Genomic DNA, 57,671 nt, shown 5'->3' with positions numbered 1-57,671 from the left:
GTGGGGAAGGCCGCCTCGCGGACGATTTTGTTTTCCTTGTCCGTGTCGGGCGCGATTTTGTGGGTCAGGCGGCCGCCGTCCTGGCCGATGCGCTCGGCAAGACCGGAGCAGAGCACGCGTTGCGTGTCCATTTCCAGAAGCTGATATTTACACGACGAGGAGCCCGCGTTGATCACCAGAACTTTCATATGCCGTCCTTTTTCCTGCCGGGGAGTTGAGGGGAAATGTCAAAGGCGGGAGCGCCGGGACGCTCCCGCACGGTCAGTATCTTTTGATGCTTTACTTGCTGCCGCTCTTTTCCGCGGCGGCCTGCACGGCGGTGATCGCCACCGTGTTGACGATGTCGGGCACGGTGCAGCCGCGCGACAGGTCGTTGACCGGCTTGTTCAGGCCCTGGAGCACCGGGCCGATGGCCACGGCCTGGGCGGCGCGCTGTACGGCCTTGTAGGTATTGTTGCCGGTGTTCAGATCCGGGAAGATGAAGACCGTGGCCTTGCCGGCCACTTTGCTGTCGGGCATCTTGGTTTTCGCCACCGTGGGATCAATGGCCGCGTCATACTGCAAGGGGCCTTCCAGGGCCAGGTCCGGGGCCATTTCCTTGGCGATCCTGGTGGCTTCCACCACCACGTCCACGTCCGCGCCCTTGCCGGACGTGCCGGTGGAGTAGGAGAGCATGGCCACGCGCGGCTCAATGCCGAAGACCTTGGCCGTGTGCGCCGAGGCCACGGCGATTTCCGCCAGCTGCTGGGCCGTGGGATTGGGGTTCACCGCGCAGTCGCCGAAGGCCAGCACGCGGTCTTTGAGGCACATCAGGAAGACCGAAGAAACCACGGAATAGCCGGGCTTGGTCTTAATGAACTCAAAGGCCGGGCGGATGGTGTGGGCCGTGGTGTTCACCGAACCGGAAACCATGCCGTCGGCGTCGTCCTTCTTGACCATCATGGTGGCGAAGTAGGTGGCGTCGCTCATGACGTCGCGGGCGTGTTCCAGGGTAATGCCCTTGGCCTTGCGCAATTCGTAGTAGGTCTGGGCGTAGTCGTCGAATTTGGGCGATTTCACCGGGTCGATGAGCGTGGCCCCGGCAATGACCAGGCCCAGCTCGCTGGCCTTCTGGCGGATAAGGTCCACATTGCCCAGCAGGGTGATGTCCGCCACTTCGCGGCGCAGCAGGATGTCCGTGGCGCGCAGGATGCGTTCCTCCTCGCCTTCGGCCAGGACGATGCGCATCTTGTCGCTTTTGGCCCGCTCGATGAGCTCGAATTCGAACATCATGGGCGTCATGCGGCCGCTGCGCTTGCAGACCAGGCGACTGGCGATTTCCTTGCCGTTGACATGGTGCTCGTAGAGGCCCAGCACGGTGTTGATCTTGCGCATGTCGCCGGGTTCGATGAGGCCGTAGACTTCCTGCAGGGCCGTGATGGTCCGGTAGGTGTGAAACTCGGTGAGCAGAATGGGCAGGGGCGCGCCGGTCCAGCCTTCAATGAGTTTGCAGACTTCCTCCGGCGGGCGCAGGCCGCCGGTGAGCAGCACGCCCGCGATGTCCGGCTTGGCCGAGGACAGGCGTGAGGCAATGGCCGCCAGCAGGATGTCCGTGCGGTCGCCGGGCGAGATGATCAGCTGATCCTTGGCGATGTAGCGGAGAAAATTGTCCACGTGCATGGCCGCCACAAGGTAGTCGCCCACCAGGGTGTCCATGCGGTTCTCGCCGAAGAGCACTTCGGCGTTGAGGCCTTTTTTCACGTCGCCCATGGTGGCCCGGCCGATGGTCGGGTCGTTGGGCACGGCGTAGATCAGGGCCGGTTGCCCGTCCTGGCCGAACTGGGCGCGCAGCTCGTCCAGGTCGGTCTGGGAAAGATGGCTCCGGTTGATGATGGTCGCCACCACGTCCAGCGCATAGGGGTCCAGGCTGTCCATGGTCATCTGCAGGGACTGGCGGATGTCTTCGGCCGTGGCATTGTCGCCGCTGGTCACCAGCATGACCGGGCAGCCCAGGTTGGCCGCGATTTCGGCGTTGAGCTCGAACTCGAACACCGGGTCCTTGCCCAGAAAGTCCGTGCCCACGCAGAGCACGAAGTCGTGCTCCATGAGAATTTTTTTGAACTTCTGGATGATGTTTTCCAGCAGGATGTTGCGCGAGCCCTGATTGATGATTTCCCGCGCTTCGGCATGGGTGTAGGCGAAGGTGTCCGCGTACTCCATGTTGATCTTGAAGTGTTCGAGCATGAGGTTGATGTCCGGGTCGCGGTCATCCAGCTGCGGCTCGTTGATGATGGGCCGGAAGAAGGCCACGTTGCGCATGTGGCGGCTGAGCATCTGCATGGTGCCCAGGGCGATGGCGCTTTTGCCCGTCAGGGGGCCCGTGGCCGTGACATAAAGTGCGTTGTGCTTCATAGGAACTCCTTGCCCGGCGTTCCGCGCCGACGGCGGGGCGTCTGCGTCCCACTCCGCCGCCGTCCGTACCGGACCCCGTGAAGTGAAAAGGGGCGCGGCTTGTCCGCCGCGCCCTGCCTGTCTCATATTCCGTCATCGCGTCCGCGCGTCCGGCGGGCTGGCCCCGGACGCGCGGCGGGTTCTGTTTTGCGGGCTACTTCGTCGTTTCCACTTCAGGATAGGGCAGATCCGCCAGTTGCTTGAGCAGCGCGTAGCGTTCGGCATAGGCCTCGGCCAGTTCGCTCTTCAGCTTCTTGGAGACTTCGGGATCGATCTTGTCCAGGGAAGCGTAGCGGGTTTCGCCTTCCAGGAACTCGTGCAGGTTGGCGCTGGGGGCCTTGCTGTCGAGCTGGAAGGGGTTCTTCTTTTCCTTGGCCAGTTCGGGGTTGTAGCGGTACAGCGGCCAGTAGCCGGTCTGCACGGCCATCTTGGCTTCTTCCATGCTCTTGCCCATGCCCTTGCGCAGGCCCTGGTTGATGCAGGGCGCGTAGGCGATGATCAGCGAGGGGCCCTTGTAGGCTTCGGCCTCGCGGAAGGCCTTGAGCACCTGCTGCTTGTCCGCGCCCATGGACACGGAAGCCACATAGACGTAGCCGTAGGTCATGGCCATGCGGCCCAGTTCCTTTTTGCCGGTGCGCTTGCCGCCCGCGGCGAACTGCGCCACCGCGCCCAGCGGCGTGGACTTGGAGGACTGGCCGCCGGTGTTGGAGTACACTTCGGTGTCCATGAGCAGCACATTGATGTCGTCGCCGGAGGCCAGCACGTGGTCCAGTCCTCCGTAGCCGATGTCATAGCCCCAGCCGTCGCCGCCGAAGACCCAGACGCTCTTTTTGGTGTAGAGGTCGTCCATATCCCAGAGCTCGTGGGCCAGCGGGCTGTCGAAACCGTCCAGGTTGGCGAGGATCATCTCACCGTACTTGCGGGAGCCTTCGGGATCTTCCTTGTTGTCCAGCCAGCCCTGCAGGGCGCTCTTGAGCTCGGCGGGCACGTTTTCTTCCTTCAGGGCCTCTTCCACCAGCATGGCCAGGCGGTTGCGGCGCTGCACATAGGCCAAGCCTATGCCGCAGCCGTATTCGGCGGCGTCTTCGAACAGGGAGTTGCCCCAGGTCGGGCCGAAGCCGTCCTTGTTGGTGCAGTAAGGCGTGGTGGGCGAGGAGGCGCCCCAGATGGACGAGCAGCCCGTGGCGTTGGCGACGAGCATGCGTTCGCCGAAGAGCTGGGTGAGCACCTTGACGTAGGGAGTTTCGCCGCAACCGGCGCAGGCGCCGGAGAATTCCTGGAGCGGCTGCTGGAGCTGCGAGCCCTTGATGGTGTCGCGCGGCAGCAGGTTGTCCTTGAGGCTGATGTGCTCCTCGGCGAATTCCAGGTTGGCCTTCTGGGCGTCCAGCTGGCCTTCCAGGGGCTTCATGACCAGGGCCTTTTCCTTGGCCGGGCAGATGTCGGCGCAGGAACCGCAGCCCAGGCAGTCCTCGGGATAGACCTGGATGCGGAACTTGAGGCCCTTGAGCTCCTTGCCCATGGCGTCCTTGGTCTCAAAGCCGGCGGGCGCGCCTTCCAGTTCCGCTTCGGTGGCCAGCACGGGCCGGATGGCGGCGTGCGGGCAGACGAAGGAGCACTGGCAGCACTGGATGCAGTTGGCCACCTGCCATTCGGGGATGTTGATGGCCACGCCGCGCTTTTCGCAGGCGGCGGTGCCCAGGGGCACGAAACCGGCGGGATCCATGGCGGACACGGGCAGTTTGTCGCCCTGCTGGGCCAGGATGGGCCGCACGATTTCGCGGATGTAATCGTCGTCGCAGCAGTGGCAGACCACCGCGCCTTCGGTGGTGTCGGCCCAGGAAGCGGGATACTTGACTTCTTCCAGGGCGTCGCTGGCCTTTTCAACGGCCGCGATGTTCATGTTCACGATCTTGTCGCCCTTGAGGCCGTAAGTCTTCTTGATGGATTCCTTGAGCAGCTCCACGGCCTTGCTGAAGTCGATGACCTTGGCAAGTTTGAAGAAGGCCGTCTGCATGATCATGTTGATGCGGCCGCCGAGGCCCACTTCCTGAGCCACCTTCACGGCGTCGATATTGTAGAACTTCAGCTTCTTGCGGGCGATGATGCGCTTCATGGAGGCGGGCAGATGCTGCTCCATGTCGGCCAGGGACCAGTTGGAGTTGAGCACGAAGGTGCCGCCTTCCTTGATGCCTTCCAGGATGTCGTACATGGTCACATAGGCGGCCTTGTGACAGGCGATGTAGTCGGCCTGGGTGATCAGGTAGGACGAGGTGATGGGCTGCTTGCCGAAACGCAGGTGCGACACGGTGAAGCCGCCGGACTTCTTGGAGTCGTAGGCGAAGTAGGCCTGGGCGTACATGTCGGTGTTGTCGCCGATGATCTTGACGGCCTGCTTGTTGGCGCCCACGGTGCCGTCCGCGCCGAGGCCGAAGAACTTGCACTGCACGGTGCCTTCGGGCACGGTGTCGATTTCCTCTTCCACATCCAGGGAAAGGTGGGTCACGTCGTCATTGATGCCCACGGTGAAGTGGTTTTTGGGCTGGAGGCCCAGCATGTTGTCGAACACGGCCTTGGCCATGCCCGGCGTGAAATCCTTGGAGCCCAGACCGTAGCGGCCGCCCACGATGGTGGGCGCTTCGCCCTTTTCGAGGAAGGCGGTGCAGACATCCTGGTAGAGGGGCTCGCCCAGGGCGCCGCATTCCTTGGTGCGGTCCAGCACGGAAAGGCAGGTCACGCTGGCCGGGATGGCGCGCAGCAGATGCTCGGCCGAGAAGGGACGGTAGAGGCGCACTTTCACAAGGCCCGTGCGCTGGCCCTGTTTGTTCAGGTAGTTGACCGTCTCTTCAATGACCTCACAGGACGAGCCCATGCTGATGATCACGCGGTCGGCTTCCGGATGGCCCACGTAGTCGAAGAGGTGGTACTTGCGGCCCGTGATGGACTCCACCTTCTTCATGTTTTCCACCACAATGCCGGGCACGGCATCGTAGTAGAGGTTGGCGGCCTCGCGGTTCTGGAAGTAAATGTCAGGATTCTGGGCGGTGCCGCGCACGTGCGGGTGTTCGGGATTCATGGCGGAGGCGCGGAATTCGGCCACCTTGTCCCAGTTCACCAGGTCCTTGATGTCTTCGTAGTCGATGACTTCGATCTTCTGCACTTCATGGGAGGTGCGGAAGCCGTCGAAGAAGTGGCAGAAAGGCAGGCTGGCGTCGATGGCCGAAAGATGGGCCACCAGGGCCATGTCCATGCACTCCTGCACCGAGGAGGCGCAGAGGAAGGCGAAGCCGGTCTGGCGGGCGGCCATGACGTCCTGATGGTCGCCGAAGATGGACAGGGCGTGGGAGGCCAGGGCGCGTGCCGCCACATGGAAGACGCCGGGCAGCAGCTCGCCCGAGATCTTGTACATGTTGGGGATCATCAGCAGCAGGCCCTGCGAGGCCGTGTAGGTGGAGGTCAGCGAACCACCGGCCAGCATGCCGTGCACAACGCCCGCGGCGCCCGCTTCGGACTGCATTTCACGCACGATGACCGTCTGGCCCAGCACGTTCTTCCTGCCGCGGGAGGCCATTTCATCCATGACCTCGCCCATGACCGAAGAAGGCGTGATGGGGTAAATGGCCGCCGTCTCCGACAGGGCATAGGCAATATGTGTTGTGGCGTTATTGCCGTCCATGGTTTTCATTTTAGCCATCTGTTCCTCCTTGGCGCCGTGTGGGCGCGCAATGTTTTTCAGTCAGCTCCGGGCCGTCGGTAATCGCCCGGTATGGCGCAATAGTGGTGAAGCCGGAAAAGATGCCGCGCGGGCGCTTGAACCGTCCCGCCGACAGTGCCGGAGGCCCGCTCCCGTCCATAAAAAAACCGGGAAAGCCGCCGTCAATCCGGGATGGAACAGTTTATCCGATCCGCGTCTGCCCGTCCATCAGAACTATTACGGGGCTTGGCGTAGCCGCCGCATATCCGGGAAATCCGTCCGTGTTCACGCGTTGCCAGCAGCCATAGCATAAAATTGTTTGATTGAACAGTTAAAATGAGCTTGCATTGTGAAATATTTTTTTATCTTTCCCGTGTTCCGGGCCGCGCGAGACAAAGGCCGCCGGAAATCCTGATCGGATTTCCGGCGACGGGAGGGAGGCGCATCGGCACGGCGCATTTCTTGAGGCCGCTGTATTTGCGGAGGAATTTCTCCCTGTGCTTGTTTTTGAACCGGGCCCTTCACGCTCCTGCCCGGCAATAGGCGTCAGCTGATCTGGCCGAAGAGATCATTAAGCGCTTCGGTCATGGACGGATGCGTGTAGATCATGTCGCGCAGGAAGGCGGAGTTCTGACCGGCGCGCATGGCGGCGGTGACGGTATTGATCATTTCCCCGGCGTCCGCGCAGTGCAGGGCGCAACCGAGAATCGCGCCGCTGTCCGCGTCCACCACGGCCTTGAGCAGGCCGCGGGTCTCGCCGAGCAGGCGGGCGCGCGGAATGGCCGCGGCGGGCAGTTTGGCAATCGTGACGTTCAGTCCCTGGGCGCGGGCTTCCTCTTCGCTGAGGCCCACGCGGGCCAGGGGCGGGTCCATGAACACGGCGTAGGCCACGGGCCCCCGGTTGCCGGTGTCGCGTTTGCCCTCGCCCCAGAGCGCGTCCCGCACAATGCGGAAGTCGTCCAGGGAAATATAGGTGAACTGCAGGCCGCCCTTGACGTCGCCCAGAGCCCGGATATGCGGCTGGGAGGTCCGCAGCCGGTCGTCCACGGCAATGGCCCCGTGTTCGTCCAGACGGACGCCCGCGGCCTCCAGGTTCAGCCCTTCGGTCAGAGGCCGCCGCCCGGTCGCCAGCAGCACGGCGTCGGCCGTGAACACGTGTTCTTCCTCCGCGCCGTCCGGCCCGGCGACGCGGCAGCGCAGTTCCGTGCGGGTCGCGCCGTCTTCGGAAATGTCGCGCACCGACCGGGCGCTGACTCCCAGGTGAATGTCCACGCCCTGAGCTTCCAGGGCCGCGCGCACGCTCTGGGCCATGTCCGCGTCCTCGCGCGGCAGGAACCGCCGGGAATATTCCAGCATGGTCACGCTGGAACCGAACTTCGCGTACATGGAGGCCATCTCCAGCGCGATATAGCCCGCGCCCAGAATGAGCAGCCGGCGCGGCAGCCGGGTCAGGTCCAGCAGGCTGGTGCTGGTGTAAATGTTGGCGCTTTCGGCCAGGCCCTCAATGGGCGGAATCACGCTGTACGCGCCGGTATTGATGTAAATATCCTCACCGTGCAGGATTTCCGCGCGCCCGTCGGCAAAGCGCACTTCCACCTCATGGGGCGACACAAAGGAAGCCTGGCCCGTGAGCACGGTCACGCCCCGGCTGGTCAGCATCTCCAGGTTCTTTTGGCGCAGAAAGCCGGTGACTTCGTCCTTGCGGGCCACGGCTCGGGCGTAGTCCGCGGCTTTTTGCGCGAAATCGCGCTCCGCACAGCCGGAGAGCGCCTTGGCCTCGTGCACCAGCGTTTTGGTGGGAATGCAGGCGATGTTGATGCAGGTGCCGCCGTACATCCGGTCCGATTTTTCAACCATGGCCACGCGGCGGCCTTTGCCGGCCAGGGCGGCGGCGATGGTTTTGCCGCCTTTGCCGAAGCCGATGATGATATCGTCGAAGTTTTGCATGATATGTCCTCCGGGCGGCGCGGGGGCCGCCCGAGTGCTGTATTAATGAAACACGTAGCCGCCGTCGGCCCGGTACTCGGGCGAGCCGTTCAGGTACCAGAGCGCCTGTTGTGCGGGCCGGGCCTTGCGGACCATTTCATAGGCATAGGCGGCCCGGCGGCCGGTGCGGCAGACGAAAAGCACGGGCTTGTCCGTCGGCACTTCCGCGAGTCGCGCGGGCAGTTCCTCCACCGGCAGCAGCCGGGCTCCGGGCACATGGCCCCGGGCGAACTCGTCGGGGCTGCGTACGTCAATGACTACCAGATCCTTGCCCAGGCTGTCGATGAGGGCCTGGGCGGCCTGGGCCTTGAGCGGTCCCGTGGCGGGCAGGTCGGCGCGGGCCGTGGCGGAGGTGCCGGAGAACAGCAGGACGGCGAATATAAATAGGGGAAGCAGGGCGGCGGGGCGGAAAATTTTCATGGCGCAACTCGCTTGTTTGAGGTGGGCGGAGTCAAAAAATGAATTAATTATTTAACGATTGTTAAAAAACTAAAAAACGCTATGCTTGTCAAGCGATATTTTGAAGATCAAGGAGCATGCCCATGGGAAGACCACCGCTGCACGACGACGCCAAACTCAAGCAGGATATGGTGGATTGTCTCTGGCAGCTCGGCTATGACGCGCCCATCAGCGCCGTGGTGCAGAGCACCGGGGCCAAGGCCGCCAGTCTGTATGCCCGCTTCGGCAGCAAGAAGGGCATGCTGCTGGCCGCGCTGGATGTCTATGCCGAGGATCATCTGGCGGATCTGCACCGTCTGCTGAACAGCATGCCCCCGGGTCCGGAGCGGATCAGGGCGGTGCTGGAAAAAGCCATTGACTGTTTTGACGATCCCCTGCATCGGGGCTGTTTTCTGGTCAACGGCGTGCTGGAGGCCAATGCCGGTGAAGCGGAGTTTGCCGAGCGCCTTCAGAAACACATGGCCGACATCCGCACGGAATTCAGCTGGGCCCTGGCCGAAACTCCCGGTCTGTCCGGCTTCTTCAGCATTGAGGGGGCCGCCTGGTTCCTGCAGGCCCAGATCTGGGGGCTCAAGATCATGGCCCGGCTCAATCCCCAACGGGAACTGGGCCAGCGGCTGGTGGAACAGGCCATGTACGCCCTGTTCGGGCCGGATGCGGTAAAAGGCAGGCCGGAGGACAGCGCGGTGAGCGCGGAGGATGGGGGAGCCGCCGGTACCGAGTAAGCCCGGAACCGGAATGCCCGGCAGGGGCGCGTTGCGTTATTCCCGGACTGCGGGCGTGGTTGCCGCCGGAGCAGGCGCGAGCAGGCGCAGAACTTCCGGCGGCGCGTTTGCCCCGCGGGCAGCGTCCAAAGGCAGGACGCCGTGTTGGTCCGGCTGTTCGAGTCTGGCGCCCGCGTCCAGCATGAGGCGCAGTAGGCGCGGGCCGGTTTCCGGCGAGACCTGTCCCAGGATGCGGGCTACGGCCACCAGCGGCTCGCCGGGGTCCCGTTCGGGCCGGGGCGGGCGGCACCAACCGCCGTCGTTGCGGCCTGCTTCGAAGACGTTCCGGGCCGTTGGAACGTTTCCCACGGCCCTGTCCCTGTCGCGGGCTTGCGGTTGGCGTTCCAGGGGCCGCGCGTCCCAGGTCCGTAAAGGCTCATAACTTTTTTGGCGGCGGCACCAGTCCGGCGGCCGGGTGACCACGCGCGCGGCATGGATTTTTTTCAGATAGGCCGCCGCCGTCAGGTGGCCGCCCACCGCACGCCACGCCGCGTCGGGCAGCTCCAGGCGCAGGGCGCAGAGCGCGTCCAGACTGTCGTCCTTCTTGTTTTTGCCCCGTGTTTTCATCCGCGCCTCCCGCCAGGCGCGCAGGCTGTTCCCGGAAGCGACATCCAGCAGTTGGCAGGTCAGCAACAGGGGATGGCGTTGTTCCACTTCGGCGCGGAAATGCAGCAAGGCCTCCAGGCCCTGTCGGCGTGTATGCGCGCTCAGGTCACGCTGCATCCTTGCAAACCGGTTGTCCGGTTCCCTGCTTTTGTTTTTACCGAAAATACTCACAGCAAGAGCTACGACGGTTTCCGGGGGAAGATCCCAGCTTTCCCACTCCATTTCCAGCGGCGGCTCTTTTGTCGGGCGTCCGGCGACCAGGGCGGACAGCCAATTGAGAGAGGCGGAACGGGCTTCGGGCAACAGGCATTTGACGGCCGCCATACGCGGGCCGGTGTCTTTCTGAAGCTGAAGCCGGCGCCATTCGCCGGAGCCCTTGTCCGGGGGCGGCAACATGGATTGCATGTCCGGGATAAGGGAATCCATGTAAAGCCGTTCAGCATGGGAAGGCGGGGGTACGGGCAGATCGCGGCCGGGGATCAACGTGTCGCGGGCGCCGTCGTCTCTCAGTGTCTTGAGCGCGGCGGCCAGAATGGCCACATAGTCCTTGCCCGCGCGCGTTTCCATCTGCTTTGCCAGGATGAAAAAAGGGGAGCTTTTGTCATTCAGGCGGTAAAGCCACCCCATCAGCTTGGCTATCAGGGCCGCTTCCGGCGCGCGGGCAAGGATCAGCGGGGAGATCTTCCTGGACTCATTGCCCTTGGGTTTGGGAGGCGGCTCATAGCCCAGATTCATTCCTTCCCGGATCAGGGGCTCCGCGTGCCGTGCCACGGCCTCATCCGGCGCGGCCAGCAGTTCGGCCAGGGGCGAGGCATTGGCGGCGTCGTAGACATTGGGCTCGGCTCCGGCATTGCGCAGGATCAGCAGAAAGAGCGGGTCGGCCTTGCGCGCGGCCAGATGCAGAGGGGTGCGGCCTGATGCGTCGCGGGCGTTGACCTGGGAGCGCAGGGGGGAATCGGACCGGAGCAGGCGCGACAGCACGGCGTGATTGTCCGTGTGCTTCACCAGGGCGTGCAGCAAAAGGCCGTGCTTCAGCATGGGCGCGGGCAGCGCCCTGAGCGCGGCCAGAGCGTCTTCGGGGCGGGCGTGGCGGCAGACGGCCGCGAATTCCTCCACTGAAGCGGGCTTGCGCCCCAGCAGAAGGCCTAGCCGGGGCGCCGCCTCCAGCAGGGTCATGGGTTTGTCTGAACGGGCTATGCGGACCAGACCCGTGAGACTGTCCTCCAGCGGATCCCGGAAAAGCATGACCAGACCCAGCACGGCGATGATCACAAGCAGGACGCGCAGTAGACGGCGCGGGATGCCGTAGATTTTTTCCGTCGTTGCCGCAATCGGAAGTCCTTCCGGCGGCGTGTCCGCTGTAACGGCCCGCCGCACGGGGGCGTCGGGATCGCCTTTGCGCCGGGGGCCGTGGCGCGCGTTTTTCGCTCGGGACATGTCTGCCTCCTCGTGGCGGACACGGTGCCGAAAAATGCGGGCTCCGCCCCGGCGCCCCAAGACGCGGGAGCGGAGCCCGAGAATGCCGTGTGCGCGGCGGGTTACGGTTTCAGGCCCATCTTGCCCACGGCCTGCATGCCGCCCGTGGAATTGACCACATCCGTGATGCCGTTGCGGGCCAGGATCAGCAGGCTGTCATAAGCGCGCAGGCCCGTATTGCAGATGATCGCCACGGGTTGGTCTTTGGGTACTTCATTGACTCTGGCCGCGATTTCCTCCAGCGGAATGGAGTGCCATTCCGGATGCCGGGCCTGCACGGCCTGACCGGCCTTGGCCGGGCGGGCGTCGATGAAGAAGATGTGGTTCTGGTCCCGGTTCTTCCACAGTTCCATGAACTGGTCGCCGGTCACGGGTTTGAAGCGTCCGGCCAGCACGTTGTCCGCCACGTTGCCCACCACGTTGACCACGTCCATGGCCGAGGCGAAGGGCGGCGCGTAGGAAACTTCCAGATTGGAGATGTCCTCCACCGTGGGTCTGGCGTATTGCAGCACACCGGCCACGGCGTCCACGCGGGCCTTGAGGGCGTCGCCCGCCGAGCAGGCCCCCTGAATGCCCAGCACGCGCCTGGTGGGCTTGTCCACCACCAGCTCCAGGCTCATCATGTTCTTTTCGGGGTAGAAGTGGGCGCGGTCCAGCTGCTCCACGCTGACGCCGATGGCGTCATAGCCTTCCTTACGGGCGCGCTCCACGGTAAGGCCCGTGCCGCAGAAGGACATTTCAAAGAGCTTGACCGCCCAGGTGCCCACATAGCCGGGGAAGGTGGCGTCGCCGCCCGCCAGATTGGTGCCGATGACCCGGCCCTGGCGGTTGGCCATGCTGCCCAGAGGCAGATAGCCCAGCTTATCGGTGATGATGTTCCTGATGGCCACGCAGTCGCCGCCGGCGTAGATGGCCGGGTCGGAGGTGCGCATGTGCTCGTCCACCACCACCGCGCCGAAGGGGGCCACGTCCAGGCCCGCGTCCTTGGCCAACCGGCCGTTGGGGATAAAGCCCGCGGCGAAGATCACCAGCTGGGCGGGCAGTTCGCGCTTGTCGGTGACGACCTTGCTCACCGCGCCGTCCTTGCCCTCCAGTTTGAGCACTTTCTCGGAGGTGTAAACGTCCACCTTGTGGCTGACGCAGTCATGCTCGGCCATGCGCGCCAGGGAGTGGGAGAGCACGCCCGGCAGGATCTGGTCCATCATTTCCACCACGCTGACCTTGACGCCCCACATGTCGGCCAGGGCCACGGCCGCCTCCAGGCCGATGAAGCCGCCGCCCACAATCACGGCCTCGTTGACCTTGCCTTCCTGGCAGGCCGTGCGGATAGCGTCGGCGGCTTCCAGGCGGGTGAGCGAAAGCACGTTTTTGAGGTCCTTGCCTTCCACCGGGGGCACGCGCGGGCTCGCGCCCGTGGCCAGCACCAGTTTGTCGTAGGGCAATTCTTCCTCTTTGCCGCTGATCACGTCCTTGACCAGCAGGGTCTTTGCCGCGCGGTCAATGGACAGGGCGCGGGTCTGGTTGCGCACGGTCACGCCCTTCATGGCGCGGAAAAACTCGGGGTCGCGGATGGTGTGGTAGGGCGTGGCGCGCAGATCGTCCAGATTCTGCACTTCGCCGGACACATAATAGGGGATGCCGCAGCCGCCGTAGGAAATGTAGACGTTTTCATCCACCAGGGTCACTTCGGCGTCGGGCATCAGGCGCTTGCAGCGGGAGGCGGCTTTGGGGCCCAGGGCCACGCCGCCCACAATCAGAATTTTTTCAGGCATATTATAACTCTCCTTCATTGTTTATAGACTGATTATGTTCCGCTCTACGGGCATGTTGTCATTGTCGCCGACGGATTGGAACGTACGGGCTTGTCGACAATCAGGCGGCTGGAAAAATATTTTGAAAATGGACGCGCGGCGCTTAAGGAGCGCGGCCCATCGCCGCTCAGGCGAAATCAGTTGTGCCCGAAGGGCAGTGGTTTGGGCGCAGGGCATAAAAGTAAAGCCTCCAAGATATCATATTTCAATGCCGTTACCCGCCGGGAAGTCAGCGCCCTCTGTAGCGGCGCTGATCGCCCACCCTCACGGTAATCCGTTCATTGTCCATGTATTCCAGCAGGGCGATGAGATACTTGCGGGACAGGCCCAGAATTTCCTTCAATGCGCCCACGTCCAGATTTTCATGGTCGGTGAACCATTGGCGCACCCGTTCCAGAATGTCGGCCAGCGCGGCCCCGTCGTAATAGAGACCGTCCCTGATCTTGACCAGCGCGCCTTCCTCGCAGAGCAGGCGCAGCACGGGCGCGGCCTCTTTGGCGCTGACCCCCAGTTCTTCCAGCACATCCTTGGCGTTGGGCGGGGTGAGGCCCGCGCGCTGATGGGCTTGCAACAGCTTTTGCCGCAGACCCGCCTGATCCGCCGCCAAAGTCACCTTGTGCCCGGCCAGGCGCAGGCCCTCGCCGTCCACGACCAGGCGGCCCTGCTTGAGGGCCGCGTCCAGAATTTTCTGGATCAGGCGCTGCGGCAGGCGTTTGCTCCAACCGCTCAACAGGGCGTTGCGCGAAAAGGCGGGCTTGAGCGGGTCCTTGCGGTGCAGCTCCTCGGCCCGCGCCAGACAGGCGGCCAGGAGGTCCGCGAAAGCCGTCCTACTGATCCACTGGCGGCTCTCCTTGTCCCAACAGAGGGCTTCGCCTTTGGAGGAAAGCAGATTCAGGCCGGATTCCAGGGCGGAGGCGTGCAGGCCGGTCAGGACCTTGAGCCGGGCCTCGTCGGCGCCGTCCCGGCCGCGCAGCAGCAGAACGGCGCGGGCCGGAGCCGCGCGGTCCTCGGCCTTGGCGGCTTTGCCGTCGCAGGCGCGCTCATGCAGATTGGGCAATTGCTCCAGCAGGCGCAGCTTGTCGGCCAGTTCCGGGTCTTTGCGGCGCAGTTCCGGCGGCAGGGGACTGATCAGAATGCCCCCGGCCACAGTGCGCAGGGGTGAATAGGCCCGCAGCACGCAGTGATCCCCGAACACGCCCACCATGTCCTCGGCAAAGCGCACTTCAGCCAGCGCGGTTTCACCCGGGGCCAGTTTGTCCCGGTCCCGGAATATCACGCGGGCCGGGCACTCGCGCGTGCCGTGATGGAAATGGATTTCCACCCGCTGGCGCAGGGGCCGGGGGGCGGAGGAAAGGCAGGTCAGGCGGAGCAGCCAGCGCCGGGAAGGGAAGAGTTCGCCGGGGTGGGCCAGCACAAAGCCGCGTTCAATTTCCGTGACGTCCAGGCCCTGCGCGTTGACGGCGCAACGCTGGCCCGCCGCCACCGTGTCCACGGACTTGCCGTGGCGCTGCAGGCCGCGCGCGCGGGTGGGCAGGTCCGGCGGCATGAAGCGGGCTTCATCCCCGGCATTGACCGCGCCGGAAATCACCGTGCCGGTGATCACCGTGCCGTGGCCCTTCATGCTGAACACGCGGTCCACGGGCAGGCGAAAGATGTCGCCGCGGCGGCGCGGGGGCAGCTCGGCCGCGCAATTCAGGATATGGGTCCGGAGCGCGTCCAGACCCTCGCCCGTGGCCGAGGAAACGGGAAAGACCGGCGCGTTTTCCAGAAAAGTGCCTTGCAGGAAGCGCTGGATGTCTTCTTTGACCAGGGCGATCCAGTCCGGCTCGACCATGTCGGTTTTGGTCAGAGCCACAAAGCCGTTGCGGATGCCCAGCAGGGAACAGATTTCCAGATGCTCGCGGGTCTGGGGCATGACGCCCTCGTCCGCGGCAATGACCAGCATGACGAAGTCCACGCCCGCCGCGCCGGCCACCATGTTTTTGACGAAGCGCTCATGGCCGGGCACGTCCACAATGCCCAGGCGCTCGCCGCCGGGCAGATCCACCCAGGCGAAGCCGAGCTCGATGGTGATGCCCCGACGCTTTTCCTCGCCCAGACGGTCGCAGTCGATGCCGGTGAGGGCGCGCACCAGGGAGGTCTTGCCGTGATCAATATGTCCGGCCGTGCCCAGTACAACAGCCATGTTCCGCACCCTCCGTCGCCGAATATGTCAGAGCGAACATACACCGGAGAATACGGCATTGCAAATGAGACGGACACGAAAAAGGGGGAATACGCAACGGGGGATGTCAACTGTGCTGCTGTGCGTGTGACTGCGGGCTTAGTTCGGACTAAGTCTGATATGAAAGTAACGAGTCATATCTATCGACAACCATTATATCTATGAATCAGGCAAAAAGTTCCCTGTCGCAACTGGTCAAACGCATCCTTGCCGCCGGAATTGCTGGCCGCTTTCGGAGGCGAAAGGGCATGAGGCTGCTGGATACAAATGCCCTGCTCCGGCGCTGGCGAACGCACCGCGCATTGAGTCCGTCCGGGAACTGCTGCTTGCCGAAAGCAATGATGTTTTTGTCAGCACAGTTTCCTGGTGGAAGATTGCCATAAAAATTCGTATCAACAAGCTGGGAGCCAATCTGACGGAGATTCGCGCCGTTACGCGGCAAAGCGGTTTTCTGGAGTTGCTGATACTGGGACGCATGCGGAAATGCTGGCAGAACTGCCCCGTCACCACAACGATCCTTTGATCATATACTGGTGGAGCAGGCTATGACGGAACCCATGCGCCTGATTACCGGCGACGCCGTACCTTCGCATTACAGTCGCTGATGTTGCATATTCGACTGTATTTCTCGAAACAAATTGATGCAGTATTGCAGAGAAAACAAGTTTGCTGTGTGCATCAAATTTTTAGATATGACTAAAATTTTTAATATAATTAAAATGGATTATATGTTTTATTTATGGATTGAGCCAGCTTTTACTGGTCGTAAAACGATTATTTCCTCTTGGCAGTCAAAGTAAATTTCACGGCCGTGGACTTCGAACATGAACACAGGCTGAAGGCAAATGACTAAAAGGCTTCGGTTTATACTTCACGGATGCGGGCCTTTATTTTTTATTAATACAAAAAAGCCCGAAAGGAAGATATTGGGGAATCCACACGCCGTTGGGCATTCCACTCTTGTCACTCTGGAAATAAAAAGAACTGAGATATTTCTTACAAAATTTCGATGCGGCCAGCATTTCTTGATATTCTTCCTTTTGGGAAAAATTGCTGAGCGTATGCGGCGAAAGACCATAAATTTCTTTTAATTCCTCTTCATCATAACAGTAGCTATGACTTGGTTCATGAAAGACTATTCCATTTATGGATGTGGAAAGAGTAAACACAAGCGGAGCATCCGGTTTTGCGACGCGACGGATTTCCTTTAGGATAGGGACAAGCGATTCACGGGAGTTGTGTTCCAGCGCGCTTATGGAGACCACCGCATCAAATTCGTTTGTTTTGACAGAAGGCATATACCCAAGATCGGCGCAATGAAATTCAATTCCCCCCCAGCCAACTTCTGACCTCAGCGGAAGCCTAGCTTCAGTCCGATAGTTTTCTGGTACTCGCTTTACATAGTCGGTCTCTAATGAAGAACTGCTTCCCGAAAGGCGAACCTGGATAATATTATCGCATTGTTTTGGCACATCGCGGTAAAATGCATCCACCGACAGCACGGCGTGGCCCTGCGATGCAAGAATAAACTGCAAAAGTCCAAGGCTTCCCCCTGCATCAAGAATTCGGAGCCGCTGGCCGAAGGGACGTAGTTTTTCCAGCGTCCAAATAATATCCAAAAGATAATGCCAGCCAAGGCCAATGCCGATCATAAATTTAGCGTGATATCCCAGCACGTCAATCGCCGTTGCAGGATAGGCATAAACCAGTTCTTCTGAAAATAACGTCAATTCGTCTCTTTTTTCATTATTTCTTTCGCGCATGCTCTGCTGCAAAATGGCTCGATGCAACAAGGAAGAGGCATTTTCCCCCACTCCATGAAAAAACTGCAAAAATTTCATTACTGGCTCCCCCTACGGCTCTTTCATATTTCTATAAAAATATTTTTTCTTTACGCATTGCGACAAATACGGCTTCCGCAAGACGAAAGTCGTCTTCCGTATCTATATCGATAGCCTCAAGTTTTGGGATGGGAAACAGAATAGGGTTGTTGCCGATGCGCCTGCCAGAATTACGAATAGTCTTTCCAGAAAAAAGGTAGATGCAGCTGTTTTCCTCATACAGCAGGGGTAAATCTTGTGTGTTTAAAAGGATTTTGGGGTCATGATTGACTGGCTTACCATCGGAGAAATAAAGTCGTGTCTGTAATCGTGTAACGGAAAATAAAGCGTCATATCGATGTAGGTTGGCAAAATACGCGCTCACGGCTCTGTCTATCGTTTCGGAACTGAGCAGCGGATTTGTGGCATGCGTCTGAAGATAATGTGTCGATACTCCCCCACTCTCCTGCTCAATGTCGTAGGCGATTATATCATTCATGGGAACCTGATTCCCAATGAGATAGGCTGGCCGTTCATGTATTACGATTTTCGAAAAGCGGGACGCAGTAGTCGCAATCTGCGGTGAGTCAGTGTTGACGATGATTCTCGAAATAAATCTGCTTTTTTCCAGTGTCTCCATGATCCTGCAGCAAAGGGGTTCTCCATCGAAAAGGCGCATGTTTTTTTCTGGAACACGCTCGGATTTTTCTTTCATTGGCAAAAGCGCCGTTATAGGAAAGTGCTCTTCCATTTCGCATTTTCTCCTCTGCGGCCGTGAATATGAAAGCAGTCAGCAGTTTCTAACAGAAGAGGCAGAGATGTGACTAGCTTGGGCAAGTGATGGTGCATAGATGCCGAAGAGCATGGAGCTGCTCGTCATTAACTTTCCGAAATAATGGCGTCATAAATGAATGTTGTCGAAGTAAATAGATGACTCAACAGGCCTGCCCGGAATTCCAGAACCCGGTCCCGTGACGCTCGTACACGTTCCGCATGCGCGAGAATGTTTTTCGCGTTTGGTTCAATATTTGAGGGCAACAACAACACGTTGCCAGGCGTCATGGTATAGATGGGATCGCGGGCATAATTCGAGGGGAGCAGGCAGACACTTTTGTCCAAAGCAAGCGCATCAGCGACCAGATTGCTGCCAAAGCTCACCACAAGACGACAAGAGCTCAGGTCATGGATGTAAGGCTCATACTGATCAAGCATTATGAAACGCTGTCGTGCAGCCAGAGAAAGATCGGCAAGGATTTCATTGCGAAAGTTTTCAAGAGCATATGTTCTTTCATCGGGATGAGGCTTATATTTAATGATTGCATCTGAATCCGTAAGTAATGAATGAATAATTCGCTTCCAAGAAATTTGTGAATCAAGATAAATATGATTACCAACACAAAATATTTCGTTATCTTCTTTTGCGTCGATACCATTATATGAGTCAAGTTTGTTGTATCCTGAGGGAATTACCTTATCAGATTGTTTATAGAAAAATTTTTTGTGATAGTTTCCCCAGACAAAATAACGCATTATATTCTTTTCATAAAATTCTTTCTGATTATTAGGCATTTCATAGAATGTCGATAGGGAGTGTCGCATACAAAAAATGGGGGGGCAGTCGGAAAACTTAGGCCAACCTTGGTAGAATCCCCGAAGGGGATGACTTGTCCACTCATCTTGTAATATGAATTCAATATTGAAATTTTTAAAAAGTGTCATGAACAACATGGCAAAATCATCGCGCTGGGCTTCTAACTCATATTGTCCTAAAAAGATGTTGGCATATAATGCCGGAATGTCGTTTTGCATACAGAATACGGCGTTCATATTTGACCATACTGTCACATAAATAATTTGATAGTCCTTTGACTTCAAATAATTCAAAAGCGAATTGAAATGTTCTATATTCCTGTAGTGATTAAAAAAGACAAGAACACTTTTTTTATGTGAATCATAACCTGTTATAGTATTGTTATTTATGGATTGCATAATTGAAGCACGATTCTGTAAAGAATTGTAGAAATTATTTTCTAGTATTGTTTCTATCTGATGTTTTCCATGTTTTGCATAAAAATTAGAAAAAATATCAAGTAGAACTTCGCATGCGATGGCATTTTTTTGTCAGAAAAAAAGCGCAAAATACCTTTCAGCCCTGTAAAATACTTGTACATCTATTATTCTCCATAATGAAATTCTAACTTAACTTGTCAAAGTTTAATTCAAAAAAAATTTTTGTTGTATATTCCGCATAAATCTCCATATCAAAGGATATCTTTTCAAAAAAATCAGCTTTTTCTTTATATATCCCGTCTTATCAGTATAAATATTGGGATTATTAAAGCGAATAGATGCCCAGCGATGCATGTCATGAATTACATTAATGTCTTTTTCGTTTACTAAATTGAGTTCATCAGGATTTTTGCTGATACATGTAAAAGATTTTACCGGCTGACTATTCCTTGCGGATAAAAACAGAAAGTGGGCAAACATGGTGTCCAGATCTATGGGAGTGGATACGACGTCCGGAGAGAGGATAGTGCCTGAAAAAAGAAAATTACCTAGTGATTTTATGTCTGACACATTGTAACTATACCAAGGAATATGATTATTTCCTCTTTCCGGCAGCGCAATAAGAATCTGGGAATAGACACAATCATACTTGTCTACGTTCATAACATATGCTAGTTTGGAAAAATGATCACGCAATATAAGTTCATTAGGAAGTACAATGGCGAAGAAATCATTTTTATGGACCATAGAAAGAAAATTCGCAATTGCGGAGCCGAATTTTCCATTTTCTTTAAGAGGAAGATACCTGGTATTATCTTTCTGTAGTACATTATGAAATGTATCTTTTTGGTTTTCCGCGCAACAAATAAAATTTTCTATGTTTCCAGCACTATTTCCTCGCAGATTATATGGGATATTATCAGCCCCATCTCCGCACAAATAACAAACTTTTATGCATCTTGTGGTATCCATCGCATACATTCCTCGCAACCTGTTCTTTCTTTCTTCCAATCGGGCGTATATGCGTTGTAACGACTGCTTAAGTTCGAATTTCTGTAGGAACAGATTTTGCGCTTCTTTCGCCAGCGCATATGCCTTTTCAGGATTTTCATTTATGTCGCTCAGATATCGCTCGATCTGCCGACATTGCTCGGATAGCGGCTCGTTTGTATCAATATAATGGAAAAGATCACCAAAATGTCTGCGAGCGAATTGGTTCTGGTCGCAAATGATGTTCGCGCCAGCTGCCAGCGACTCAAATAGTCGATTAGACATAAGTTCAGAGTCGATGTGTGCCTTTGAACTGAGCACAAGCGCTATGCCTGACTCATGAATTTTATTAACCATCGAAACGCCATCAAAAGGCACTTCGCCCCGATAGCCGCTAAATCCTTCCCATACCTTCACTCCTTGCAGAATTGCCGGGCCGTAAATGTCGACAAGGCCCTTGGCGTCAAAATATTGTAACAAATCCGTATGCCGGCCTTTTTTCTTCCCCAAGCGATCCCAGTTTATACCGCAATAAAATAGCTTTTTGCGTGCTCCTTTTTTCGGCTCGAAAATAGGGGCTGCCAACGAATGGTACAGCGTAAATTCAGGTATGAGATGGTAGGGATCATCATGTATCAATCTTCTCAGATGCCTGTCTGCACCAGTTGAAGAGCATGAAAGGTAGTCGTCATGCGTCAGAAGCGCATCAGAGTACTTCCTGTAACCCCACTCATGATAGAATTGAATTGGGTTCCAAAGCGCTACGAATGAAAAGAGATTATTTATTTTAGAAGAATCAAAATGAAGATGAATGACAAAATCGAAATTATCTTCGTCCGCAATAATGCTCTTGTCACATATAAGACGATAATTTCGATCGACTGGAACGCATTCCAAATTCAATTCTCGTGCGGCAGAAACAAGACGAGATATGTTTTCATCCTCGGCACTGACCGTATTTTCCCATAATTTTATAACTGCAAATCTGTTGTGCATTGCTCAATCCAGTTTCATAATTTCCAAACACGATAGAAATAGTATTATTTCAAATTTTCGGAGCGCATATTCCTCTCAAAGTAATCAAGGCAGTTCTTTATGCCTGTCTCAAACGACGTTTGCGCTGTGAATCCGTATTTTTTCTGCTTTTCCGTATCGCCACCTCTGGCGAAGACGCCTTCCGGTTTGGTGGACGTTCCGTGGACTGTTGGCGCAAACCCACACAGCTTACACGCTACGCGGGCAAACTCCTTGAAGCTCGTCAACCGGCCGGTTGAGAGATTTAACGCGCCCGCGTCATCCACCATATCCATCGTCGCAATAATGCCTTTGACACAGTCGTCGATATGAATGAAATCACGCATCTGATCGCCAGAGCCCCACACTTCGAATTCATCGGGATTCTTTGCGGTCAGCGCGCGCATGCAGATGCTTGGGAATGGATAGGCCTTGTCCTGATCCTCGCCGTATCCTGAAAAAGGCCGGTAAATAACGGAGTTGATGCCATGCGCTCGAAAAGCGAGCTTTGCCAGATATTCATGTGTGAGTTTTGCCCAACCATAACTCAGGTCTGGCATGCCGATATCATCGATAAACGATATCATATCTTCCGTGAGCAAACGGTATCCATCTTTATATTGATATTTTATAGGATATGCGGCGCTTGAGCTGAAGCATATAACTTTTTTCGGTTTCGCCACCTTTGCCCAGTTCCAGAATGCTGCATCAATGGATAAGTCCTCGGCAACAACTATCGGATTGTATTCTATCATCATCCGTCCGCCCACCATGGCGGCAAGATGAAATGCATACGTATATTCTCTATTTTTGTTTTCGTGAAAAAAATTACGACAATCAATGTTAAAAAAATTAAAATTTTCATAATCCAACGGATTATACAGTGGCCAACCATCATTTGGATTTATGCCACCAGTAAGTGGTACTATGTTATCAACGCAATCAATTTCATATTTATTATCGAGAAGATGTTTGCATAGATGCCTGCCCACAAAACCTGCACCGCCAGTCACGAGAACGCGTTCCATATTCCTTCCTTAATTTTTCTTTAATTATATCTATTTTCTACCATAATTATCTTCAACTCTTATAATATCGTCTTCTCCGAGATATGATCCAGATTGGACTTCAATGAGGACAAGGGGAATCAATCCCGGATTTTTTAAACGGTGATGGCAACCAACAGGAATGTATGTTGACTGGTTTTCAGTATATATACCTACATCATTTCCGTTACTAATTTCTGCCGTACCGCTGACCACAACCCAATGTTCAGCCCTGTGATGATGCATCTGAAGCGACAGCTCCGCTCCAGGATTGACCGTGATGCGCTTGACCTGAAAACGTATGCCCAGCGCCAGCGTCTCATAGCTGCCCCAAGGTCGATAAACTAATGGATGGTGCTCGCACTCCGGACGTTTTTTCTCTTTTAGGCGCTCTACGATTTTTTTTACTTCTTGCACCCGATTGCGGGGGGCGACGAAAACAGCGTCCTTGGTAGCCACCACGGCCATATCCTTAACGCCGACTGCAGCCACAAGGCGTTCGCCCGAGTTAAGATAGTTGTTGGTCGCATCTTCAATGAAAACGTCGCCCACACAGACATTGCCGTTTTCGTCATGCGGCCCAGCCTGATAGAAGGCTTCCCAAGAACCAAGATCGCTCCAATGCAGTTGCAGCGGCACAAGCGCGGCTCTGTCAGTATGCTCCATGATGGCATAGTCGATAGAATTTGCGGGCGAGGCGAGAAAGGCATCGCTCGCCGGACGGCAGAACGCGCCGTCCGGCTGGCGTGTCATCCACGCTTTGCGGCATGCTGCAAAAATGTCCGGTGCATACCGCTCCAGCTCTCGCAAATAGGTGGAGGCGCGAAGTAGAAACATGCCGCTGTTCCAGACGAAACTCCCTTGAGCCAGCATCGCCTGAGCCGTGGCGCTATCCGGCTTCTCCACAAACCGGGCGACGCGGTATGCGCCTTCGCCCAGCGATGTGCCTTGTTCCATGTAGCCGAAGCCCGTTTCGGCTGCGGTAGGGATGATACCGAAGGTTGCGATATACCCTTTTTCCGCTACCGCAGTGGCCTGCTGAACGCCTTCACAAAAAATTTGTTCGTCTTCTATGGTCTGATCCGAGGGTAGGATCAGCATCAGCGGGTCATCGCCGCTGAGGGCGAACGCCGCCAGCGCAATGGCCGGGGCGGTATTGCGTGGCTCGGTTTCCAATACTATGCTGGCACTGAGTCCGCGCTCGGCAAGAGCGGCAGAAACGTAGAAGCGGTACGCTTCGTTGCAGACAATTAATGGAGCTGCATTATCCGTCGCTTTTGTAGCTCGCGTTAGGGCATCTCCGAACAGTGTGCGACCATCGCCCAGATTCATGAACTGCTTTGGATAAAGATCGCGCGATAGCGGCCAGAGCCGCGTTCCACTGCCGCCGCACAGAATGACAGGAACAATCCGGTTCATCGTCATATCTCGGTTTTCCTCCTGCAAATGCTCCGCTCTCTTTGCGTCATTCCACAGATTGACGCTATTGCGCATGTGTATGTTCCATATATGCAACATACTCGGGCAAAACTCTTGCGGCGTCGCCCTTGAGACGGCAGATCCCCCCCTCCAGCCACAACACCGTATCGCACACCTCGAGCGTACTCAGCCGGTGCGCGGCAATGACGCTGGTGCGTTTGCCCTTGTTGCGCGCCACTGCCTCCTGCACCACGGATTCGCTGGCCTGGTCCAGGGCGCTGGTGGCCTCGTCGAAAATAAGCAGGGCGGGGTTCACATAGAGTGCCCGAGCTATGGAGACGCGCTGCATTTGCCCGCCGGAAAGGCCGGAGCCGCCCGCAGTGATGGGGCGGTCAATATCCATGCAGTCCGGCCCCAGAAAGTCGATGGCCGCTTCACGGCAGGCCCGGCGGACACGCTCATTGTCCGGCGGTTTTCCCCAGTCGCTGAACGCCACGTTTCGGGCCACGGTCCCCGCCAGCAAATAGGGGCTCTGCGGCACATAGCCCACCTGTTTGCGGTAAGCAGCCAGTTCCTTGGAGGACATGGCTTTGCCGTCCACCAGCAGGCGTCCGGCAGTGGGCTCTAAAAGCCCGCTCAAAATATTGATGAACGTGCTTTTGCCCGCGCCGGAGCGGCCCACCAGTCCCAGCGTCGTTCCCAAAGGGATGCGGCAATTGATGTCCGTGAGTGCATCACGCTCCGCGCCGGGATAGCGGTAGGAGACATGCTCAAAGACGATTTCTTTGCGGATGCGGAAATCGGGCGCGGGCACGGGAACGGTCTCCGGCGTGGCGGCGCGGAGCTGTTCAAAATAGTCCAGACAGGGCAGAGCCGTGGATTGCAGGCCTCGGATGTTCACCGTCGCGCCCACCACCCGGTTGAGCGAGGGCAACACGCGCCAAGCCGTCAGCGTCAGCAGGGCCACGGTGGCGGTGATGACCGGCAGGGTCGCGTCCTGGATGTGGATCAGCAGAAAAATCGCCAGCCAGATCAGCAGAAAGCCGGAACTTTCCAGCACCCAGGTGGGCACGGCGGGGCTGAGCCCGAGAAAGGAACGCGGCTTCATGCCCGCGCGGACGTTTTGCTCAATGGCCGCCAGAAAGGCCGGTTGCTGCTGATAAATGATCAGCTCGCGCACGCCGCCGATGGCGGTCATGCTGGCGGCGTTTTCCTCCCGTTGGGCCTCGGCCGCTGCGGAGGCAGCGTGGTCAATGCGCCTGCGCAGCAGGCTGTAAATGCCCCAGGATACGGTCAGCATGAAGGCCACGGCGCAGAGCGTGACGCCCGGCGCATAGACAGTCAGGCCCGCGAAAAGTAGGGCCACAGTAATAAGATTACTGTAGGCGGTGAGAAGCTGCAAAAGCATCTGCCCGAGATTGAAGCGCCACTGCATGCAGGTCAGGGCCTGGCTGCTCTGCGCGGAAAGATGCCAGCTGTAGGGCATATACAGAAAGCGCTCCATAATATTTGTGCCCACATGGGCCGCCACGGCTTCCCCCAGCATGGCCGCACGCCAGGCCACCAGGGCGGAGAAGACATTTTTGCCCACAATCAGGCCGATGGGCAGCAGACAGGCCCATAAAATCAGGCGGCGATAATCCGCGAAAACGGACTCAGCCGTCGGTACGAGCTGGAGAAAGGCCTGGGCATACGGCGAGGCCGCGAACTGCGCCGGTGCGTTCAGGATGGTAAAAAATCCAGTCAGGGCCATGATGCTGGCAAGCTCCGTCATACCCAGAAGAGTCATAATGACGAACAGTCCCCAGATGCGGCGTTGCAGCGCGGGAGGCAATACGGCGTAAATACGCTTCAGATTGGCGAACAGCAGATGGAGTTTAAGCATCGGCTCGCTGGTTCGGCAAACGCCGCCGCAGTTCCTGCAGAATTCCGGCGGCCTCCCGCACGTCCGCCTCGGCCCAGGTGGCTTTGAGCCCTTTGTACGAGCCGGAAGTCATATTGACCGGCACAAGCCTGTAGGAAACGGGATGGGCCAGCGCGCCGGTCATGAAATCCATGTTGCCCGACCAGCCGGTGGCCACAACATGCAGGCCATACAGCATGGCCTCGCGAATAGTCAGCCCGTAACCTTCGGAGCGGTGCAGGGAAAGATAGACGTCGTGCCGCAGATAGAGTGCTTCCAGAGCGGCGGACGACAATGTTTCCGCCAGGATGCGAACGCCGGGCACGCGGGCGCAGGCAGCCTGAAAAGCCGCGAATGCTTTGTCGTCCGCCTGGTAGTTGCTGACTTTGAAGGTCAGCTCCGCCTCGCCCGGCGCGAAAGCCAGCTCAAAAGCCTTCAATGCCGCCAGAGGATTTTTGCGCTCATAGGAAGAAGCCGCGTCGAACACGAACAGGCAGCGCAGTACGCCGTCCTCGGCATAGGCGGTCTTGCGGCCTGCCGGTTGCGGCACAGCGTGGGGAACGACGCTGATTTTTTTGTCCGTATGGCCTTGCAGCGCCCGCTGCACGAAACTGCTGGGCACTTCCACCTCGTCCACATATTGCAGGGCCTGCCGCCAGATATCGGGTATGGTTTCCAGTTCCCAGGCCCAGTAGCCGATCAGGCGTTTGCCGCGCAGGAAGTCTTTGCCCAGCTTGCAGAGCGCCAACTGGAACTGCGGCGGATTTGCGTGAATGACCACCGTGCCGCGTCCGCGCGTGTTCAGGATCTGTTCCGGGTCCAGAGGCTCTTCGGCGGGGGAGAAGTCCCGTTGCTGGAGCATGGTGGCGGTGATGTCCACCAGCAGCACATCCGCACCCATCCGCTGTTGGTGTTGCGCATACAGGCGGGCGGAGTGCGCCAGACCGCTGCTGCTGCGGAAGGCCCCGCAGACGAAGAGGGGAGCGGCGTCGGCCACAGTCACGCGCTTTTGCGCGCGCAACAGGCACAAGCCGCCGAGCAGCAGGCAGCGCAGGCTTTGGGGCGAGGTTTTCCAGCAGCGTTTGAGAAAATTTTTACCTGTCATTCCCCATCTCCACAACATTTGACACTCTGAAACGCCATTAACAGGCGCACTGTCGATTAGTGGATGGGGATGAAATAAATATTTACAGGCTATTGATATGAATTTATAAGGATTTTTTTAAATATATTATGAAGTGAATTTTCTTCATGAGTGAAGATATTGCAAATTTTTGTGTCTGAATGTATTGATTTCTAAAGATTCATCGACAGTGCGCCTGTCGATGTGCGCTCATGCCATGGCCGCAACCAAGCGGGCAAAGCCGCTTCCGTTCGCGCTGACAAGGCCGATACGCTGAAGGGGGAATGCGCAAGCGCATTCCCCCTAATATCAACATCTTTGTAGGGATATGAAAAATCAGACCTGCCCGGCCTGGGCCCGTTCCCGGTCCTTGATCAGGGCCAGGGCCCGCTTGGCGAGCTGGGTCACTTCCGGCTTGGAAATCTGGTCGTCCGCGCCCACGCTTTCGCCCTTGTGGCGCAGCTTGTCCGTGATCAGGGAGGAGAAGAGCACCACCGGCAGTTGTTTGAGCATCGGGTCGGTCTTGATGCGGTGGGTCAGGTTGAGGCCGTCCATGACCGGCATTTCAATGTCGGAAACCATCACATGCACAAAGTCGGTGATGGGACGGTTGCCCTCTTCGGCGCGGCGCTTGAAGTCTTCCAGGCGTTCCCAGGCTTCGCGGCCGTTTTCCACGACTTCCACGGTGAAGCCCGCCTTTTCCAGCAGGTCGCGCTGCATTTCGCGCACCAGGGCCGAGTCGTCGGCCACCAGGGCCCGGTAGCCGGTATTGTCCCAGTCCGCGCCCAGGTCGTCCAGGCGCAGGCCCAGCTTGGGATTAAGGTTGGCCACCACTTTTTCCAGGTCCAGCAGGAAGACGATGCGTTCTTCCAGTTTGACCACGCCGATGACCGTATTGTTGGATACCGCGGCCACGTATTTGTTGGGCTGTTCCACCTTTTCCCAGCTGATGCGGTGGATGCGGTTGACCCCGGAAACCATGAAGGCCGTGGTGACGTTATTGAACTCCGTCACAATGGTCTTGGGCTGCTCGTCGGTCTGGGTATGGGTTTTGCCCAGCCACATGGCGAGATCCACCAGAGGGATGATCCGCGAGCGCAGGTTGAAGGCCCCGAGTACGCTGGGATGCTGCACTTCCGGCAGTTCCGTGACCTTGGGCATGCGGATGATTTCCAGCACCTTGGCCACGTTGACGCCGTAATAGCCCCGGTAAGATCCTTCACCGGCGGGCGCTTGCGGGTCCGCGTTCACGTCCCCCGCATCGACTGTGGGAAAGGTGGCCTCATCCAGGTAAAATTCCACCACTTCCAGCTCATTGGTGCCGGCTTCCAGCAGAATGTTTGTCTGAGCCATGCTGCCTCCGAAAAGACGCTCTACATATGGCGCGTCCGGGAAAAAGCCGCGACATGCGGACATGTTCTTCAGGCGCTGTCGGTCCGGCGGACGCCGTGCGCCCCGCCGTGGATGTGCGTTGCCTACAGTGACGTCAGCCAGTTTTCAGCGGCGTCAATAAGGCTTTTCGGCGTGGATGCGCCGGCCGTTAGGCCTGCGCGCGTTTTTTGCGCAAATCTTTTGGCGTCAAGTTCGTCGGCGCTTTCCACATGGAAGGTGTCGATGCCGCTCAGAGCCGCTACATCGGCCAGGCGGCGGGTATTGCCGCTCTGTCTGCCCCCCACGATTACCATGACATCCACCGAGGAAGCAATGCTGCGGGCCTCCTCCTGGCGCTCACGCGTGGCGTCGCAAATGGTGGAGAGCACTGTCAGGCCGGGAAAGCGCGCGCGCAGGCCCGCTTCCAGAGCGGTGAACGTTTCGCGGTCCTGGGTGGTCTGGGAGGCCAGCACATGGTTGTGGCCGGGGTCCAGACGCAGTTCGGCCAGCTCTTTCGGGCTGCCGAAGACATGGGCCGGGCCGTGCGCGTAAGACACCAGCCCGCGCACCTCCGGATGGTCGGCCTCGCCGAAGAGCAGGAGGGTGGCCCCGGCGCGCGTGGCCCGCGCGATGGCAAGCTGGGCCTTTTTGACCTTGGGGCAGGTGGCGTCCACAACCCGCGCGCCGCTGGCGCGCACGCGCTCCTCCTCCTGCCGGGGGATGCCGTGGGCGCGGATGATGACCCTGTCATCGGGCAGCAGTTCGGCGGCATCGCGCACGCAGGCCACGCCTTTGGCCTCATAGAAGGCCAGCACCTGCGGATTGTGGATGATGGGTCCCAGGGTGCAGATACGTCCGCGCGGGTCGTTGCTCTTGTCGATGCCGGTGGTGGCTTCGTCCAGGGCCGTGTCCAGTTTTTGCAGGGCCAGGCTCACGCCCATGCAGAACCCCGCGGTTTTGGCGCGGATGACATTCATATCCCGATCTCCTTGAGGGGCGGTTGGCGGAAAGGGAGGTCAGCGGGAGGCGGCGGCCAGAAAATTTTCCAGCGCGTCCGTGAGCTCCCGCCAATCAGTACAGCGGCAGAGCTCCCGGCGCAAGGTCCGCGTGCCGGGCAGGGCCCGCACGTAGCGCGGCACCACTGAGCGCATTTTCCACAGCGCGGCCTTTCCGGGGCAGAGTGAGCGCGCCAGGTCCATGTGCCGCAAAATCATGGCCCGCAGGGCGGCGGGCGTGGGCTCGGCAATGCGCTCCCCCCGGCAGAGCGCCAGATGGGCGGCGAAAATGCCCGGACCGTGCATGGCCCCGCGCGCGTACATCACACCCGTGGCCCCGGTCTGCTCCAGGCAGCGCAGGCCGTCGGCGGCGTTGAACAGGTCGCCGCTGGCCAGCAGCGGCAGGGACAGGCGCGGCTTCAGGCGGGCCAGGGCCTCCCAGTCCGCCGTGCCGCCGAAGCCCTGGCGAGCCGTGCGCGGATGCAGGGTCAGCCAGCCAGCGCCCAGGTCCTCCAGGCGCAGGGCCAGATCGGGCAGCACCGTGCGCGCGTCGTCCAGGCCCAGGCGCAGCTTGAAGCCCACCCGGCCCGGCCCCGCTTCTTCCAGCATGGCTCCGGCCACGGCCAGGCTGTTTTCCAGGTCGCCCAGCATGGCGGCGCCCGCGCCCTGGCGCAAGACCTTGGGTACGGAGCAGCCCATGTTCAGGTCAAACCAGCCGTAGCCCGCCTCGCGCAGCAGGCCCACCGCCCGGCGCAGAAAGTCCGCTTCCGCGCCGAACAGCTGGACCACCAGGGGCTGGTCCTCGGGCAGGCTGACCAGCAGGTCGTTAGTGCCGGGGCTCTGGTAAACCAGCCCCTTGGCGCTGACCATTTCAGTGACGCAGACAGCGGCCCCGTATTCCCGGCAGAGCAGGCGGAAAGGCAAATCACTGTATCCGGCCAACGGGGCCAGCCAGGGTTTGTCCCGGCCGAAGGGCAGATGGTCGGGATTGGCCGGACAACGGGGCAGCAAGGCGGTTTTGCTCATGTGTTTTTCGGTTTTTCCGGGCCGGGAAGGACGACTGTGCCTTTCTGTCCGCCTGCCGATGCCGTCGCGGCCGCCTCTCTGGCCAGGGCGGCACGCGCGACCGGGTCCCCCGGAACGGGCGGCACGGGCGGAGCGGGCGGCGGGCCTTCCGGCGCGGGGAAAACGCATTGGTTGTCCCGGCAGGAAACCCGGTTGAGCAGGTTAGTGGCCAGACGCAGGCCTTCATTGATGGTCTCGGCCACAAAGCCGGAACTCAGGTAATCCAGAATGCCGGTGCGCCTGAGAATATCGCGGACGTTGCGGCTGCCCACCACCAGAATCACGGGCATGGAGCGGGCGTAGCAGCGCTCCACGAACTGGGCCAGAGCATGCGCGCCCGAGGCGTCCAGCCAGAACACGCGGGTCAGGCTCAGGACCACCAGGCGGGCGGGCTCGCGGTCTTCCTCGTAAAGCTGGCGTTCCAGTTCGTGGATGGCCCCGAAAAAGAGAGTACCCTCAATGACGTAGACCGCGATGCCGGGCGGCAGGTCCGGTGTCGCGTCGCGCAGCAGGGGGGCTTCGGGCCGCAGCCGGAGCACGCGCGGGTGCGCGGTCTTGTAGATGAAGAGCACCAGCGAAAGCAGCACGCCCACGAAAATGGCCCGCTCCAGGTCCAGGATCAGGGTGGCGGCAAAGGTCAGCAGCAGCACGGCGCGGTCGATGCGCGTGGCCACCAGGCAGAGGCGGATGGATTCACGGTCTATCATCTGAAAGGAGATCAGCAACAGCACGCCGCCCAGGGCGGGCATGGGCAGCCAGCTCATCAGCGGGGCCAGCACAAAGAGCATGGGCAGGGCCAGCAGGCCGGAATACACGGTGCCCATGCGGGTGTTGCCGCCGGAGGTGACCACCAGGGCGCTGCGGGTGAAGGAGCCGCAGCCCGGTATGCCCGAGGTCAGGCCCGCCGCGATATTGCCCAGGCCCTGGCCGATGAGTTCCTGGCTGCCGTCGAAGCTGTCGCCCTTGATGGCGGCCATTTGCTTGCCGATGGCCAGAGATTCCACCGTGCCCAGCAGGGCGATGGCCAAGGCGGGCATGAACAGATCGCCCAGAGCCGTGATGTCGAAAGCCGGGGGCAGGGAAAAGGGCGGGATCACGTTGGGGATGGGCCCCACCAGGGTTACGCCGTGTTCCTTGATCTGGAAGATCGCGCCCACGGCCCCCACCAGAGCCAGGGCGATCAGGGTGGACGGGAAGCGTCGGGAAATGCGGCGCAAGGCCACGATCAGGACTATGGTCAGCACGGCCAGGCCCAGGCTCCAGTAGTTGATCTGGTCCAGATTCCGGAAAGCCATGCCGATCTGGGGGAAGAACCCGGCGGGCTTGGGCCCGGTCAGGCCCAGCACGGTTTTGAGCTGCCCCGCGGCGATGAGCAGGGCCGCGCCCGTGGCAAAAGCCACCATGACCGAGTGGGAGATGAAGTTGGCCAGATCGCCCAGACGGGCCAGCCCCATGCCCACCTGGATCAGACCGCAGAGCAGGGCCAGGCCGAAGACATAGGTCATGCGCGCTTCTTCGGGCAGGCTGGAAAGCAGCGTGCCGCCTATGCTCACCGTCGCCATGGTGGAAAAGAGCACCATGGAAATGGCGTTGGTGGGTCCGGCGGCCAGATAGCGGGCCGAGCCCCAGAGCGCGGCCACGATCACCGGCAGCATGCAGGCGTAAATACCGTATTGCGGGTGTACCCCGGCAATAAGGGCGTAGGCCATGGCCTGGGGAATAGCCATGGGCGTCACGGTCAACGCGGCCATGAAATCCGCCCGGAAATCGCGTGTCGTGTAGGTCTTCAGGGTATCCAGAAAGGGAAAGAATCTGGCGGCGCGCATATTCACCTCGGGGTGGGGGAAGGCCCGGAGGCCGTTTCCTGGGGCTGAGCGGCGGACGGCAGCTCGCAGTCATCGCCTCGGCAGGTGATCCGTTGCAGCAGATTAGAGGCCAGTTGCAGGCCCTGATCCATGGTATCGGCCACGAAACCGGCGCTCAGATGCTCCAGGATGCCGGTACGCCGGAGAATATCGCGGACGTTGCGGCTGCCCACCACCAGAATCACGGGCAGGGAGCGGGCGTAGCAGCGTTCCACGAATTGTTCCAGGGCGTGCGCGCCCGAGGCGTCCAGCCAGAACACGCGGGTCAGGCTCAAGACCACCAGGCGGGCGGGCTCGCGGTCTTCCTCCTCAAGCTGGCGTTCCAGTTCGTGAATGGCCCCGAAGAAAAGCGTGCCTTCAATGACATAGACGGCAACGCCCGGCGGCATGTCCGGCGGCGCGTTGCGCAACAGGGGGTCGTCGGGCCTGAGCCTGATCACGCGCGGGTGCGAGGTTTTGTAAATGTAGAGCAGCAGCGAGACCAGCACACCCACGAAAATGGCCTGTTCCAGATCCAGGAGCAGAGTGGCGGCAAAGGTCAGCAGCAGCACGGCGCGGTCCACGCGCGTGGCCACCAGACAGAGACGGATGGCGCGCGGGTCAAGCGTCTGCACCGAGATGAGCAGTAGGACCCCGGCCAGGGCGGGCATGGGCAGGCGGCTGATCATGGGGGCCAGCACAAAAAGCATGGGCAGGGCCAGCAGGCCGGAAAACACGGAAGCCATGCGGGTGCGCGCGCCCAGCGCAACCATGGGCGCGCTGCGGGTAAAGGAGCCGCAGCCCGGGATGCCCGAGGTCAGCCCGGCCGCGATGTTGGCGAGGCCTTGGCCGATAAGCTCCTGGCTGCCGTCGAATTTGTCCCCCCTGATGCCCGCCATCTGCTTGCCGATGGCCAGGGATTGCACGGCCCCCAGCAGGGCGATGGCCAGGGCGGGCATGAACAGGTCCCTGAACAGGCTGAGGCTGAAGGCGGCCGGCAGAGAAAGGGGCGGAATGATGCTGGGAATGGCGCCCGCCAGGGCCACGCCCCTGCTCCGCACGTCCAGGACCATGCCCGCGAGGGTCGCCAGAGCCAGGGAGGCCAGGATGGAGGGAAAATGCCGCGAGAGCGCGCGGTTGAGAATCAGGATCAGGGCAATGGTCAGCGCGGTCAGTCCCAGGCTCCATGGATTTACTTCCCTGATATGCTCAATGACCAGCCAGAGTTGGGGAAAAAAGCCGGAGGGCTGTGCGCCGGGCAGGCCCAGGGCGGTTTTGAGCTGGCTTCCGGCGATCAGGAAGGCCAGGCCCGAGCCGAAGGCCACCATGACCGAATGAGAAATGTAGTTGGCCAGATCGCCGATGCGGGCGAGGCCCATGCCCAATTGGATCAGGCCGCAGAGCAGGGCCAGGGCGAAAATATAGGGCATGCGCGCCGCTTCGGGAAGGCTGGCCAGGGTGGCGCCGCCCACGCTGACCGTGGCCATGGTCGAGAACAGGACCACGGAAATGGCGTTGGTGGGCCCGGCCGCCATGAAGCGTGAGCAACCCCAGAGCGCGGCCATAATTACCGGCAGCATGCAGGCGTAAATGCCGTACTGCGGGTGCACCCCGGCCATCAGGGCATAGGCCATGGCCTGGGGGATGGCCATGGGCGTCACGGTGGCGGCCGCCATGATGTCGGCCCGCAGATCCCCTCGCGTGTAGCTTTGCAGCGTGGGCAGAAAGGGGAAAAAACTACGGGCGCGTATGTGCATCTTAATCCTCGTGGCGGACGTCGTCTTCCAGTTTAAGCACGTCATGGCCCAGGGCGTAGTGCATCAGGCGGGGCCGTTCCACGGACTTTTTCAGGGAATTGATGATTCTGGTCATGCGTCGTGTGCCTTCCAGCACGCCGCCCAGATGCCCGGCCAGCTCCGTGAGGTCCGCGCGGGCCAGGATGCTTTCCAGCTCCAGGGCCAGGCGGCGGCCGCGCGAATCCGAGGGAAATTCGGCCATCAGCTCGCGCGAGATGCGCAGGGCGCGGGTCAGGTTGGCGTCGATGTCCTCCACCAGCTCGCCGCAGTATTCGGCCTGGTTGCGCATGACGTTGAGGGCGTTGTTGCCGTAATGGGCCATGGCCCCGGCGGCCTTTTCCAAGGTGTCGCGGGCCACGGCCACGCGGCGACCCACGGTCAGGGAGACGATGCGCGCGCACTTGGCGAGAAAGCGTTCGTCATAGGCCTCGAAGCCGTATTCACGCTTGGTGTAGAGCTGCACCAGGCCGAAGGCCGGGCGGTTGTTGCGTTCGCGCAGCACAAAGGCCAGGCGCGAGCGGTAGCCTTCCTTGTAGACCACACAGTCGAAAGAGCCGCCGCCGCGCTCCAGTCCCTGAAGGTTGTTGGAAACCACGTAGCGGACATGCCCTTCCATGATGGCGCTCATGACCGGGTGCCTGCGCAGGTTCTCATCCAGGTACGGGGCCACGATGGGGATGCTCTTGCCGTTGACGTGGTTCGCCGCGCGGGTCACCCATTCGCCCCTGGAATTCCTGAGGCGGCAGACGTACATTTCGGCATGCAGGGCGTGAACCAGAATTTCCGCGCTCTGGCGCAACACTTCGTCGGGCGGGGCCATGTGGTCGGCAATGCCCAGCAGATCGTTGGAAACCCGCAACAGGGTTTCGGTGTCGCTCTGCATGGAAGCCACGGAGGAGAGCAGATGCAGCAGGCAGCGCCAGCTCTTGAGCGGCACGCCGCGCACTTCCGGGCGATAGCCGGAGTCGAGGGTACGCTTGGCCGCGGGCATGACTCCCAGGACGGCGCCGCGCATTTCAGGGGGGGCGTATTTTAAAAGACGCCCGATCTCCTCACGAATGGCTTGCGGTGAATGTTGCGACACGATCAGCCCGGCCTTTTGCCACCGGCATGGTTTGCCGCGCCGCGCCCCCGCGCCCGGCGCGGGGGCGGAACAGCGGACGCCCGTTCCAAAGGTCAACAGTCTAGTCCTGAAAACAGGTCAGGTCAACGGGATTCATTTTTTTGACCGAAAGGTTGTGAATTATTTTTCTTCATGGGCAACATGCTGGAAAAACAATCTTTTTTAAGCATGGCAAAAGAATTGCAAAAAGGAGACGCAGCTCCGCCGCAGCGGTTCCCGGACACTCATATCAAGAGCCGTTCAGGTAAGAAATTTTTCAATGCCCCAGCCAGGATATTCGTTATGTTGCGCCGCAAAACCCTCGTAATTCTTTCGCTGAGCCTCGGAAGCGCCCTGCTTCTGTTGGGCCTGCTGGCGGGCTTTGTGCCCCAGAGCGAGGGACCGGAGGTGCGCCGTCGGGCCAGCGCCCATGTGGTCAGCCTGCGGCCTGAGGATCTGCCCGAGCCCATTGTGTCGCGCGGCGACGGCACGCGTCTCTGGGCCGTGCGCCTGCCCGCCGTGTCTCCGGACGCGGTGCGCCGAATCGAAACGGACGATCCGGATCTCTCCGGACGCGCCGGGCAGGCCGACACGGACCAGATCATCAGCTTTGAGAAAAGCGGCGTCCGTCTGGACATGGGCGGCGACGACCTGCTCTTCGGCGAGGAGGCCACGCCTACGGACCTCGCTCCCTTGCTGGCTCTGGACGGCGTATCCATGCCGCTGCTGGTGACGGCCCAGCCCCGCCAGTACGGCGACGCCCTGGACGCGCGCGGCCGTCCCCTGCGCTGGCAGGCGGCGGAAACCCTGCTTTCCGGCTACACGCCCGTCAATCCGCGCCCGGCCGACAGCGGCCGGAAGGCGGCGGAGGAGATGCTGCCGGAAGACGCGTATTTCGACGGCGGCGGCCTGTTCGCCCGGGCCAGGCGCTACCAGCAACTGGTGGAGAATTTCGCTCGCCGCTATAACCTCAGCGCCGAGCTGGTCTACGCCATCATCCACAGTGAAAGCGATTTTTCGCCCACCCTGGTCAGCGACAAGTCGGCCATGGGCCTCATGCAGCTTCTGCCCAGCACGGCCAGCGACGAAGTGCACCGTTTTCTCTATGGCCGTCCCGGCGACGTGAGCTTTGACGAGCTGCGCGTGCCCGAAATCAATATCCGCTACGGCACGGCGTATCTGCATATCCTGCTGACCCGTTATTTCCAGGACGTGAGCGATCCCCTGTCGCGCGAGTACTGCGCCGTGGCCGCCTACAACATGGGGCCCAACCGTTTTCTGCGCCTTTACGGCAAGACCGGCGAGGAGGCCGTGGCGCGGATCAATGAGCTGAGCGCCGAGCAGTTGTATGAGGATCTGACCGCCCGCCTGCCGGTGCGTGAAACGCGCTTCTATGTGGCCAAGGTGCGGCGGATGAAGGGGCAGTACGCGGAGCTGCGCTGAGGGCCGCTCCGGCGGACGGAAAGCCCGCGCGGAAAAATCGCCGATTTTGCAAAATTCCCGCAAAGCCGGCCCCCGCTCACTTGCCGACTGTGTCGGCTGCGTTCGCGTGCCTAAGGAAGGAAGACGCACGCATGGAGTCAAATGCATATCCGGAGAGGAAGCATTCATTCGCTTGCCCTGTCCGCGCGGGTAAAAAACTGTTGAGCTGGGCGTGAAAAACACGTATCCAGAGGCAACAACGCTTTGAGAGGAGTGCCCATTACCATGCGAATCCGTCTTTTTATGCCGCTGGTTTTTGTGTTGAGTTTCATGCTGCTGGCCTGCCAGCAGACGGAAACCAAAGACGCCCAACCCAAACTGGCGGTCGTGGATATGGCGCGCATCATGCGCGACAGCGAGCCGGGCAAGGCCGGCGTGAAATTCCTGGAAGGCCTTCAGGCCGGGATGCAGGACAAACTTAATGCCATTCAGGCCCGCCTGGAAAAAGATCCCAAGGACGAGGCCGCCCAGAAAGAGCTGCAGGGCGTGTACATGACGGCGCAGCAGCGCATGCAGGCTGAACAGCAGAATGTGGTCAACCTGCTGTATGACACCATTCAGCGCGTGTTGAACACCTACCGCGAGCAGCAGGGCTACGACGTGATCATCAGCGCCGAAGTGGCCGCCGCCTTCAATCCCAAGGCGGATGTGACCACGGCCGTCATCGCGGAAGTGAACAAGCAGAAGATCGACTTCAAGCCGCTGCCCGAGCCCGCCGCGCCCGAGGCCGCCCAGGCTCCCGCGCAGCAGGACAAGGATCAGGCCGCGGAACAGGCGCAAGATCAGTCCAAAGACCAGTCCAAGGACAAGGCCGCAGCGCCCAAGAACGGCAAGAAATAGTTTTTTGACGCGCATCTGATATCAAAGCCCCTTTCCCATGCCGGGAAAGGGGCTTTTGCTGTTTTCATACGAATGGTCTTACGCGGTCCAGGGCAGAACCAGGGCCGCCACCACGAGATAGCGGGCCAGTTTGGCCAGGCCCACGATCAGGATGAAGGACGCAAAGGGCTCCCGCAGCAGTCCGGCAACCAGGGTCAGCGGATCGCCGATGACCGGTGCCCAACTCAGCAACAGGGACCAGCGGCCGTATGTGCGGTACCAGGTCCGGGCCTTGTTCAGTTTTTCTTTTTTGACCGGAAACCAACGCTTGTCCTGAAAGCGGACGCAACAGCGGCCCAGCAGCCAGTTGACGGCCGAGCCCAGGATGTTGCCCGCCGTGGCCGCTGCCACGAGCAGCCAGACGGGTTTGTGCCCGGCGGCCAGCAGGCCCGCCAGGGCCAGTTCTGACTGGGCGGGCAGCAGGGTGGCGGCCACAAAGGCGGCCAGAAACAGGCCCCAGAGAGCCATGAGGCTCACGGGCGCGCATCCTTGCCGTCATGTGGCCGCCGCACTATTTCCCTCAATACCACATTTTTTTCAGTTCGGCGTCGGTCACGCCCAGGCGGTGCATGCACATCTCGAAATACGAGCTCCAGAACGGATTGCTGGAATTGTGCGGGCCTTCGCTGTTCATGGCCGAGGCTTCCTCGCTGCATTGCTGCTTGGCCGCCAGCGCCTGTTGTTCCTCAAAGGTCAGGGGCGCGCTGTGGCGCGGGGCACAGGCCGTCAGTCCGGCCAGACAAAGGGCCAGAAGCAGGGCGGAAAGAATGCGTTTTTTCATGAGCGACTCCATATGTAAAAAGCCGCGCCGGTTGCTCCGGCGCGGCTTGCTGAAGGACAATACGCGGACCGGCGGGGTCTAGTAAGCGTGGTCGTCCAGATCCTTGGCCGTCACCGGCTGCGAGAAGAGCCGGTAAGCCCAGAACTGGTACACAAGCACAATGGGCACCATAACCAGGGCGACGCCCAGCATGATCTTCAGGGTCAGCGGGCTGGAAGAGCCGTTGAAGGCCGTCACCGTGGCGGCGGGGTCCAGCGAGGAGATGATCATGCCCGGGAACATGCCCATGACGCCGAAGAAGGTAACGCCGAGGATGAACAGGGCGCTGCAGCCCCAGGCCAGCCAGAGCTTGCCGTGCTTGAGCATGCAGCGCGCGCCCAGCAGGCCCGCCAGTGCCAGCAGGGGCAGGATGAAGAGCGCGGGCATGGCCAGGTAGTTGTCGTACAGTTTGGTGTAAAAGGCGGTCAGAATCAGGAAGACCACCAGCAGAGCCAGCATGATGGGCCAGACGAAGGTGGCCGCGGCCAGAGCGCGGGTCTGCAGGTCGCCCTCGCTCTTGACGGCCAACCAGATGGCCCCGTGCAGCACAAACATGCAGACGAAGAACACGCCGCCGGCCAGGCCGTAGATATTCAGCAGGCCCAGCAGGCTGCCGTGGTAGACGCCTTGGGCGTCCACCGGAATGCCCATGAACAGGTTGGCGAAGGCCACGCCCAGCAGCAGGCTGGGTATCAGGTTCGCCAGAAAGTGCACGCCGTCCCAGAGGGAACGCCAGGCGGCGCTTTCCACCTTGTTGCGGAATTCAAAGGACACGGCGCGGAAGATCAGGGCGAAGAGCAGGATCAGCAGGGGCGCGTACAGCGCGCTGAACATCACCGCGTAGGCCTTGGGAAAAGCGGCGAAGGTCACGCCGCCGGCCGAGATCAGCCAGACTTCGTTGCCGTCCCAGAAGGGACCGGCCGCGTTGTACATGATCCGGCGTTCCTCTTCGGTTTTGCCGAGGAAGGGCAGCAGGGTGCCCAGCCCCAGGTCAAAACCGTCCAATACGAAGTACACTGCCCAGAGGAGAGTCCAGAGCACGAACCAGATGGTTTCCAACATGATTATGCCTCCTGGGCGTCGGGGCCCTTGATCGCGTATTTACGCAGCAGATAAATATCCAGGACGCCCAGCAGCGAGTAGACCACGATGAAGGCCCCCAGCGAAATGGCCACATTTTCCGCCGGTACCGGGGAAACGGCGTCGGTGGTGCGCATCAAGCCATGCACGATCCAGGGCTGGCGGCCGATTTCCGCCACGGCCCAGCCCAGCATGATGCTGATGTAGGGCAGAGGGATATTCCAGACCAGAGCCTTGAGCAGTCCCCGGCAGGGCATCTCCCGCTTGCGCTGCAAGGTGGCGGCCAGGGAAAGCAGCAGGAAAAGCATGCCCAGAGCCACCATCAGGCGGAAGGACCAGAATACCGGCGTAACCGGCGGCCGGTCCTCCTTGGGAAAGTCCTTGAGGCCTTTGACTTCCGCGTCTGTATGCTCGTAGGCGATCCAACTGAGCAGGCCGGGGATGCCCAGAGCCTGCACGCTGTTGCGTTCGTTGTCCGGGTCAGGCCAGACCAGCAGATAAAACGGCACGTCCCGGGCGGTTTCCCAGTGGGATTCCATGGCCGCCAGCTTTGCGGGCTGGTATTCGGCCACGGCCTTGCCCTGCTGGTCGCCGGAAAGGCAGAGGATGATCGTCAGAATCAACGTATAGGGCGCGATCATTTTGAAGGAGCCGCGGAAGAAATCCGTATCGCTCTTGCGCAGCAGATGCCAGGCCGAGACGCCCAGCACAAAGAAGCCGCCCAGCGCCCAGGACGCCAGAACGGTGTGGGCGAACATGCCCCAGGCGTAGCCGTTGAAGACCACGTCCCAGAAGTTGGAAAGCTCGGCCCGCCCGGCGGCCTCGTTGATCACATAGCCCACGGGATGCTGCATGAAGCCGTTGGCCAGGATGATCCAGAGCGCGGAAAGGTTGCCCGCGATGGCTACCAGCCAGATACAGGCGCAGTGGGCCTTTTTGCCCAGTTTGTTCCAGCCGAAATGCCAGACGGCCAGAAAGGTGGATTCCAGGAAGAAGGCCACCGTGGCTTCAATGGCCAGCAGCGAGCCGAAAATGTCGCCCACGTACTCGGAGTAGCGCGCCCAGTTGGTGCCGAACTGGAACTCCAGAGTGATGCCGGTCACCACGCCCAGAGTGAAGTTGATGAGAAAGAGTTTGCCCCAGAATTTGGCATGACGTTTCCAGATTTCATCGCCGGTGCGCACATAGCGTGTTTCCATCCAGGCGAGAATCACGGAAAGCCCCAAGGTGAGGGGAACGAAAATAAAATGGAAAAAAACGGCCACAGCGAATTGCAGCCGTGAAAGCATCACGACGTCCATAAGCCCTCCTTAAAGACTTCTTTTAGGCTGATAGCCCGATCCCGGTTAAAAGGCAAGGAGTTACCAATATCGGTTTACCGGCATCCTCTCCTTTGCACTCGAGAAAGTTTGTCCTCCCGCTTGACAGGAAAAAAGTCCTGGCGTACGTTTCGTATAGATTTACAGCGTAACATAATTCGGTATATAATTGAGAATTTGCCTCCAAATACAACAGTTTTGGATAAACTTTCGTATTTATTCTAAAAAACGGTACATAATACCGAAATATGTTATGATAAGGGCAACGCACCGGTCCGGCCTTCCGGACCGCAAACAACACAAGGGGGATCCCATGAGAGACGCGATTATTGTTGGTGGGGGCATTGCGGGTATGTCTGCCGCCTGGAGGTTGCGGCACAGCGATATCATCGCTCTGGAAGCCGGCAACCGCATCGGCGGGCGGTTGCGTTCCGAGCGGCGGGGCAAATACTGGCTGAACTGGGGCGGGCACGTCTTCGGCGGCGAGGGCTCCTATGCGGACAAATTGCTCAAGGAAGTCGGCGTGGACGCCTTGGACCTGCCCGGCTCCTTCTCGGCCCTGTCCTTTAAGGGGAAGACGCTCAACGGCGGCAATGTGAATCTCTATCCCTTCAAGCTGCCGCTTTCCTGGGGAACGCGCTGGGAGATCGTCAAGGCCGGTCTCAAGGTCATGAAGGCGGTCAAGGCTTACGGCAGGGTCAACAAGCCGCGCAAGGGCGAGGATTACCGCGTGCGCCAGCAGCGCATCTATGATTTCATGGCTGACAAAACCTTTGCGGAATTCACGGGCCCCCTGTCGCCGGATGCGGATGCGTTTTTCCGGCCCACAGTCTCGCGTTCCTCGGGCGATCCGGAGGAAATCTCCGCCGGAGCGGGCGTAGGTTATTTCCTGCTCGTCTGGGACAAGGGCGCGGGTCTGGCCCGCAATATCGTGGGCGGCGCCGCCACTCTGCCGCAGGCCATCGGCGACAAGCTCGGCGACAAACTTAAGATGGGCGCGGAAGTGCTGCAGGTCGTCCAGCACAATGACCACGTGGAAGTGACCTGGCGGCAGGACGGCAAGGAACATACCGAAAAGGCGCGCTACTGCGTCATGACCACGCCCGCCACCATCACCCATCGGGTAACCAAAGGCCTCGACCCTGTGGTCTACGACGCCCTCGGAAAAATCAAATACGGTCATTATGTTTCCGCGGCCTTCCTGACCAACGAGACGGGGCGTCATGCCTGGGATGACGTCTATGCCTACTGCACGCCGCAGCGTTCCTTCAACATCGCCTTCAACATGTCCAACCTGGTACGCTCCATGGAGGGCGGCGAACGTGCGCCCGGCTCCTCCTTCATGGTCTTCTCTCCCGCCACGCTGGCCCGCAACCTCATCAACCTGCCGGACGAGAAGATTCTGGAAATCTACCGTAAGGACCTGGAGGAAGTCTTCCCCGGCTTCGGCAATATCGTGGTGGAGCAGTCGGTGCAGAAATTCCATGATGGTCTGGCCTACTGCTTCCCCGGCCGCAACAAGGTGCAGCCCATGCTCATGCGGGCTCCCAACCGCATCTATCTCGCGGGCGACTATCTGGGCTCCTGGTATACGGAAACCGCCATCCAGACTGGTCTGCTGGCCGGTGAGGACATCAACAGCAAGCTCTATACCGACAAGCTGCTGCCCGACAACGGTTTCTCCTACTAAGGCATATCGTGATGCGCGGTCCGGCGGGGCTCCGTCTGCGGGGCTCCGCCACCGCCTGTCCGTGGCATGGAGAAAGGAACCCGATCCACAGATAGAGATAGCAAGGAACAAGATGATGAGACAGATCATTGCATCCAAGGGGGCGCCGGAAGCCGTCGGAAACTATTCGCAGGCGGTGCGCGCCGGAAATCTGCTCTTTCTTTCCGGGCAGATCTGCGTGAACCCCCATACCGGCATGATGGAGCGCGCAAGCGTGGCCGCGCAGACGGCGCGGATCATGGAGAACATCAAGGCCATTGTGGAAGAGGCCGGGGCCGGTATGGACGACGTGGTCCACTGCCGCGCCTTCCTCTCCGATATGCGCCATTTCGAGGAATTCGACGCGGTGTACCGCGGCTATTTCGGCAAACCCTATCCGGCGCGCATGACCGTGGCCAGCGCCGGGATTTATGACGGCCTGGATGTGGAAATGGATGCCGTGGTCCTGCTGCCCTGAAGACCCGGATCTCCCCGCCCCCCGCGCGGTTTCAGCCGCGTGGGGGCGGGCGGTTTAGAAATCTTCAACATCATGCCGAGGCTGTGAACACAGAAGCGACCGCAAATCCTTAACTTGTAAAAACGGGGTATGTGATGCCGCAGAATTTTCCGGAACGAAAACAGAAACATTGCTATGAGGAGGCCGCGTTCTGCCGGTTGCACAGAAAAGTCATCGGCGGCGGCATGTTGGGACAGTTCAGCGACGGTTATATTCTCGGCTCCATCGGCATTTCCATGAGTCTTGCCACCGGAGCCCTGAGTCTGGACGCTTGGTGGCTGGGATTGATCGGCGCGGCTTCCCTGGTCGGGCTCATGCTGGGCAGCCTGTTCATGGGGCCAGTTGCCGACCATATCGGGCGCAAACGCATCTTCTGCACGACCATGGCGGTATTCACGCTCGCCTCGGTGCTGCAGTTCTTCGTGACCGACGCCACGGAACTCTTTGTGCTGCGCCTGATTCTCGGTCTGGCGCTCGGCGCGGATTATGCCGTGGGCCTGACCATCGTCAGCGAATGGACTCCGGCGCGCCTGCGTCCGCGCGCCCTCAGCTTTCTGATGATCATGTGGGTGGGCGGCTATGTTTCCGCCTATGTTGTGGGATACTGCCTGCAATTCATCGGCGGGGACGCCTGGCGCTGGATTCTGCTCACCTGCGCCGTACCATCGGCGGCGGCCATGATTGTCAGAGCGGGCACGCCGGAATCGCCGTCATGGCTCATAGGCAAGGGTCGCGCGGATGAAGCGCAGGCCCTTGTCGATCGCTTCATCGGCCCGGGATACTGCCTGCCCCCGCAGGCCCTGGCCGCCCCGTCCGCCGGGTGGCGCGAGCTTTTCAGCACCCGCTGGCGCAAGAACACCATTGTGGGCGGCGTGTTTTTCGCCTGCCAGGTCATTCCCTACTTTTCCTTGAGCATATTCCTGCCCCAGGTCTTCAAACAGCTGGGCATGGAAGATCCCTACACCTCGGGCATCATCTTCAATCTCTTCCTTTTTCTGGGCGTGCTGCTGGGGACCTGGCTCATCGACAGGATATCGCGCCGCCTTTTCCTGACCGGGAGTTTTTACCTCTGCGCCGCAGCCCTGCTGACCATGACGGTCTGGCAGGGGATTCCTACCCTCTGGGCGCTGATCTGCATTTCCACCTTCAGTTTTATAATCTCGGCCGCCTCGGTGTTGGAATTCGTGTACCCGCCGGAACTGTTCTCCACGGAACTGCGGGGATCGGGCGTGGGCTTCTGCGTGGCCTGCAGCCGCATCGGCGGCGCGGGCGGCACGTTTTTGCTGCCCATCGTCATGGAGAACTTCGGCACGGTGGCGGCGCTTTCCGGTTGTGTGGCCGCGCTGCTGCTGGGCGGCGTGGTCTGCCAACTGTGGGCGCCCGAAACCGGCAAAAAGCGGGCGGGGCAAGCGGCCGCACGCGCATAGAGGAAACATATGGAACGTGTCGTCATTTTGCAGGCCCTGGTTCTGTTCCTGATTTTTGTCGTCTTCTGGGGGCTGTCCGGCAAGGCTTTCCTGTTCTACGGGAAAAAATGCATCGCTCAGGCGGAGCGGGGCGGAAGCGCGGAAAAAGGCGCGGGACGGCTGCGCATCTGGAGGTTTTTCCTTTCCTCCGCTCTGGCTGCCTTGGTAGCCCTTTGCGTGGCACTCATCGGCTATTTCAGGGGGTAGGCCAAGTTTGAATCCGGAACAGCGCCGGGAGCGCCCGTTGGACCGGGCTGATCCTTTCGCCCCGGCGGCAACGTGCCGCCGGGGCGAATTTTTCGGCAACCGTTCGGAAAAAATTTTTCGGGAACCGGAAGCGGCGGCCTTGCGCGCGAGCCGAGAAGATCGCCAACAGGGGCAACGACTCCGGGGCGGGCGTGCCCGCTTGAAGAATTCCGCAAAATATGGTTTCTGGGACCAAAAGTTCCGGCTCCGAGCGGGGCCGACATCAACGGGCGTCCGGCTACGGACGCCGGAGTGGGGAAACTATGCGGGAACGTCCCAAAAAATATTATACCATCGGATCCATCGCCAAGGCCTGTGATGTTCTTGAAATGCTGGCCACAAAACAATCCTGGGATCTGGCGGAGCTTTCCCGCGCGCTGAAGCTGCCCAAAACCACGGTGCACCGCATTCTGCTTACCTTTGAAGATGCGGGTTTCGTTCAGCAGGAACAGCGCGGCGGGCGGTACGGCCTCTCCCACAAGCTCTTCTCTCTGGGCAGCCAGGTTCTGGGCCATTCCAGTCTGCTGGATGTGGCGCGGCCTTTCTGCAAGGAACTGCTGGCCGCATTCGACGAAACGGTCAACGTCTGCCTGGTGTCCGGCATCGACATGGTCATTGTGGACAAGCAGGTCACGACGCAGACCTTGCGGCCGGACAATATCGTGGGAGCTTCCTTTCCCATTTTTTATTCCGCGTCGGGCAAGGCTTTTCTCGCATTCAGCGAAGAACCGTATATTGAGGAAACCCTGAGGAAAATCAGGACCGATACCTGGCCGCCCATTTCGGACCAAGCCTACGCGGCTTTTTTGCGGGAACTGGAGGATGTGCGCAAAACCGGCCTCGGCTATGACTATGAGGAACTCTTCCCCGGCGTGCGCTGTATCGCCGTACCGGTTTTTGACAGAAGCGAAAAGGCCGTGGCCGCTGTCAGCGTGACCGCGCCCACCACCCGCCTGACCCGGCAGACCACGGAAAAAATCGAGCGCGCCCTGCTCAAGACCGGCCGGGATATTTCGCTGCGCCTGGGCTCGAACCATCCTCTGTTCCGGAGCATGGCGGATTAGTCACGTTTTGCGGCTTTTCCGGACTTGAAAACCTGAAAGAAGGTATTATCTAACGGAATAATGCTTTTTTCAGGAGGTTCGTCATGGCCGAAGCCGGCAAAAAGACCCGTCAATTCCGCGCCGAAGTGCGCAAAGTTCTGCATATTCTCACCAACTCCCTGTATACCAACCGGGAAATTTTTCTGCGCGAGCTTATCTCCAACGCGTCGGACGCCCTGGACAAGCTGCGCTTCCGCATCAACCGGGGCGAAAGCCCGCGCGAACCGGATCTGCCCCTGGAAATCCGGATCAGCATCGACAAGGATGCCAAAACCCTGACCATTGCCGACACCGGCTTGGGCATGACAGCCGAGGAACTGGCCGACAACCTGGGCACCATCGCCAAATCCGGCTCCGAGGAATTTCTGGCCGGTCTGGCCGCCGAGTCCGGGACCCGCAAGGAAAAGAGCAACGGCAAGGGTGACGGCGAAGCCGAAGACGCGACGGCCGACGCGGCCAACATCATCGGCCGTTTCGGCGTGGGCTTTTACTCGGTCTTCATGGTGGCGGACAAGGTGGAAGTGACCTCGCGCCCGGCCTTTGAAAAGGACGCCCAGGCCCATGTCTGGATCAGCGACGGCCTGGGCTCGTACAGCGTCGCCCTCTCCGACGCCGAAGAGCCCAAGCGCGGCACCGTGGTCAAGGCCCACCTCAAGGACGACGCCGTGGAATTTCTGGAAAAATTCCGGGTGGAGTCCGCCATCCGCAAGCATTCGGCCTTTGTGCCCTTCCCGGTGTTTGTGGACGGCGAGCGCATCAACACCCAGCCCGCGCTTTGGCGCGAGCCGAAATCCAGCGTGACCAAGGAGCAGTACGACAATTTTTACAAGGCCCTGACCTATGACGCCAAGGACCCCCTGGACGTGCAGCACATTTCCGTGGACGCGCCGGTACAGTTCAACGCCCTGTTGTACATTCCGGACTCCAGCCAGGATTTCTTCGGCGCGGACCGCGACTTCTGGGGCCTGGACCTCTATGCCCGGCGCGTGCTCATCCAGCACCGCAACAAGGAGCTGATCCCCGAATACCTGGCTTTCCTCAAAGGCGTGGTGGATACCGAGGATCTGCCCCTGAACATTTCGCGCGAAACGTTGCAGGAAAACGTGCTGCTGCGCAAGATCAACCAGGTCATCGTCAAGCAGACCTTGGGCCATCTGGAAAAAATAGCCAGGGACGACGTGGAGAAATACAATCGTTTCTGGCGGCTGCACGGCAAGATCTTCAAGCTGGGCTACCACGACTTCCCCAACCGGGAGCGGGTCAGCGCCCTGCTGCGCTTCAATTCCTCGGCCCTGGCCGACGCCGAGGCCCTGACCAGCCTGGACGAGTACATGTCCCGCGCGCCCGAGGGCCAGAAGACCTTCTGGTACGTGGCCGCGCCCAACCGGGAGGCCGCGCGTCTCAACCCGCACATGGAGCTCTTCCGCAAGAAGGGCATTGAAGTGCTCTATCTCTTCGAGCCCGTGGACGAGTTCGTCATGGAAGGCCTGGGCAAGTATAAGGAATGGGACTTCAAATCCGCTGAAAGCGCGGCGGACGACGCCCTGACCTCCTTCGCGGACAAGGAAGCCCCGGAAAAAGAGACCGCCGCGCCCCTCTCCGAGGAGGACAACGTCTCCTTTGACAAACTGCTGGCCCGGATGAAGGAAATTCTGGGCGACAAGGTCAAGGACGTGCGCGTGTCGCACCGTCTGGCCGACAGCCCGGCCGTGCTGGTCTCGGCCGACGGCGGCATGAGCTCGTCCATGGAAAAACTGCTCAAGGTCATGCAGAAGGACGACTCCCTGCCGGTCAAGATTCTGGAGGTCAACCGGGATCATCCCCTGCTGCGCAACATGCTGCGCATGTTCAAGGCCGACGGCCGGGACAAGACTCTGTCGGAAATGACCCAGGGCCTCTTTGACACCAGCCTGCTGCTGGACGGCTACCTCAAGGACCCGCAAGCCCTGGCCGCGCGCACCAACGAGCTGCTGGCCGAAGCGGCGGCCTGGTATACGGAAGTCAGAAAGATCTAGAACGGAGTACCTTTGAAACGCTACACGTTTCAAAGGATTCATTCCGGCAAAAAAACGCGGTTTTCGCCGGAGCGGGCGAAGGATCAGGGGCTCTAGACGCTCAGGATCCTCCGCCCGCTTTTTATTGCGTCACGGCGCGGCGCCCCCCGCGACCCATTCCCGCGCTTCCCGCCCGGAAGGCACGCGCCCGGCGCACATGACCCTGCCGTCGATGACCACGGCGGGCGTGGACATGATGCCGAGCAGCATCATTTCCTTGAGGTCCGTGACTTTTTCCACTGTGGCCGTACCGCCCGTCTCCCGGACGGCGGTGGTGACGATGTTTTCCGCTTCCGCGCACCGGGCGCAGCCGGTGCCGACGACCTTGATGATCATGGCGCTCTCCTGACCTTAAAAAATGTTCACCTGAAGGGTATTGAACAGCCAGCCCGCAAGCGTGAAGATAGCCAGCAGCAGGCCCAGAAAGACGGCCAGCAGCTTCCAGCGCATGACCTGCTTGAGCATGAGCACTTCCGGCAGACTGACCGCCACGGTGCTCATGCAGAAGGCCAACGTTGTGCCCAGGGGCAGGCCCTTGAGCAGCAGGCTTTCCATTATCGGGATGATGCCCGTGACATTGGTGTACAGCGGAATGCCCACGGCCACGGCCAGGGGAACGGACCACCATTGGCCCGAACCCAAGTTTTCCGTAAACCATTCCCGCGGCACAAAACCGTGCAGCGCGGCGCCAAGGCCCACGCCGAGAACGACCCACAGTCGGACTCGATGGAAAATGCCGCTTGTTTCGGACCAGGCAAACGCATGGCGCTCCATGAGTCCCATTGCCGGTGGATTCCCCGCTTGCGGGTCCGCCGTCCGGGAGGGAGCGTTTTTCATGGCCTCCAGGAGGAATGGTTGCAGCCAGCGTTCCGCGTGGAGTGCGTCCATGATCATACCGCCGCCGATGCCCGCGCATATGCCCACAGCCACGTAGATGACCGTGAACTTCCAGCCGAGGAGCCCCCACAGCAGAAGCACGGCGATTTCGTTGATCAGCGGCGAAGTGATCAGAAAGGCCATGGTGATGCCCAGGGGGATGCGGGTTGTGGCGAAGCCCAGGAAAAGAGGAATGCTGGAGCAGGAACAGAACGGCGTAACAGCCCCGAACCCCGCCCCCAAGACATAGCCTATGCCCCGGCCCTTGCCCGCCAGGTAATCCCGGACCCGCTCGACGCGCAGGCCCGCCCGCAGCCAGCCGATGACGTACACCATCAGAACAAGCAGCAGGAGAATCTTTGCCGTGTCATACAAAAAGAATTCGGCGGCATCTCCCACGGGCGTGCCCCGGCTCAGGCCGAAAAGGTCACGGGCAAGCCATTGTGAAAGGGGCGCAATGACTGAATACGCCGCCCACCACAGCGCAAGGGCCGCAATGCTGATTCCGAAATACCACATTCTGTTCACTCGCGCCGGGACCGGAGAGCGGACAGCGGCGGCGGGTGCCCGGCACACGCACTGCGTCGGGAGAGCTGACGCCCGTTTTTTCCCCGCTGCCGGGACAGCGTTTTTGCCTATCATGTGATCCTCGTTAAGCTTTCCTTATTGGCAAAATTACCAATGAAATGTCCAAAAAAATTTGCCGTGGGAAGTTATTGCTTGCGCAACATATCCATTTGCGCCAGGACGCGTTTTTCCACCAGTTCGCCGGTGCATTTCAAAAAGGTTTCCAGGCAGCAGATCGCCAGGCGGTAATAGATGTTTGTGCCTCTTTTCTCGGAGGCCACCACGCCCGCTTCCCGGAGCACGGAAAGATGCTTGGAGACCGTGGACATATCGTCCCCCACCAGGGCTTGCAGGTCGCAGACGCATTTTTCGCCGTCCCGCAGGGCGTCCACCATGAGCAGGCGGCTCGGATGTCCGAGCGCCTTGAAGATTCTGGCTTGCTCCGCAATATATTTTTTATGCCTGTCCATAATTTTTGGCTTTTTAGCCAAATAGTCAGTTTTCTTTCTTCCGTCAAGACGAAAGCGTCAATCTGGCGCGTGGCCGGGCGGAAGGAGCGGCCCCGTCCGCGGGTTCCGGAAGGCAAGATGTTTCCGGCAGGCACTCCGGCCGCCTTAGAGCAGTTTTTTAAGGTAGTATGTTCTAATGATTGGCGGTGCTCGCCGGTCTGTGCGGCGCGAGGTGGAACGACAGTGGCCGGTATACGGAAATCAGGCACATGGACAGGATGACTGTCAGTTGCAACGCGCCTTCCCACATGCTTTCCGGCAAAATGCAGGCCCGCACGAAACGCAGCGGCCCGTCCAGGCCCAGAGGCACGAGCACGGCGATGAGGTCGTCGCCCCAGGGCCCCCAGAACATGGTACCCCAGAAGCCCGCGCAGAGGCTGATCAGCCATTTGTAGCCGATCCAGGCGAATTTGAAGAAGCCGATGGACGTGCAGGTGGAGTAGAACAGGCCGCTCAGCAGACAGCCCGCAAGCCCGGGCATGACAACCCAGGTGTCCACGAAATGCAGGCACCGGGCCACCTGCGCGGCAAAGGCCGCATTGTCGGTGGAGAGCCGCAAAAAGCTGAGCGCCTGCATGGAAAGCGCGCCGCCTGCCCAGGCCGTGGCCGCGAGCAGATGCAGGGCCTTGGTGCCTTTGATGATGATATTGTCGCGCGCGCTGAACCCTTTGCCCAGCCTGCCGTAATTTCTCACCATTTCGTTCAGCATGCCGATCCCTCACAGCTGCGAAGCCCAAAGCCGGTTTTGCCTTGGCTCTGGATATGTCTGTTGCACGGTCGCTCCTGCCGCCTGGTTGGAAATTTTTAGTATAGACGCTTTATGGTTATCGGCAAGATTTGCTTGTTTGCTCAAACAATATTGTCGGGCATAAGCATCGCTCAGGGTGCACGGAGGGTAGGCAATGATATCGGGCTGACGGCATTTCCGGGTGTCCCAACGCTGAAACGCCCGGCAAGCGCGGCATGGCGCGGTACCTAAACAGGCGGCTCCAAGCCGCTGCCAATGTACATTCTCCGTTAGCCTGTCCTGGGAGCCGTTTCTAAATTGTCTTTTTGGCCTTTGCCAGCGCCAGGCTCGCCCCGTGCGAAGGTCGGGTTTGCATATATTCCCCCCGCCCAGGGCTCGCCTTTCCTGGAGAGAACGAAAATCCTTATTTCGAAACAGCTCCCGGGTGGCCTTGTCCAGCAGAATATTGTTTGATTAATCAAACAATATTCTGCTGGACAAGGCCCGTGCTTGGAGCCATTATCCCGCCGTTGTCCGCCTGCCGCTACGGAGCGCGGGCAGCCGGGTTGCGCGCCGCTCAAGCGGCGCGGCGGAGGAGTGTATGCTGGAAGCCCTGTTCGCGGTTGTTCCTGTTTTTTTGATCATCGGCATGGGCGTGCTGCTGCGCGCTCGGGAGGTACTGCCCGAAAGCGCGGGCCCGGTCCTGGGCGTCTATGTGCTCAAGCTGGCCCTGCCGCTGCTGATTTTGCACATCCTGGCCGGTGCGCATCCCGGCGATCTGGCCCACGGCGGCTTCTGGGCCGGGGTCATCGGCTCGCAACTGATCGTCTACGCTCTGGGCTACTGGGGCGACCGCCTCTTCTGCCGTCGGGGCGCGGGCCCGGCCGTGATCTCCGCCCTGAGCTGCAGCGCCTGCAATACGGCCTTTGTGGGCCTGCCCATTGTGACCAATCTGCTGCCCGGAAATCAGGAGGCCCTGCTCATCGCGGGCCTGGCCACCCTGACCACCAACATCGTGATGATCATGGGGCAGGCCCGGCTGGATATGCTGGCCGGGGCGGCGGCCTGGAGCGACGGCTCACGTTCCAGGGTCGCGACCCTGCTGCGGGTCTTTATCCTGGGCAATCCTATCCTGCTCGCCACCCTGGCCGGGGTGGCCCTGTCCTTGTCCGGCCTGGGGCTCTGGGCCCCGCTGGACCGCACGGTCAGTCTGGTGGGCTATACGGCGGCCCCCTGCATGCTGCTGGCCCTGGGGCTGGATCTGCGGCAAAAACTGGCCCTGACCATGCACCGGGCTGAAGGGCATGCCGCGCTGCGCCAGGTCTGGCTGATTTCCTGCAAGTTGCTGCTGCATCCGCTGCTCTGCTGGGCCATCATGTGGCTGCTGGGCATTTCCGGGGCCTGGCTGGCTATCGGCGTGATCATGAGCGGCACGGCCACGGCCCTGATTGTTACGGTCCTGGCCGAGATCTATGGCGCCGTGCCCGAGGAATCCGCGCTCACGGCCGTACTCTCCAATGCCTTGAGCATGTTCACGCTGACCGGTTTTGTCTGGCTGTTCATGCGCCTGGGCATGATTTAGAGCGTTTTGATTTGAAAATATCTCAACGCGCGGTGTGGATTTTCACGGAAAATCCGCACCGCGAAATTATCGCAAGGCGCATTTACTTCGCCGTTAAGCGATAATTTCAAGCGCAAAATGCTCTAAAGACGCGGTGAGCGGCGCGGCGGGATCAGAGGCGCACCTCCTGCGAGAGGTAGATCAGCTCTTCCGTGATGGTCAGCAATTCCTCAATGAGGCCGCCGCCGTGCATGGGGTGCCCGAACAGGGCTTCGCGCTGGTTGTCGAGGCCGCGTTGGTCCACGGCGTCGGGCAGGGTGGGAGAGAGGGTTTCGGCCAGACGGCAGGCCAGCAGATAGCCTTCGGCCCCGGCGGCGAACAGGGAGCTCAGCTCCGCGAAACGGGAACTAACGTCGCGCCAGTAGTCCAGGGCCTCGCCGGAAGGCGCAAGATTCACGGCCGTGCAAAGCGCCGCGTGCAGATTGTTGCAGGCCGCGCCGGGCAGGCCCGTGCGCCAGCCCCAGAGCCAGGGCGCGCGCCGGAAAAAGAGGTGATGCTCAACCGCCAGGTCCAGCAGGGCGCGGGTTCGGCGCAGGGCGTCCAGCAAAGGCATCGCCGTCGTGTAGTCCGGCCAGGCCGGTACGGGTTCGCCCAGCTCCCAGCCCGGCACCAGATCACGCCGGGGCTCCAGGGCCGCCAGGCGGCGCAGGAGATGGACCAACCAGGCGTTGGCGTCCGGACTCTGCGGGGTTTCCAGATGTGAGTAGCTCAGCACGTAGCGGCCTTGGCCGTACGCGCCGCTGACCACCAGGGGCTGATCCGTGAGGAAGTCCGCTGAAAGATTGATGCCGTACAGGGCCTGCCATGCTTCGAAGACATGCGCCGGAATGCGCTGCAAGGGCAGGTCCGCCAGCCAGAAATCCGCGTCCGGCGCGTCATAGGCCGCCAGCACGCACACTTCTTCCGTGTTTTCCGGCGCGAAACGTCCCGGCCACCAGACCGGCAGGGAAAGGGACGCGTTGTTCCTGCTTCCGGCGGCTCCCGACGGAAGCAAGGGCGGAATTCCGGGCGGCGAAAGTTCTTCCCCGGCGCGGGCCCGCACCCGCACATGGCCGGAAATCAGATGATGCAGGCGCTGGGGATAGGCCGCGCGCGACCAGGGGCAGAGTTGCAGTCCGTCGCACGGGTCGCGGTGGCTGAGGGCCAGGCCCGCGCCGCCGCAGAAGCCCAGGTAGCCGCCGCCTTGTTCCAGATAGGCGCGCACGGCCGCGCGCCCGGCTTCGCCAAGGGCCAGGGCCTTGAGCCGGGCGTTGCCGCCCGGCACCACCAGCAACGGGGGCGGGATGGCGTTTTCGTATGCCCGGCAAGAGCCCGGCTTGCCTAAAAGCGCGCCTTCGGCTATTTCTTGGCCCTTAACCAGGCGGCAGGACAGTCCCAGGGCGCGCAACGCGCGCCAGGCCATGAGGCCCCAGATGTGGGACGCGTCCCATAACATGTAAATCGACTGCGCGGGCTGCATAGGCGCGCAGTATCGCCGCCTTTTACGGAGAAAGCAAGATGGCGGATACCCTCCCCAAGGGCTATGAGCCCCATGACGTGGAAGCCCGGTGGCGCAAGCACTGGGAAGAGAAAAAAACCTTCACGCCCGACCCGGACGCGCCCGGCGAGCCCTATTCCATCGTCATTCCGCCGCCCAACGTCACCGGGGCCCTGCACATCGGCCACGCCCTGAATTTGACGCTCATCGACGTGCTCTGCCGTCACGCCCGCCAGAAGGGCAAGAACGTGCTCTGGGTGCCGGGCACGGACCACGCGGGCATCGCCACCCAGAACGTGGTGGAGCGGGCCCTGGCCAAAGAGGGCAAGACCCGCCGGGATCTGGGCCGCGAAGCCTTTGTGGAAAAAGTCTGGGAATGGCGCGCGGACTACGGCCACCGCATCCTGAACCAGATCGGGGCCCTGGGCTGCTCCGTGGACTGGACGCGCCTGCGCTTCACCATGGACGAGGGGCTTTCGGCGGCGGTGCGCAAGGTTTTCGTGCAGCTCTATGATGAAGGCCTGATCTACAAGGGCCACTACATCATCAACTGGTGCTCGCGCTGCCACACGGCCCTGGCCGACGACGAAGTGGAACACGAGCAGAGCAGGGGCAGGCTTTGGAGCGTGCGCTACCACCTCACGGACGGTTCTGGCTCCATCGTCATCGCCACCACCCGCCCCGAAACCATTCCCGGCGACACGGCCGTCTGCGTGCATCCCGAGGACGAACGCTATGCCCATCTGGTGGGCAAAACCGCGCGCGTGCCCGTGCTGGGACGCGAGGTGCCGATCATCGCGGACAACTATGTGGACCGCGAGTTCGGCACCGGCGCGTTGAAGGTCACACCCTGCCATGACCACAACGACTGGCTGCTGGGCAAAAAGCACAATCTGGAATTCGTGCAGGTCATTGACGAAAACGGCGTCATGAAAGCCGAGGCCGGGCCTTACGCGGGCCTGAACAAGGAAGAATGCCGGGACAGAATCGTGGCCGACATCGAAGCCGCCGGGGACCTTGTGGGCGTGACGGAGCTGGAACACGCCGTGGGCCACTGCTACCGTTGCCATACGGTGGTGGAGCCGCACGTCTCCCCCCAGTGGTTCGTGGCCACCACCAAAATGGCCCCGTCCGCGCGCGCCGCCGTGCCGGAACTGACCAGAATTTTTCCGGAATCCTGGCTCAAGACCTATTACCATTGGCTGGACAACACCCGAGACTGGTGCATCAGCCGTCAGATCTGGTGGGGCCACCGCATCCCGGCCTGGACCTGCAAAGCCTGCGGCAAGCTGATCGTGGCCGAGGAAGCACCGGACGTCTGCCCCGTGTGCGGTTCGGATCATCTGGAGCAGGACGAGGACGTGCTGGACACCTGGTTCTCCTCGGCGCTCTGGCCTTTCTCCACCATGGGCTGGCCGGAACAGACCAGGGATCTGGCGCGCTGGTACCCCACCTCGGTGCTGGTCACGGGCTTTGACATCATCTTCTTCTGGGTGGCCCGGATGATGATGATGGGCCTGCACTTCATGAAGCAGGTGCCCTTCCGTGACGTCTATCTGCACGCCCTGGTGCGCGACGCCACGGGCCGCAAGATGTCCAAATCCACGGGCAATGTTATCGATCCCCTGCTCATGATCGAGAAATACGGCTGCGACTCGTTGCGCTTCACGCTGACGGCCTTCGCGGCCATGGGCCGCGACATCCGCCTGTCCGAAGAGCGCATCGAAGGCTATCGCCATTTTGTGAACAAGCTTTGGAACGCCGCGCGCTTCGCCCTGATGAACCTGCCGGAGGAAGCGCCCGCGTCCGTGAACCTGGAAAATGTACGGGGCCTGCACCATCAGTGGATTCTGCAGCGTCTGGAAATGGCCAAGCTGGACATGGACCAGGCCCTTGCGGACTACCGTTTCAATGACGCGGCCCAGCTCGGCTACAAATTCCTCTGGAACGAGTTCTGCGACTGGTATCTGGAACTGATCAAGCCCGACATGCAGTCTGACGACCCCGCGCGCAAGGCCGCGGCCCAGTATGTGCTCTGGCTGGTGCTGCGCGAACTGCTGGTGCTGCTGCATCCCATCATGCCCTTTGTCACGGCCGAGATCTGGCGCGCCCTGCCCGTGCCCGCCGGGGAACAGCCCACGGATCTGGCCCTGGAGCCCTATCCCTCGTTGCGCCCCGGCTGCGCGCGTGAGAGCGAAGCTTGCCGCATGGAGCTGATCCAGGGCGTGATTGTGGCCGTGCGCACCATCAAGGCCGAACTGGGCATCAGCCCCAGCCACAAGGTAAGCCTGCTGCTCCATCCCGTGGACGAGGAACAGGCCGCCCTGCTGGAGGAAAACCGGGGCCTGATGATAACCCTGGCCCGCCTGGAATCCCTGGAACTGGGCGCGGAAGTGCACGCGCCCAAGGCGTCGGCCTCGGCCGTGGTCCAGGGCTGCCAGGTTATCGTGCCCCTGCGCGGGGCCGTGGACCTGGCCGGTGAGTTGGCGCGCCTGGACAAGGAACTGACCAAGCTGGAAAAAGACGTGACAGCCGTGAACATGAAGTTGAGCAACGAGAGCTTTGTGAGCCGCGCGCCCGCCGAAGTGGTGGCGCGCGAACGGGAACGCGCCGGGCAGTTGCTGGACGCCAAGGCCAAATTGCAGGCCCTGCGGGCCCGTTTCGCCGAGGCCCTGGCCGAAGAATAATCCCGGCGGCCCGGCCCGGGCGGGCCGGGCCGCTTCCCCTTTTTTCCGCGAGCGCGCCGCCCGCTTCCGGCGCGCGCCCGGAGGCAGCATGCCGCGTTTCGTACGTTGTATCCCGATTGTTTCCCTTGTCCTGATTTTCTCCCTGGCTGTTGCGCTGTCCTGGCCCGTATCTTGGCCCGTGTCGCGGGCCAGGGCCGCCGTGTCGGGCCAAAGCGCAGAGGATGCCGCGCATCCCGCTCCAGACTGGGACAAGAAGGGCGCGCCCGCGCCTGATTCCGCCGACCCCGCTCCCGGCCTGGAAGACGGCATGGATCTGCCGTCCGTCAAATCCGGCGGGCAGGCCTCTCCCGCCGCCGTGGTCAAGGAAATGCGCCCCCTGCTGGACATTCGGGCCCTGCGCCGGAGTCTGGACGACATCGGCCTGCTCAAGGCCGCGGGCTTTGCCTATCAGGAGGGCCTGACCGTGCCCAAGGACATCTGCCCCCAGCCCGGCGACCGGGATCAGGCGGCGGTGCTCAGCGGCATGGCGGCGTCGGATCAGGCCTACGCCCTGTTTTTCGGCAAGGCCGAGGACGCGGCGCGCGAAAACCGCCTTTTGCGCAAACTGAGCCCCAAGACGCGTCTTCCCGTCCTGACCGCCAAGGAAAAGAATATCTTGGCGAAAGATCCCACCGGCCCGACCGGGCGGGAGATCATTGTCCGGCGCAGCGAGGCCCAGGTGCGGGCCATGCTGGCGGCGGCCTCGCAAAACGAGACCAATCTGCGCCTGCTGGGCGCGCATTTCTACGGCCTCTTTTTGGAGCGCCTGTATACCACGTCCGTCATGGTGCTGGCCGCCGCTGAAAGCGACACCCTGGAGCCGCTCCACAAGGTGCATGCGGCTCTGAGCGCCAGCCAGGGCAAACTGGTGGAGATGCTGGCGCGGCACGGTCTGCTCGGGGACGCGCACTTCGCCGCAACCCGCCTGGAGACCGTGGACAGCCTGCTGCGCCTGCTGGCGAGCAACCATGGCCGCCCGAGCCTGGCCCAGATGGAGGAAGTTCTGGGCATTGTGCGCGAGGAGAGGGCCTCGTTTTTGACGCCCTGCCCCTAGAGCAGATTAACTTTGAAATTTTACAAATTTCAAAGTCGGCATTCTGGCGAAAAACGTGGTTTTCGCCAGAATCCACGCCGCGTTGCTCTCGATGCCTGTACGCCCTTTGGGCTACAGGCACGGCCCTACGGGCCGCCCGTCGGGTCGGTCTTCGCGGCGCGCCGCACCGTGTGCGGCGTTAGAGCAGTTCCAAAGTAAAAATGCTCCAGGGGGTGTCGTCATGAGTGTCTTTTCGGTTATCTCTGCGTCGAAATTCGTCTTTTATTCCGGTCGAGTACCATAAGAGTACACTCCCTTCATAACAGGCTCTTTCTCCTTGGTATAACACGAAAATCCATCTCATGACGACACCCTCTAGGTGTAATGTTTCAATAGATTGTTCAGCCTTCGTCCATTTTTGAACTCGTTGCCGGAGCAGTCCGGTCTTTCGGGTAACGGGATTCACGGCGCACCGCTCTCTGTCCGTCAGCCGCCGTTTTTCCGCTCCTCGCGCCA

Annotated in this window: 43 protein-coding genes (1 of these 43 only partly in view); 12 read left to right on the top strand and 31 right to left on the bottom strand. The window is 60.3% G+C overall.

What is annotated here, in order from left to right:
- The 5 genes from HMPREF1022_RS10220 to HMPREF1022_RS10200 all read right to left on the bottom strand — a co-directional run.
- A protein-coding gene (locus HMPREF1022_RS10220; RefSeq protein ID WP_009303055.1) for an acetate kinase crosses the window boundary here: on the bottom strand, positions 1–188 show its 5' portion. The gene continues 1,024 nt to the left of window position 1, outside the view; only the first 188 of its 1,212 coding nucleotides appear in the window; the start codon lies at positions 186–188; its stop codon lies off the left edge, out of view.
- Between the two features lie 91 nt (positions 189–279).
- Entirely contained in the window at positions 280–2,391 is a 2,112-nt protein-coding gene (gene pta, locus HMPREF1022_RS10215) for a phosphate acetyltransferase (RefSeq protein WP_008682320.1), read from the bottom strand.
- 193 nt (positions 2,392–2,584) lie between these two features.
- Positions 2,585–6,121, bottom strand: a complete 3,537-nt coding sequence (gene nifJ, locus HMPREF1022_RS10210) for a pyruvate:ferredoxin (flavodoxin) oxidoreductase (protein ID WP_008682317.1) — start codon at positions 6,119–6,121, stop codon at positions 2,585–2,587.
- Between the two features lie 546 nt (positions 6,122–6,667).
- Positions 6,668–8,068 carry an FAD-dependent oxidoreductase gene (locus HMPREF1022_RS10205; protein ID WP_009303052.1) on the bottom strand — a complete coding sequence of 467 codons (1,401 nt, stop codon included), beginning with the start codon at positions 8,066–8,068 and terminating at the stop codon, positions 6,668–6,670.
- A gap of 42 nt (positions 8,069–8,110) precedes the next feature.
- A complete protein-coding gene (locus HMPREF1022_RS10200; RefSeq protein ID WP_008682309.1) occupies positions 8,111–8,527 on the bottom strand; it encodes a rhodanese-like domain-containing protein in 417 nt (138 codons plus the stop codon).
- Positions 8,528–8,649: 122 nt separating this feature from the next.
- Between HMPREF1022_RS10200 and HMPREF1022_RS10195 the strand changes: the two genes are divergently transcribed.
- Complete coding sequence (locus HMPREF1022_RS10195; RefSeq protein ID WP_008682306.1) at positions 8,650–9,291, top strand: TetR/AcrR family transcriptional regulator; 642 nt, start codon at positions 8,650–8,652, stop codon at positions 9,289–9,291.
- A 36-nt stretch (positions 9,292–9,327) separates the two neighbouring features.
- Here HMPREF1022_RS10195 and HMPREF1022_RS10190 read toward each other — a convergent pair whose 3' ends face one another.
- From HMPREF1022_RS10190 to HMPREF1022_RS10110, 17 genes are all read right to left on the bottom strand, one after another.
- On the bottom strand, positions 9,328–11,373 hold the full coding sequence (locus tag HMPREF1022_RS10190; protein WP_008682304.1) for an ankyrin repeat domain-containing protein: 2,046 nt from the start codon (positions 11,371–11,373) through the stop codon (positions 9,328–9,330).
- A gap of 101 nt (positions 11,374–11,474) precedes the next feature.
- The gene (locus HMPREF1022_RS10185) at positions 11,475–13,184 is read right to left on the bottom strand and encodes an FAD-dependent oxidoreductase (protein ID WP_008682302.1); all 1,710 of its coding nucleotides are present in this window, start codon (positions 13,182–13,184) and stop codon (positions 11,475–11,477) included.
- Positions 13,185–13,452: 268 nt separating this feature from the next.
- Positions 13,453–15,408 (bottom strand): selenocysteine-specific translation elongation factor, encoded by a 1,956-nt coding sequence (gene selB / locus HMPREF1022_RS10180; RefSeq protein ID WP_009303048.1) that lies wholly within the window; start codon positions 15,406–15,408, stop codon positions 13,453–13,455.
- A 926-nt stretch (positions 15,409–16,334) separates the two neighbouring features.
- A complete protein-coding gene (locus tag HMPREF1022_RS10175; RefSeq protein WP_009303045.1) occupies positions 16,335–17,288 on the bottom strand; it encodes a class I SAM-dependent methyltransferase in 954 nt (317 codons plus the stop codon).
- Positions 17,289–17,319: 31 nt separating this feature from the next.
- Complete coding sequence (locus HMPREF1022_RS10170; protein WP_009303043.1) at positions 17,320–18,018, bottom strand: acylneuraminate cytidylyltransferase family protein; 699 nt, start codon at positions 18,016–18,018, stop codon at positions 17,320–17,322.
- A 128-nt stretch (positions 18,019–18,146) separates the two neighbouring features.
- A complete protein-coding gene (locus HMPREF1022_RS18165) occupies positions 18,147–19,076 on the bottom strand; it encodes a hypothetical protein (RefSeq protein ID WP_156802943.1) in 930 nt (309 codons plus the stop codon).
- Between the two features lie 405 nt (positions 19,077–19,481).
- Positions 19,482–21,263, bottom strand: coding sequence for a glycosyltransferase family protein (locus HMPREF1022_RS18160; protein WP_009303036.1), 1,782 nt, complete (start codon positions 21,261–21,263; stop codon positions 19,482–19,484).
- A 44-nt stretch (positions 21,264–21,307) separates the two neighbouring features.
- On the bottom strand, positions 21,308–22,309 hold the full coding sequence (locus HMPREF1022_RS10155; RefSeq protein WP_009303034.1) for an NAD-dependent epimerase/dehydratase family protein: 1,002 nt from the start codon (positions 22,307–22,309) through the stop codon (positions 21,308–21,310).
- Between the two features lie 30 nt (positions 22,310–22,339).
- A complete protein-coding gene (locus tag HMPREF1022_RS10150; RefSeq protein ID WP_035061564.1) occupies positions 22,340–23,746 on the bottom strand; it encodes a mannose-1-phosphate guanylyltransferase/mannose-6-phosphate isomerase in 1,407 nt (468 codons plus the stop codon).
- A gap of 64 nt (positions 23,747–23,810) precedes the next feature.
- Entirely contained in the window at positions 23,811–25,631 is a 1,821-nt protein-coding gene (locus tag HMPREF1022_RS10145; protein WP_009303031.1) for an ABC transporter ATP-binding protein, read from the bottom strand.
- Positions 25,624–26,754: a hypothetical protein gene (locus HMPREF1022_RS10140; protein WP_009303029.1), complete on the bottom strand. Its 1,131-nt coding sequence runs from the start codon at positions 26,752–26,754 to the stop codon at positions 25,624–25,626. The genes HMPREF1022_RS10145 and HMPREF1022_RS10140 overlap by 8 nt, the downstream gene beginning before the upstream one ends.
- Before the next feature lie 354 nt (positions 26,755–27,108).
- Positions 27,109–28,125, bottom strand: coding sequence for a chemotaxis protein (locus HMPREF1022_RS10135; RefSeq protein WP_009303027.1), 1,017 nt, complete (start codon positions 28,123–28,125; stop codon positions 27,109–27,111).
- A 122-nt stretch (positions 28,126–28,247) separates the two neighbouring features.
- On the bottom strand, positions 28,248–29,120 hold the full coding sequence (ispH, locus tag HMPREF1022_RS10130; RefSeq protein ID WP_009303026.1) for a 4-hydroxy-3-methylbut-2-enyl diphosphate reductase: 873 nt from the start codon (positions 29,118–29,120) through the stop codon (positions 28,248–28,250).
- Positions 29,121–29,159: 39 nt separating this feature from the next.
- Positions 29,160–30,164 (bottom strand): tRNA dihydrouridine synthase, encoded by a 1,005-nt coding sequence (locus HMPREF1022_RS10125; RefSeq protein ID WP_009303023.1) that lies wholly within the window; start codon positions 30,162–30,164, stop codon positions 29,160–29,162.
- The gene (locus HMPREF1022_RS10120; protein ID WP_009303021.1) at positions 30,161–32,029 is read right to left on the bottom strand and encodes a SulP family inorganic anion transporter; all 1,869 of its coding nucleotides are present in this window, start codon (positions 32,027–32,029) and stop codon (positions 30,161–30,163) included. Before HMPREF1022_RS10120 ends, HMPREF1022_RS10125 begins: the two co-directional genes overlap by 4 nt.
- A 2-nt stretch (positions 32,030–32,031) precedes the next feature.
- Positions 32,032–33,804, bottom strand: coding sequence for a SulP family inorganic anion transporter (locus tag HMPREF1022_RS10115; RefSeq protein ID WP_009303019.1), 1,773 nt, complete (start codon positions 33,802–33,804; stop codon positions 32,032–32,034).
- A gap of 1 nt (position 33,805) precedes the next feature.
- Entirely contained in the window at positions 33,806–34,834 is a 1,029-nt protein-coding gene (locus HMPREF1022_RS10110; protein ID WP_223299945.1) for a hypothetical protein, read from the bottom strand.
- A gap of 414 nt (positions 34,835–35,248) precedes the next feature.
- Between HMPREF1022_RS10110 and HMPREF1022_RS10105 the strand changes: the two genes are divergently transcribed.
- Positions 35,249–36,388 (top strand): transglycosylase SLT domain-containing protein, encoded by a 1,140-nt coding sequence (locus tag HMPREF1022_RS10105; RefSeq protein ID WP_009303017.1) that lies wholly within the window; start codon positions 35,249–35,251, stop codon positions 36,386–36,388.
- A 264-nt stretch (positions 36,389–36,652) separates the two neighbouring features.
- The gene (locus HMPREF1022_RS10100; RefSeq protein WP_008682284.1) at positions 36,653–37,267 is read left to right on the top strand and encodes an OmpH family outer membrane protein; all 615 of its coding nucleotides are present in this window, start codon (positions 36,653–36,655) and stop codon (positions 37,265–37,267) included.
- A 78-nt stretch (positions 37,268–37,345) separates the two neighbouring features.
- Here the strand turns inward: HMPREF1022_RS10100 and HMPREF1022_RS10095 are convergent, their stop codons facing one another.
- The 4 genes from HMPREF1022_RS10095 to HMPREF1022_RS10080 all read right to left on the bottom strand — a co-directional run bounded on the left by HMPREF1022_RS10095 (position 37,346) and on the right by HMPREF1022_RS10080 (position 40,507).
- Positions 37,346–37,774, bottom strand: a complete 429-nt coding sequence (locus tag HMPREF1022_RS10095) for a YqaA family protein (protein ID WP_190276393.1) — start codon at positions 37,772–37,774, stop codon at positions 37,346–37,348.
- A gap of 52 nt (positions 37,775–37,826) precedes the next feature.
- Positions 37,827–38,087 (bottom strand): hypothetical protein, encoded by a 261-nt coding sequence (locus HMPREF1022_RS10090; protein ID WP_009303015.1) that lies wholly within the window; start codon positions 38,085–38,087, stop codon positions 37,827–37,829.
- Between the two features lie 78 nt (positions 38,088–38,165).
- The gene (gene cydB / locus HMPREF1022_RS10085) at positions 38,166–39,188 is read right to left on the bottom strand and encodes a cytochrome d ubiquinol oxidase subunit II (RefSeq protein WP_008682278.1); all 1,023 of its coding nucleotides are present in this window, start codon (positions 39,186–39,188) and stop codon (positions 38,166–38,168) included.
- A 2-nt stretch (positions 39,189–39,190) separates the two neighbouring features.
- Positions 39,191–40,507, bottom strand: coding sequence for a cytochrome ubiquinol oxidase subunit I (locus HMPREF1022_RS10080; protein ID WP_008682276.1), 1,317 nt, complete (start codon positions 40,505–40,507; stop codon positions 39,191–39,193).
- Positions 40,508–40,838: 331 nt separating this feature from the next.
- Between HMPREF1022_RS10080 and HMPREF1022_RS10075 the strand changes: the two genes are divergently transcribed.
- The 6 genes from HMPREF1022_RS10075 to htpG all read left to right on the top strand — a co-directional run bounded on the left by HMPREF1022_RS10075 (position 40,839) and on the right by htpG (position 47,580).
- Positions 40,839–42,215 carry a protoporphyrinogen/coproporphyrinogen oxidase gene (locus tag HMPREF1022_RS10075; RefSeq protein ID WP_008682275.1) on the top strand — a complete coding sequence of 459 codons (1,377 nt, stop codon included), beginning with the start codon at positions 40,839–40,841 and terminating at the stop codon, positions 42,213–42,215.
- 115 nt (positions 42,216–42,330) lie between these two features.
- Complete coding sequence (locus HMPREF1022_RS10070; RefSeq protein ID WP_008682272.1) at positions 42,331–42,711, top strand: Rid family detoxifying hydrolase; 381 nt, start codon at positions 42,331–42,333, stop codon at positions 42,709–42,711.
- 134 nt (positions 42,712–42,845) lie between these two features.
- Complete coding sequence (locus tag HMPREF1022_RS10065) at positions 42,846–44,177, top strand: MFS transporter (protein WP_009303014.1); 1,332 nt, start codon at positions 42,846–42,848, stop codon at positions 44,175–44,177.
- Between the two features lie 9 nt (positions 44,178–44,186).
- Complete coding sequence (locus HMPREF1022_RS10060) at positions 44,187–44,423, top strand: hypothetical protein (RefSeq protein WP_008682268.1); 237 nt, start codon at positions 44,187–44,189, stop codon at positions 44,421–44,423.
- Positions 44,424–44,725: 302 nt separating this feature from the next.
- Positions 44,726–45,526 carry an IclR family transcriptional regulator gene (locus HMPREF1022_RS10055; RefSeq protein ID WP_009303013.1) on the top strand — a complete coding sequence of 267 codons (801 nt, stop codon included), beginning with the start codon at positions 44,726–44,728 and terminating at the stop codon, positions 45,524–45,526.
- Between the two features lie 83 nt (positions 45,527–45,609).
- Positions 45,610–47,580 (top strand): molecular chaperone HtpG, encoded by a 1,971-nt coding sequence (htpG, locus tag HMPREF1022_RS10050; RefSeq protein WP_008682265.1) that lies wholly within the window; start codon positions 45,610–45,612, stop codon positions 47,578–47,580.
- A gap of 129 nt (positions 47,581–47,709) precedes the next feature.
- Here the strand turns inward: htpG and HMPREF1022_RS10045 are convergent, their stop codons facing one another.
- The 4 genes from HMPREF1022_RS10045 to HMPREF1022_RS10030 form a co-directional block, all read right to left on the bottom strand.
- Positions 47,710–47,955, bottom strand: coding sequence for a thioredoxin family protein (locus HMPREF1022_RS10045; protein WP_008682262.1), 246 nt, complete (start codon positions 47,953–47,955; stop codon positions 47,710–47,712).
- A gap of 15 nt (positions 47,956–47,970) precedes the next feature.
- Complete coding sequence (locus HMPREF1022_RS10040) at positions 47,971–49,014, bottom strand: permease (protein ID WP_008682260.1); 1,044 nt, start codon at positions 49,012–49,014, stop codon at positions 47,971–47,973.
- A gap of 194 nt (positions 49,015–49,208) precedes the next feature.
- A complete protein-coding gene (locus HMPREF1022_RS10035; protein WP_008682259.1) occupies positions 49,209–49,532 on the bottom strand; it encodes an ArsR/SmtB family transcription factor in 324 nt (107 codons plus the stop codon).
- A gap of 172 nt (positions 49,533–49,704) precedes the next feature.
- The gene (locus HMPREF1022_RS10030) at positions 49,705–50,280 is read right to left on the bottom strand and encodes a hypothetical protein (protein WP_008682257.1); all 576 of its coding nucleotides are present in this window, start codon (positions 50,278–50,280) and stop codon (positions 49,705–49,707) included.
- A gap of 619 nt (positions 50,281–50,899) precedes the next feature.
- Here HMPREF1022_RS10030 and HMPREF1022_RS10025 point away from each other — a divergent pair.
- Complete coding sequence (locus HMPREF1022_RS10025; protein ID WP_008682255.1) at positions 50,900–51,880, top strand: AEC family transporter; 981 nt, start codon at positions 50,900–50,902, stop codon at positions 51,878–51,880.
- Between the two features lie 151 nt (positions 51,881–52,031).
- On the opposite strand, the gene HMPREF1022_RS10020 is transcribed toward HMPREF1022_RS10025, so the two are convergent.
- Positions 52,032–53,378, bottom strand: a complete 1,347-nt coding sequence (locus tag HMPREF1022_RS10020; RefSeq protein WP_008682249.1) for a hypothetical protein — start codon at positions 53,376–53,378, stop codon at positions 52,032–52,034.
- Between the two features lie 38 nt (positions 53,379–53,416).
- On the opposite strand from HMPREF1022_RS10020, the gene HMPREF1022_RS10015 reads away from it, so the two are divergent.
- The gene (locus HMPREF1022_RS10015) at positions 53,417–56,083 is read left to right on the top strand and encodes a valine--tRNA ligase (protein WP_009303011.1); all 2,667 of its coding nucleotides are present in this window, start codon (positions 53,417–53,419) and stop codon (positions 56,081–56,083) included.
- A gap of 88 nt (positions 56,084–56,171) precedes the next feature.
- Complete coding sequence (locus HMPREF1022_RS10010; RefSeq protein ID WP_009303010.1) at positions 56,172–57,176, top strand: hypothetical protein; 1,005 nt, start codon at positions 56,172–56,174, stop codon at positions 57,174–57,176.
- The last annotated feature ends 495 nt before the right edge of the window (positions 57,177–57,671 follow it).

The organism is Desulfovibrio sp. 6_1_46AFAA (assembly GCF_000224635.1).
In the GTDB taxonomy this organism is placed as follows: Bacteria; Desulfobacterota; Desulfovibrionia; order Desulfovibrionales; family Desulfovibrionaceae; genus Desulfovibrio; species Desulfovibrio fairfieldensis.
This window is presented reverse-complemented; position numbering and strand designations above follow the sequence as displayed.

What these genes read in the sequence shown, in the direction of transcription:
- HMPREF1022_RS10020 (WP_008682249.1), bottom strand. Translation starts at nt 53,378, where the DNA reads ATGCAGCCCGCGCAGTCGATTTACATGTTATGGGACGCGTCCCACATC.
- HMPREF1022_RS10025 (WP_008682255.1), top strand. Translation starts at nt 50,900, where the DNA reads ATGCTGGAAGCCCTGTTCGCGGTTGTTCCTGTTTTTTTGATCATCGGC.
- HMPREF1022_RS18165 (WP_156802943.1), bottom strand. Translation starts at nt 19,076, where the DNA reads ATGCAAAACGACATTCCGGCATTATATGCCAACATCTTTTTAGGACAA.
- HMPREF1022_RS10065 (WP_009303014.1), top strand. Translation starts at nt 42,846, where the DNA reads ATGCCGCAGAATTTTCCGGAACGAAAACAGAAACATTGCTATGAGGAG.
- selB (WP_009303048.1), bottom strand. Translation starts at nt 15,408, where the DNA reads ATGGCTGTTGTACTGGGCACGGCCGGACATATTGATCACGGCAAGACC.
- pta (WP_008682320.1), bottom strand. Translation starts at nt 2,391, where the DNA reads ATGAAGCACAACGCACTTTATGTCACGGCCACGGGCCCCCTGACGGGC.
- HMPREF1022_RS10075 (WP_008682275.1), top strand. Translation starts at nt 40,839, where the DNA reads ATGAGAGACGCGATTATTGTTGGTGGGGGCATTGCGGGTATGTCTGCC.
- HMPREF1022_RS10120 (WP_009303021.1), bottom strand. Translation starts at nt 32,029, where the DNA reads ATGCGCGCCGCCAGATTCTTTCCCTTTCTGGATACCCTGAAGACCTAC.
- HMPREF1022_RS10190 (WP_008682304.1), bottom strand. Translation starts at nt 11,373, where the DNA reads ATGTCCCGAGCGAAAAACGCGCGCCACGGCCCCCGGCGCAAAGGCGAT.
- ispH (WP_009303026.1), bottom strand. Translation starts at nt 29,120, where the DNA reads ATGAATGTCATCCGCGCCAAAACCGCGGGGTTCTGCATGGGCGTGAGC.
- HMPREF1022_RS10115 (WP_009303019.1), bottom strand. Translation starts at nt 33,804, where the DNA reads ATGCACATACGCGCCCGTAGTTTTTTCCCCTTTCTGCCCACGCTGCAA.
- HMPREF1022_RS10070 (WP_008682272.1), top strand. Translation starts at nt 42,331, where the DNA reads ATGAGACAGATCATTGCATCCAAGGGGGCGCCGGAAGCCGTCGGAAAC.
- HMPREF1022_RS10035 (WP_008682259.1), bottom strand. Translation starts at nt 49,532, where the DNA reads ATGGACAGGCATAAAAAATATATTGCGGAGCAAGCCAGAATCTTCAAG.
- HMPREF1022_RS10105 (WP_009303017.1), top strand. Translation starts at nt 35,249, where the DNA reads ATGTTGCGCCGCAAAACCCTCGTAATTCTTTCGCTGAGCCTCGGAAGC.
- HMPREF1022_RS10010 (WP_009303010.1), top strand. Translation starts at nt 56,172, where the DNA reads ATGCCGCGTTTCGTACGTTGTATCCCGATTGTTTCCCTTGTCCTGATT.
- HMPREF1022_RS10155 (WP_009303034.1), bottom strand. Translation starts at nt 22,309, where the DNA reads ATGGAACGCGTTCTCGTGACTGGCGGTGCAGGTTTTGTGGGCAGGCAT.
- HMPREF1022_RS10040 (WP_008682260.1), bottom strand. Translation starts at nt 49,014, where the DNA reads ATGTGGTATTTCGGAATCAGCATTGCGGCCCTTGCGCTGTGGTGGGCG.
- HMPREF1022_RS10095 (WP_190276393.1), bottom strand. Translation starts at nt 37,774, where the DNA reads ATGGCTCTCTGGGGCCTGTTTCTGGCCGCCTTTGTGGCCGCCACCCTG.
- HMPREF1022_RS10060 (WP_008682268.1), top strand. Translation starts at nt 44,187, where the DNA reads ATGGAACGTGTCGTCATTTTGCAGGCCCTGGTTCTGTTCCTGATTTTT.
- HMPREF1022_RS10110 (WP_223299945.1), bottom strand. Translation starts at nt 34,834, where the DNA reads ATGCCCGCGGCCAAGCGTACCCTCGACTCCGGCTATCGCCCGGAAGTG.
- HMPREF1022_RS10045 (WP_008682262.1), bottom strand. Translation starts at nt 47,955, where the DNA reads ATGATCATCAAGGTCGTCGGCACCGGCTGCGCCCGGTGCGCGGAAGCG.
- HMPREF1022_RS10200 (WP_008682309.1), bottom strand. Translation starts at nt 8,527, where the DNA reads ATGAAAATTTTCCGCCCCGCCGCCCTGCTTCCCCTATTTATATTCGCC.
- HMPREF1022_RS10150 (WP_035061564.1), bottom strand. Translation starts at nt 23,746, where the DNA reads ATGAACCGGATTGTTCCTGTCATTCTGTGCGGCGGCAGTGGAACGCGG.
- HMPREF1022_RS18160 (WP_009303036.1), bottom strand. Translation starts at nt 21,263, where the DNA reads ATGCACAACAGATTTGCAGTTATAAAATTATGGGAAAATACGGTCAGT.
- HMPREF1022_RS10090 (WP_009303015.1), bottom strand. Translation starts at nt 38,087, where the DNA reads ATGAAAAAACGCATTCTTTCCGCCCTGCTTCTGGCCCTTTGTCTGGCC.
- HMPREF1022_RS10170 (WP_009303043.1), bottom strand. Translation starts at nt 18,018, where the DNA reads ATGGAAGAGCACTTTCCTATAACGGCGCTTTTGCCAATGAAAGAAAAA.
- cydB (WP_008682278.1), bottom strand. Translation starts at nt 39,188, where the DNA reads ATGTTGGAAACCATCTGGTTCGTGCTCTGGACTCTCCTCTGGGCAGTG.
- HMPREF1022_RS10015 (WP_009303011.1), top strand. Translation starts at nt 53,417, where the DNA reads ATGGCGGATACCCTCCCCAAGGGCTATGAGCCCCATGACGTGGAAGCC.
- HMPREF1022_RS10205 (WP_009303052.1), bottom strand. Translation starts at nt 8,068, where the DNA reads ATGCAAAACTTCGACGATATCATCATCGGCTTCGGCAAAGGCGGCAAA.
- HMPREF1022_RS10195 (WP_008682306.1), top strand. Translation starts at nt 8,650, where the DNA reads ATGGGAAGACCACCGCTGCACGACGACGCCAAACTCAAGCAGGATATG.
- HMPREF1022_RS10135 (WP_009303027.1), bottom strand. Translation starts at nt 28,125, where the DNA reads ATGGCTCAGACAAACATTCTGCTGGAAGCCGGCACCAATGAGCTGGAA.
- HMPREF1022_RS10055 (WP_009303013.1), top strand. Translation starts at nt 44,726, where the DNA reads ATGCGGGAACGTCCCAAAAAATATTATACCATCGGATCCATCGCCAAG.
- HMPREF1022_RS10030 (WP_008682257.1), bottom strand. Translation starts at nt 50,280, where the DNA reads ATGCTGAACGAAATGGTGAGAAATTACGGCAGGCTGGGCAAAGGGTTC.
- HMPREF1022_RS10125 (WP_009303023.1), bottom strand. Translation starts at nt 30,164, where the DNA reads ATGAGCAAAACCGCCTTGCTGCCCCGTTGTCCGGCCAATCCCGACCAT.
- HMPREF1022_RS10100 (WP_008682284.1), top strand. Translation starts at nt 36,653, where the DNA reads ATGCGAATCCGTCTTTTTATGCCGCTGGTTTTTGTGTTGAGTTTCATG.
- HMPREF1022_RS10080 (WP_008682276.1), bottom strand. Translation starts at nt 40,507, where the DNA reads ATGGACGTCGTGATGCTTTCACGGCTGCAATTCGCTGTGGCCGTTTTT.
- HMPREF1022_RS10185 (WP_008682302.1), bottom strand. Translation starts at nt 13,184, where the DNA reads ATGCCTGAAAAAATTCTGATTGTGGGCGGCGTGGCCCTGGGCCCCAAA.
- HMPREF1022_RS10175 (WP_009303045.1), bottom strand. Translation starts at nt 17,288, where the DNA reads ATGAAATTTTTGCAGTTTTTTCATGGAGTGGGGGAAAATGCCTCTTCC.
- HMPREF1022_RS10145 (WP_009303031.1), bottom strand. Translation starts at nt 25,631, where the DNA reads ATGCTTAAACTCCATCTGCTGTTCGCCAATCTGAAGCGTATTTACGCC.
- nifJ (WP_008682317.1), bottom strand. Translation starts at nt 6,121, where the DNA reads ATGGCTAAAATGAAAACCATGGACGGCAATAACGCCACAACACATATT.
- htpG (WP_008682265.1), top strand. Translation starts at nt 45,610, where the DNA reads ATGGCCGAAGCCGGCAAAAAGACCCGTCAATTCCGCGCCGAAGTGCGC.
- HMPREF1022_RS10140 (WP_009303029.1), bottom strand. Translation starts at nt 26,754, where the DNA reads ATGACAGGTAAAAATTTTCTCAAACGCTGCTGGAAAACCTCGCCCCAA.